Genomic DNA, 57,671 nt, shown 5'->3' with positions numbered 1-57,671 from the left:
CACTTCCAGACGCGCCTGGCCGTTGGTGCGTTTTACCGCTTCCCGCATTTGGTCTGTTTCGAAGTTATCGAGCATGATGATGTCGGCCCCTGCTTTCAGCGCGTCGTCCAGTTCATCCAGGCTTTCTACTTCGACTTCAACCGGCACATCCGGGTGCAGCCAGAAGGCTTTTTCAACGGCCTGACGTACCGAACCTGAAGCAATAATGTGGTTTTCTTTAATCAGGAAAGCGTCAGAAAGGCCCAGACGATGATTCGCGCCGCCGCCGCATAATACGGCGTATTTCAGCGCGGTACGTAGCCCCGGCAGAGTTTTACGTGTATCCAGCAGTTGGGTTTTTGTTCCCGCCAGCAGGTCGACATATTTACGCACCTCGCTCGCCACACCCGAAAGCGTCTGTACAAAATTAAGCGCGGTACGTTCGCCGGTTAGCAGCACGCGGGAAGGGCCGTCCAGTTCAAATAGCGGCTGATTGGCCTTAATGCTGTCGCCATCTTCGACATGCCAGGTGATGTTGACATCATCGCCAGCCAGTTGAATAAAGACCTCTTCCACCCAACGTTTTCCACAAAAAACGCCATCTTCGCGGGTGATCACGGTGGCGTGGGAGCGCATCTCCGCGGGTAAAAGCTGTGCGGTGATATCGTTATTGGCATCAACTTCTCCGCCTAAATCTTCACGTAGCGCCTGAGCTACAGCGGCAGGGATATCCAGATTTATGCGTTCCAACAGCGCGTCACGTCGGTAGTCAGGGTTATAGCGGCGAGGCGGCATGATAAAACTCCAAATTGCTAACGAATCATAAGGTGGAAACATGCTACCCTGAACCTGATATGAGCACCACCAATAAGGAGATTCTGCATGTTGTTAGACGAGGGCTGGCTGGCAGAGGCGCGACGCGTTCCCTCTCCTCATTACGATTGCCGCCCAGATGACGAAAACCCTTCTCTGCTGGTGGTGCATAATATCAGCCTGCCGCCCGGCGAGTTTGGCGGCCCGTGGATCGATGCGCTGTTTACGGGCACGATTGATCCCAATGCCCATCCTTATTTTGCCGGGATCGCCCATTTGCGCGTTTCGGCACATTGTTTAATTCGCCGTGACGGTGAAATCGTGCAGTATGTCCCCTTTGATAAACGCGCCTGGCATGCTGGCGTGTCGAACTATCAAGGCCGCGAACGCTGTAATGATTTCTCAATTGGTATTGAGCTGGAAGGGACGGATACGCTGGCCTATACCGATGCGCAGTATCAGCAACTGGCAGCCGTGACGAATGCCCTGATTACGCGTTATCCGGCCATTGCCAACAACATGACAGGACATTGCAATATTGCGCCCGAGCGTAAGACCGATCCCGGGCCCTCTTTTGACTGGGCAAGGTTTCGCGCCCTGGTCACCCCCTCGTCGCACAAGGAGATGACATGACGCTGTTTACAACATTACTGGTGTTGATTGTTGAACGCCTGTTTAAGCTGGGTGAGCACTGGCAGCTTGATCACCGGGTTGAAGCTTTTTTCCGCCGGGTGAAGCATTTTTCGATGATGCGTACGGTAGGCATGGCCCTTATTGCGATGGGGGTGACGTTCCTGCTGCTGCGCGCACTTCAAGGCCTGTTGTTTAACGTGCCTTTGCTGGTGGCGTGGATCTTAATTGGTTTACTGTGCATCGGCGCTGGCAAGACGCGTCTTCATTATCATGCCTATCTGAACGCGGCTGCTCGCGATGACGCTCACGCCCGTGAAGCGATGGCCAGCGAGCTGACCCTGATTCATGGGATTCCGCCTGAGTGCGATGAGCGTGAGTTCTTGCGCGAACTGCAGAACGCGCTGTTATGGAACAACTTTCGTTTTTATCTGGCGCCGTTATTTTGGCTGATTGTCGGTGGCCCGTGGGGACCGGTGACGCTGGTGGGTTATGCCTTTCTACGTGCCTGGCAGTCCTGGCTGGCGCGCTATCAGACGCCGCACCAGCGTTTACAATCAGGTATCGATGCGATCCTGCATGTGCTGGACTGGATCCCGGTGCGCCTGGCGGGTGTCGTCTATGCGCTGCTGGGGCACGGCGAGAAGGCGTTGCCTGCCTGGTTTGCGTCGCTGGCGGATCTGCATACTTCGCAATATCAGGTGCTTACTCGCCTTGCGCAGTTTTCTTTAGCGCGTGAACCACATACCGATAAAGTCGCAACGCCAAAAGCCGCGGTTTCGATGGCGAAGAAGACCTCGTTTGTGGTGGTGGTGGTCATTGCCGTGCTGACCATTTATGGAACATTAATTTAAGCCATTATTAGTGGATGGCGCTGCGCTTATCCGTCGAGGAAAAAAATTGGCCCGGTCGCTTTGTGCTTGCGGGCCAATCTTTCAAAGCGTATCAGCAGGTGGGATGCCAAAATCTGGCATCCCGTTTTCGTTCCAGCGCACCAGCTTCAGACGAGAGTGGCGGTTTGGATCGTATAGCGGATCGCCCTCGATTTCAGTGTAATTTCTCGCGTGGTACACCAGCACATCTTCACCTTCCGGCGTTTGCGTAAAGCTGTTGTGCCCCGGCCCGTATTGGCGGTTTTCGTAGCTGGTGGTAAAGACCGGGCGCGGCGATTTGTGCCAGTTCTGCGGGTTGAGCGGATCGGCATTGAGATCAATCCACAATAACCCCATACAGTAGTTCTCATCGGTGGCGCTGGCGGAATAGCTGATAAACAGCTTGTCGCCGTGAACCATGACGGCCGGGCCTTCGTTGACCCAAAAACCCCGGCATTCCCAGTCATACTCTGGATGACTGAGCATTACCGGCTCGCCTTTAATCGTCCATGGATTTTCCAGTTCGGCGAGATAGATATTGGAGTTTCCGGCGATATCGGGGGATTTCTGCGCCCACAGATACCACTGTTTTCCCTGATGGTTAAAGGTGGTGGCATCGAGCGCGAAGGTATCAAACTGCGTTTTAATCTGCCCTTTCTCTGTCCATTGGCCGGTCAGCGGATCGGCGTCTGCACATTCGAGCGCAAACATACGGTGCTGGAACATCCCCAGCTTGTCGAGCGCCTGTGTGTGGGCGGCGGCAAAATAGATGTACCACTTGCCTGCCAGATGATGGATCTCAGGTGCCCAGATCAACTGGCTCATGGGGCCGTTTTCTGGTTTGCGCCAGACGACAACCGGGATAGCGGTGCGTAACCCTTCCAGCGAGTCCGCCCGGCGGATCTCCAGACGATCGTATTCGGGCACTGAAGCAATGAAATAGTAGTGGCTACCGTCACGTAAAATAAACGGGTCGGCACGCTGTTCAATAAAGGGGTTTGGCCACTGATTCATTAGGCTTTCCTTACGTTTTCAGTCGTTTTTATATCGTGGTACTCATTCAGTTCACGGTAGTTGGCGCGGCGCTTTTCTAAATCTGTCTGGATTTGTTGCATAAACTCGCGGTCAACTTTCAGCAGACGAACTACGCCTGCGGTAATCAGGTAGCCTACACCCGGTATGATGGTAAACAGCAGCATAATACCGTTAATGGCGGAGTCGCTTTGCGCTTTCGCCCCTGCGTCGTAGCCGTACCAGGAGAGCAGGAAACCAACCATCGCTCCGGCAATCGCCAGGCCCAGTTTCAGGAAGAACAGGTTGCCGGAGAAGCTGATTCCGGTGATACGTTTACCGGTTTTCCACTCGCCGTAATCATCGACATCCGCCATCAGCGACCAGTGCAGTGGGGATGGGATCTGATGCAGAATGTTGAGCAGGAAGTAAAGCACCATAATCATCATGGTGGCTTTAGGATCGAAGAAGTAAAACGCGCCGGAGAAAATCGCCAGGATGATATTGGTCCAGAAGAAGACTTTCAGTTTGCACCAGCGATCGGTTAACACCTTCGCCAGCATGCTGCCGATCATCATGCCCACAACGCCAAGACTGATAAACAGCGTTGCGAACTGCGTGCTTTGCTGCATAACCCAGGTTACGTAGTACATGGTGGCAGCCATGCGAATAAAGCCCGGACAGACGTTACACAGGGTTAACAGCAGGATTTTTACCCACTGATCGTTCTTCCATACGTCTTTCAGGTCGGCTTTTAAATCGTCGTTAGTCGGGACGGCAGGACGTACGCGCTCACGGACGGTTGCAAAGCAAAACAGGAACATACACATGCCGATGAAGGCCAGCACTGCCATCGCCATCTGATAGCCTTTAGCTTTGTCTTCTCCGCCAAACCAGTCCGCCATTGGCAGCAAGGTGAGGGAGAGCAGCAGGGTTGCAATTCCTACCAACACAAAGCGATATGACTGGCAGGCGACACGTTCCTTTGGATCGTTAGTGATGACGCTGCCGAGCGAGCAGTAAGGGATGTTGATCGCCGTATAGGTGATAGAGAGCAGGAAGTAGGTGACGAACGCATAGATTACTTTGCTGTTATATGTCCACTCAGGGGTGGTAAACATGAGTACGCTAAATAATGCGTATGGGAAAGCCATCCACAAAAGCCATGGACGAAATCGACCATATTTGCTGCGGGTGCGGTCGGCCATCGCGCCCATAATAGGGTCGGTAACGGCATCTATAACGCGTACTGAGAGCAGTAACACGCCGACCAGGGCCGGTGCCAGGCCAAAAATATCTGTGTAAAAATAGTTAACAAACAACATGATGGCGCCAAAGATGATGTTGCATCCGGCGTCGCCCATTCCATAGCCGATCTTTTCTTTCACCGTGAGCTTACTGGTTTCCATCAACTGCACTCCATTAATAAGATATGGAGATAATTATTGTCTGGCAGAGGTGTTTTTGCGTTGCAGGATAACGCCAGTGATATGGACGAAACAGTCGTGAGTGGGAAAGTGTGAGGCAGGTAACAACCCCCACCTGATGCAGGTGGGGGAGGGAGAATTAATGCGCTTTAGCTACTTTGGCGGTTTTCTGTTTGCACAAATAGCCGATGCCAAGAATGGCAATCCATACCGGGATTAAGTACACCGAAATCGCCATGCCCGGCGTCATCAGCATAATCACCAGCACTGCAGCCATGAAAATCAGACATACCCAGTTACCAAGCGGATAGAGCAGCGCCGGGAAACGGGTGGTAACGCCTTGCTGCTGTTTGGCTTTGCGGAACTTCATGTGCGCCAGGCTAATCATTGCCCAGTTGATCACCAGTGCGGAAACCACTAGCGCCATCAGCAGGCCAAAGGCGGATTCCGGTGCCAGATAGTTGATCAGTACACACAGAGCCGTAACCAGCGCGGAGACCAGAATGGTGTTCACCGGTACGCCACGTTTGTCGACGTTCATTAGCGCTTTTGGCGCGTTACCCTGCTGTGCCAGACCGAACAGCATACGGCTGTTGCAGTATACGCAGCTGTTATAGACAGAAAGGGCAGCGGTCAGCACTACGATGTTCAGTGCATTGGCAACAAAGGTGTCGCCCAGCTCGTGGAAAATAAGGACAAACGGGCTGGTATCAGCCGTGACGCGCGTCCACGGCATCAGGGAAAGCAGAACAGCCAGCGAACCTACATAGAAAATCAGGATACGGTAGATAACCTGGTTGGTTGCTTTGGGAATGCTTTGCTCCGGGTTATCGGCTTCTGCTGCGGTGATCCCGACCAGCTCCAGCCCACCAAAAGAGAACATAATAATAGCCATCATCATCACCAGACCGGTGAAGCCGTGCGGCAGGAAGCCACCCTGACTCCACAGGTTACTGACGCTGGCCTGCGGGCCGCCGTTGCCGCTAAACAGCAACCAGCCGCCGAACAGAATCATCGCAACCACGGCAATGACTTTGATAATGGCGAACCAGAACTCCATTTCCCCAAACACTTTCACGTTGGTCAGGTTGATGGCGTTGATCAGCACGAAGAAGGCTGCAGCAGAAACCCAGGTGGGGATCTCCGGATACCAGAACTGGATATATTTACCTACGGCAGTCAGTTCAGCCATGGCAACCAGGACGTACAGTACCCAATAGTTCCAGCCAGAAGAGAAGCCCGCAAAACCGCCCCAGTATTTATAAGCAAAGTGGCTAAAGGAGCCTGCAACCGGCTCTTCAACTACCATTTCACCTAATTGACGCATAATCAAAAAGGCGATAAAGCCGGCAATTGCGTAACCCAGAATAATACCCGGTCCTGCAGACTGGATAACGGATGCGCTACCGAGGAATAACCCGGTACCAATCGCGCCACCCAGCGCGATTAGCTGTATATGGCGGTTCTTAAGACCGCGCTTGAGCTGATCGCCATGCTGTTGACTTTCCATCATTAAACCTCGTGTGTGGTTTTACTCTTCATATTTCGAGTACTTATTTTTTGAACTACGCAGCAATGCGTGTGTAAGTTTGCAATTCCGTTTGTTGTATTTATTTGTTTACAGATGCTTTAGATAAAATGTTGCCTCAATGCTTTTGTCTTGATCAGAATAATGATATGCGAGCGCGAATGCACCTGCTTTATGCGGGCAAGATGACGAGTTGAATAAAAAGAAACCATTTGTAAATGCGAGTTTATCTACCACAAAATTTCCATTTTGAATTTTTATTCACTAATTGTGGCTAATTTGTCGATAAATAATCAGGTGAATCGGTTCAGATAAGATATTTTTTCGTTTCAATTCCGTTAAAACTACCCCGTGGTGGGTAAATTTAACATTTGTGCATAGTTACATGTTTGAAACGTTATTTCTGTAATGTTGTTAAAATATGCCCCCTTTACTGATTTCAATCAAAACCTGTATGGACAGAAGGTGAATACTTTGTTACTTTAGCGTCAAGAACATGAAATTGGTAAGACCAATTGACTCCGGGCAAATGGCTTAAGACAGGAAATCATGGCCTACAGCAAAATCCGCCAACCAAAACTCTCCGATGTGATTGAGCAGCAGCTGGAGTTTTTAATTCTTGAGGGGACACTTCGCCCCGGAGAAAAACTCCCACCGGAACGCGAGCTGGCAAAACAGTTCGACGTCTCCCGCCCCTCCTTACGCGAGGCGATCCAACGCCTTGAAGCGAAGGGGTTACTGCTTCGTCGTCAGGGCGGTGGCACTTTTGTTCAGAGCAGCCTGTGGCAGAGCTTTAGCGACCCACTGGTAGAGCTGCTCTCCGACCATCCTGAATCCCAGTTTGACCTGCTTGAGACGCGCCATGCGCTGGAAGGTATTGCAGCCTATTACGCTGCACTGCGCAGCACGGATGAAGACAAAACGCGTATCCGTGAACTCCACCATGCGATCGAGCTTGCTCAACAGTCCGGCGATCTTGACGGCGAATCTGACGCGGTACTCCAGTATCAAATTGCTGTCACCGAAGCGGCACATAATGTGGTGCTGCTCCATTTGCTAAGGTGTATGGAGCCGATGCTGGCCCAGAACGTTCGGCAAAACTTCGAATTGCTGTATGCGCGTCGCGAGATGCTGCCGCTGGTGAGCAGTCACCGTACCCGCATCTTTGAAGCAATTATCGCCGGGAAGCCTGAAGAAGCGCGTGAAGCGTCTCACCGTCACCTGGCGTTTATCGAAGAGATTCTGCTGGACAGGAGCCGTGAGGAAAGCCGTCGTGAACGCGCCTTACGCCGTCTGGAGCAACGAAAGAATTAGTGATTTTTCTGGCAGAACGTTAACCAGAAGATGTTGTAAATCAAGCGCTATCGAAAGGCGCGGCAACTAAACGCAGAACCTGTCTTATTACGCTCTCTGGTGAGAACGTAATGGGACAGGTTCCAGATAACTCAACGTATTAGATAGATAAGGAATACCCCCATGTCAGAACGTTTCCCAAATGACGTGGATCCGATCGAAACTCGCGACTGGCTACAGGCGATCGAATCGGTCATCCGTGAAGAAGGTGTTGAGCGTGCTCAGTATCTGATCGACCAACTGCTTTCAGAAGCTCGCAAAGGCGGCGTGAAAGTAGCGGCAGGTGCTGGGGCCAGCAATTATGTAAACACTATTGCCGTTGAAGATGAACCGGAATACCCGGGCAATCTGGAGCTGGAGCGTCGTATTCGTTCTGCTATCCGCTGGAACGCCATCATGACCGTACTGCGCGCGTCTAAAAAGGACCTCGAGCTGGGTGGCCACATGGCATCCTTCCAGTCCTCCGCAACGGTGTATGATGTTTGCTTCAACCACTTCTTCCGTGCACGCAACGAGCAGGATGGCGGCGATCTGGTTTACTTCCAGGGCCACATCTCTCCGGGCATCTACGCTCGCGCATTCCTGGAAGGTCGTCTGACTGAAGAGCAGATGAACAACTTCCGTCAGGAAGTACATGGCAAAGGCCTGTCTTCCTACCCGCACCCGAAACTGATGCCGGAATTCTGGCAGTTCCCGACCGTATCTATGGGTCTGGGCCCAATCGGTGCAATCTACCAGGCTAAGTTCCTGAAATATCTGGAACACCGTGGCCTGAAAGATACCTCTAAACAAACCGTTTACGCCTTCCTGGGCGACGGCGAAATGGATGAGCCAGAATCTAAGGGTGCTATCACCATCGCGACCCGTGAGAAACTGGACAACCTGGTCTTTGTTATCAACTGTAACCTGCAGCGTCTTGACGGTCCGGTCACCGGTAACGGCAAGATTGTTAACGAACTGGAAGGCATCTTCGCGGGCGCTGGCTGGAACGTTATCAAAGTCATGTGGGGCGGTCGTTGGGATGAGCTGCTGCGTAAAGACACCAGCGGTAAACTGATCCAATTGATGAACGAAACCGTTGACGGCGACTACCAGACCTTTAAATCCAAAGATGGCGCATACGTACGTGAGCACTTCTTCGGTAAATACCCGGAAACCGCAGCCCTGGTTGCTGACTGGACTGACGAGCAGATTTGGGCTCTGAACCGTGGTGGTCACGATCCGAAGAAAGTCTACGCTGCACTGAAGAAAGCGCAGGAAACCAAAGGCAAAGCAACTGTAATCCTGGCCCATACCATCAAAGGTTACGGCATGGGTGACACCGCCGAAGGTAAAAACATCGCTCACCAGGTGAAGAAAATGAACATGGACGGCGTGCGTTATATCCGCGACCGTTTCAACGTTCCTGTGACCGATGAGCAGGTTGAAAACCTGTCTTACATCACCTTCCCGGAAGGTTCTGAAGAGCACACTTATCTGCACGCTCAGCGTCAGAAACTGCACGGCTATCTGCCTGCTCGTCAGCCGAACTTCACCGAGAAGCTGGAACTGCCTGCTCTGGAAGACTTCGGTGCGCTGCTGGAAGAGCAGAACAAAGAAATCTCCACCACTATCGCTTTCGTTCGTGCCCTGAACGTAATGCTGAAGAATAAGTCGATCAAAGATCGTCTGGTTCCGATCATCGCTGACGAAGCGCGTACTTTCGGTATGGAAGGTCTGTTCCGTCAGATCGGTATCTACAGCCCGAACGGCCAGCAGTACACCCCGCAGGACCGTGAGCAGGTTGCTTACTATAAAGAAGACGAGAAAGGTCAGATCCTGCAGGAAGGCATCAACGAACTGGGTGCTGGCGCATCCTGGCTGGCTGCTGCGACCTCTTACAGCACCAACGATCTGCCGATGATTCCGTTCTACATCTACTACTCCATGTTCGGGTTCCAGCGTATCGGTGACCTGTGCTGGCAGGCAGGCGACCAACAGGCTCGCGGCTTCCTGGTAGGGGGAACTTCTGGTCGTACGACGCTGAACGGCGAAGGTCTGCAGCACGAAGATGGTCACAGCCATATTCAGTCTCTGACTATCCCGAACTGTATCTCTTACGATCCGTCTTACGCGTACGAAGTTGCGGTCATCATGCACGATGGTCTGGAGCGTATGTACGGTGAGAAACAAGAGAACGTTTACTACTACATCACCACGCTGAATGAAAACTACCACATGCCGGCAATGCCAGCAGGTGCCGAGGAAGGTATCCGTAAAGGTATCTACAAACTCGAAACCCTCGAAGGTAAGAAAGGTAAAGTTCAGCTGCTGGGCTCCGGTTCTATCCTGCGTCACGTGCGTGAAGCAGCACAGATCCTGGCGAACGACTACGGTGTAGGTTCTGACGTTTACAGCGTAACCTCCTTCACTGAACTGGCGCGTGATGGCCAGGATTGTGAACGCTGGAACATGCTGCACCCGATGGAAACTCCGCGCGTTCCGTACATCGCTCAGGTGATGAACGACGCTCCGGCAGTGGCATCTACTGACTATATGAAACTGTTTGCCGAACAGGTTCGTACTTATGTACCGGCTGATGATTATCGCGTACTGGGTACTGACGGCTTCGGTCGCTCTGACAGCCGTGAAAACCTGCGTCACCACTTCGAAGTTGATGCTTCTTATGTGGTTGTAGCGGCCCTGGGCGAACTGGCTAAACGTGGCGAAATCGATAAGAAAGTGGTTGCTGACGCAATCATCAAATTCAACATCGATGCAGATAAAGTTAACCCGCGTCTGGCGTAAGAGGTAAAAGAATAATGGCTATCGAAATCAATGTACCGGACATCGGGGCTGATGAAGTTGAAATCACCGAGATCCTGGTCAAAGTAGGCGACAAAGTTGAAGCTGAACAGTCGCTGATCACCGTAGAAGGCGACAAAGCCTCTATGGAAGTTCCGTCTCCTCAGGCAGGTATCGTTAAAGAGATCAAAGTCTCTGTTGGCGACAAAACTGAGACCGGCAAACTGATCATGATTTTCGATTCCGCCGATGGTGCAGCAGCCGCTGCACCTGCTCCGGCAGAAGAGAAGAAAGAAGCAGCTCCGGCAGCAGCACCTGCTGCGGCAGCGGCGAAAGAAGTACACGTACCGGACATCGGCGGTGACGAAGTCGAAGTTACCGAGGTTATGGTTAAAGTGGGCGACACCGTTGCGGCTGAACAGTCTCTGATCACCGTTGAAGGCGATAAAGCGTCGATGGAAGTTCCGGCGCCGTTCGCGGGCACCGTTAAAGAGATCAAAATCAACACGGGCGACAAAGTGTCTACCGGTTCTCTGATTATGGTCTTCGAAGTTGCAGGCGCAGCGCCTGCTGCAGCACCGGCTCAGGCGGCAGCTCCAGCAGCAGCGGCGGCTCCGGCAGCTTCTGGCTCGAAAGAGGTTAACGTTCCGGATATCGGCGGTGACGAAGTTGAAGTCACTGAAGTGATGGTTAAAGTGGGCGATAAAATTGCCGCTGAGCAGTCACTGATTACCGTTGAAGGCGATAAAGCGTCGATGGAAGTTCCGGCACCGTTCGCGGGCACCGTGAAGGAAATCAAAATCAGCACCGGTGACAAAGTCAAAACCGGTTCTCTGATTATGATCTTCGAAGTTGAAGGCGCAGCACCTGCTGCCGCTCCAGCTGCCGCGGCTGCTCCAGCCTCTGCAGCTGCACCGGCTCAGGCTGCTAAACCAGCTGCAGCTCCGGCCGCGAAAGCGGAAGGTAAATCTGAGTTCGCTGAGAACGACGCTTACGTTCATGCAACGCCGCTGATTCGTCGCCTGGCGCGCGAGTTCGGTGTAAACCTGGCGAAAGTGAAAGGTTCTGGCCGTAAAGGTCGTATCCTGCGTGAAGACGTTCAGGCTTACGTGAAAGACGCTATCAAGCGTGCTGAAGCTGCTCCGGCAGCAGCAGGCGGCGGTATTCCGGGCATGCTGCCTTGGCCGAAAGTGGACTTCAGCAAGTTTGGTGAAATCGAAGAAGTGGAACTGGGCCGTATCCAGAAAATCTCTGGTGCTAACCTGAGCCGTAACTGGGTGATGATCCCGCACGTTACGCACTTCGACAAGACCGATATCACCGATCTGGAAGCGTTCCGTAAACAGCAGAACGCCGAAGCTGAAAAACGTAAACTGGATGTGAAATTCACGCCAGTGGTCTTCATCATGAAAGCCGTTGCCGCCGCTCTGGAACAGATGCCGCGCTTCAACAGCTCTCTGTCTGAAGACGGTCAGCGTCTGACCCTGAAAAAATATATCAACATCGGTGTCGCGGTGGATACGCCGAATGGTCTGGTTGTTCCGGTCTTCAAAGACGTGAACAAGAAGAGCATTACCGAGCTGTCTCGTGAACTGACCACCATCTCCAAGAAAGCGCGTGATGGCAAGCTGACCGCTGGCGAAATGCAGGGCGGTTGCTTCACCATCTCCAGCATCGGTGGCCTGGGCACGACCCACTTCGCGCCGATTGTGAACGCGCCGGAAGTGGCTATCCTCGGTGTCTCCAAGTCCTCTATGGAGCCAGTGTGGAACGGTAAAGAGTTTATGCCGCGTCTGATGATGCCGATTTCGCTCTCCTTCGACCACCGCGTAATCGACGGTGCTGATGGTGCGCGCTTTATCACCATCATCAACAACATGCTGTCTGACATTCGCCGCCTGGTGATGTAAGCGAAAAAGCCGGCCCGACGGCCGGCTTTTTTCTGGTAATCTCATGAAGTCAGTGAGGTTATTGTGCGAAAGACAAATCGGTTGCCGTTTGTTGTTTCAAAATTGTTAACAATTTTGTAAAATACGGGCGGATAGAACGACCCGGTGGACGACGGGTATAAATTAAGAGGTCATGATGAGCACTGAAATCAAAACTCAGGTCGTGGTACTTGGGGCAGGCCCTGCAGGTTACTCTGCTGCCTTCCGTTGCGCAGATTTAGGTCTGGAGACCGTCATCGTAGAACGTTACAGCACCCTCGGTGGTGTTTGTCTGAACGTCGGCTGTATCCCTTCTAAAGCGCTGCTGCACGTAGCAAAAGTTATCGAAGAAGCCAAAGCGCTGGCTGAACACGGTATCGTTTTTGGCGAGCCGAAAACCGATATCGACAAGATTCGTACCTGGAAAGAAAAAGTTATCACTCAACTGACCGGCGGTCTGGCGGGTATGGCCAAAGGCCGTAAAGTGAAAGTGGTTAACGGTCTGGGTAAATTTACCGGGGCGAACACCCTGGAAGTTGAAGGTGAAAACGGCAAAACCGTGATCAACTTTGACAACGCGATCATCGCGGCGGGTTCCCGTCCGATCGAACTGCCATTCATTCCGCATGAAGATCCGCGCGTGTGGGATTCCACCGATGCACTGGAACTGAAAACTGTTCCTAAGCGCCTGCTGGTAATGGGCGGCGGTATCATCGGTCTGGAAATGGGTACTGTGTACCATGCGCTGGGTTCAGAGATCGACGTGGTTGAAATGTTCGACCAGGTTATCCCGGCTGCCGATAAAGACGTGGTTAAAGTCTTTACCAAACGCATCAGCAAGAAATTCAACCTGATGCTGGAAACCAAAGTAACTGCCGTTGAAGCGAAAGAAGACGGTATCTACGTTTCCATGGAAGGCAAAAAAGCGCCTGCTGAAGCTCAGCGTTACGATGCAGTGCTGGTGGCTATCGGTCGTGTACCGAACGGCAAAAACCTCGACGCGGGCAAAGCTGGCGTGGAAGTTGATGACCGTGGCTTCATCCGCGTTGACAAACAGTTGCGTACCAACGTGCCGCACATCTTTGCTATCGGCGATATCGTCGGTCAGCCGATGCTGGCGCACAAAGGTGTTCACGAAGGTCACGTTGCCGCTGAAGTTATCGCCGGTAAGAAACACTACTTCGATCCGAAAGTTATCCCATCCATCGCATACACTGAACCAGAAGTTGCATGGGTTGGCCTGACTGAGAAAGAAGCGAAAGAGAAAGGCATCAGTTTTGAGACCGCCACCTTCCCGTGGGCTGCTTCTGGTCGTGCTATCGCTTCCGACTGCGCAGACGGTATGACTAAACTGATTTTCGACAAAGAATCTCACCGTGTTATCGGTGGTGCGATTGTCGGTACCAACGGCGGCGAGCTGCTGGGTGAAATCGGTCTGGCGATCGAAATGGGTTGTGATGCTGAAGACATCGCGCTGACCATCCACGCGCACCCGACTCTGCACGAGTCTGTGGGCCTGGCGGCAGAAGTGTTCGAAGGTAGCATCACCGACCTGCCAAACCCGAAAGCGAAGAAAAAGTAATCTTCCCGCTTTTGTGAAAACGCCTCTTCGGAGGCGTTTTTTTTGCCTGAAAGCTACCAGTTCTGGTAACGTTGCCGCACTGCGCCAGGGCACGTCCGGTATCAAGCTGCAAACCAGCAGCGCGCAGGGCGATCGCGCAAAATACCAGACCCGCGTCGTGTCTAATGCCAACAAAGTGAACCTGAAGTTCGAAGAAGCGAAACCGGTTCTGGAAGCGCAGCTGGCGAAATCCGTCGCTAACATCCTGTAATCTCTCGTGAGTTGGCCGGAGCCCCGGTCAACTCACTATTTGACTGGCATTCAGGGCGCTACGGGCTGCCAGTTTTTATCCAGATGATATGCGGTTAACGCCTCGGCTTTCTGCTGTGCATCAGCGCCGAGATCGGCCTGATAGACTTTATCATCACCGTTAATCATAAAACTCATAACGCCAGTGTGATCGTAGCTGACGGGCCAGGCAACCATCGCAAAGCCGCTGGTTTTATCGGGAAGGATACGGAAACGATAGCCGTGATAGCCCGTGCCAGGCTCCTGCGGACTAAAGGCCGGGCCAAGCGGGCTTGGCGCTTCGCCGGGCGAAACAGGCCAGTACAGACCATCTTTTTTCCCTTCAGAACTGACAATCTTTTGCGCGTATTTTTGGTTCATCGCAAAGTAGCTTTGCTGAGCATCAACATAGGCGTGTAATGCTTCAATAGCGGCAAGTTCGTTGCGCCCAATCTCACGGGTCAGGATCTCTTCGGCCGCTTCCTTGATATCAAATTGCCAGCCGGAAGCGGTTTTAACAACCGGGATCGGCAGTTGCCAGTCGCTGTCCCCGACCACCAGGTGCGCGCTATTGCCGTCGATGACAGTATTATGGCGGACCTTCCAGTCGCGCAGGAAGCGATCAACCGCATCAGGATCGACGCCTTCCGGTGGCAGAAACTCGCGCCAGTTTTCCCCGAGCAGGTTGTTCATCGCGCTTTCATTCTGCTCGCTTATCGCGGTTGCCAGGGCATCGGTCGCCTGGTCTGGTGTGCTGAAGGATTGCTGTGCCATCGCGGTGGTCGAAACCATGAATAACACCATTCCACTGAGTAGTTTATTTTTCATGTCGGTTCCCTTAACGATGACGGAATTCACGGTGTTCAGCACGGTCGCCGGATAGCTGGCGAGATGGCTGGTTGCGGGCGACCTGCCTGCTTTGAGCCCCTCGCTGCTGCTGCGCCTGCCAACTGGCGGAGCGACTGTCGTTGCCGCTCAGCGCATTGGCCCGCGGTTGGCTGGTCCGTTGTTGAAGATTGCGCTGCTGCACGTTGCGTTGCTGCGCTGGTTGCGTGACCCGTTTCTCTTGTCGCTGAGTGGTGGCCTGGCGATGTTCATGTTGCTGAGCGTTTGCCCGTTTTGCCGTTTGCGGTTTGCTATCGTAACCACGGTAGTTATTACGCTGGGAAATTTGCTTTAGCTGTTGGCTGGATGCCTGACGCTGGGCGTCTTTCGTTCCCGTACGCGCTGTCTGGGGGAAGGTTTTCCCCGTTGATTTTTCCATCTGGCTCAACGCTGCCTGACGCTGGCTATCACGGTTGACCGGTCTTTGCTGGGTTGAGCTTAGGCCCGTAGCCGTGTTAGTGGAGTGGAAGCGGTTATTGAGCTGGCTATTAGGGTACGGCACCCCTTCGCGATAGGCCGGGTTGTGCTGCCAGGTACGGTTGGCATCCGTCAGACGCTGTCCACTGATTTTATTGAAGTTATCTACGTTGATATTGATGTTGTTATCACCGTTGCGGTTATAGCCGCCATGGTTATCCCAGTCATCGTTATGATGGTGATCCCAGTCATCGTCGTCATCCCAGTCAATATTGCTGAAGATGGCATAAGTTGTGGCGACGCCGAGGCTGAAGCCTAAACCGTTAACGAAGCTGTTGCCAAACTGCTCGCCGGGCGTTGGCGGTAGATAGGTTGGCGGATAGGCGGTGTTCGGCCAGGTACCGTAAACTGTATTTGGGTTATAGGTGGGAACGTAAACTACCTGCGGGTCGGCGGATTCAATTTTGATTACCGTTGGGCTTGCTGAGGCGGCGGTCGTGGCTGTTGTGGTCGTTGACTCGCTGGTAACGGTTTTAGCCGGAGCTGCTTTGGCCACGGTGGTAACAGTCTGCTGCGGTGTTGATTGCAATGCTCCGGTCTGTTGCGCCAGCGCACGCAGGCGTTGAACGGAATCCATAACCTCTTTCGGCTGCGCAAGGAATGCATCGCCCAGGCTCTGTACCCACGGCGGATTTTCACCCATCAGCGACATCAGCTGCGGAAACGCCACCAGCGATTTCACGCTGGGATCCCAGGGTTGGCTGGCAACGGCCTGAATGGCGGCATCACCCTGCATTTTGGGATTGTCTTTTGACCACTGCGCGGCCTGGATGACGTTGGCCGGGTAGGTTGAGGCCATCAAAATTTGCGACAGCAGTGAATCCGGATAGAGCGCGATAGGCGCAACCCACTGATCGATTTGTGCCGATGTGTACGTAGGGGCTGCGGTGGGCGCTGGTTGATCGGCCGGGGCAGGGGCCGCTACGGGAGCTGGAGCCGGTGCGGACGGTTGCTGTGCGACGGGGGCTGGAGCTGCTGGCTCCGTTGCGCGACTTTTAACGAACATCACGCCAGAGGCGGCAAATAGCCCGGCACTGCACAGAAGGACAAGCAGATGTGGCTTAAAGGGCAACTTCATAAAATGACTCCAACGAGACAAGCGCTGTGCCGTGAGGCGTTCTGTTGCCGCGAGTATTATTCACCCGTGTTAGATAGTTTTGACTTTTATTGGGGATTCACCCGGCAGGTCCGGAAAAAGAGTGTGAAGATTTATTACACAATTATATCTGATGGCTGAAAAATCGCTGGAATATTCAGCATGTCGCGCTTGAAAATCCACCGTTTCACATTGTTTTTAGGGAGCCTAAATTACGCCCCGCCTTGTCGCTACACCATTCTTAACGATTCAGCCAATTTTTTATGTTGCTTTTTTGTAAACGGATTAACACTTAATGAAAATCCTGTTATTGTGCCTTACGCGGTACCGGGCATTTACCCTACTAACTACTGTCTCACAGGAGCGTGAAGAGAATCGCCCATCTACAAAAGCGCCGCATTATGACAATGAGAGCGAGGAGATATCGTCGTGCTAGAAGAATACCGTAAGCACGTAGCTGAGCGTGCTGCCCAGGGGATTGTGCCAAAACCGTTAGACGCAACCCAAATGGCCGCACTTGTCGAGCTGCTGAAGACCCCGCCTGTGGGCGAAGAAGAATTCCTGTTAGACCTGTTGATCAACCGCGTTCCTCCTGGCGTAGATGAAGCCGCTTATGTTAAAGCGGGTTTTCTCGCTGCCGTCGCGAAAGGCGACACCACCTCCCCGCTGGTGACGCCAGAAAAAGCCATTGAACTGCTGGGCACCATGCAGGGTGGTTACAACATTCATCCGCTGATCGACGCGCTTGACGACGCAAAACTGGCGCCGATTGCCGCCAAAGCGCTCTCTTCAACGCTGCTGATGTTCGATAACTTCTACGATGTAGAAGAAAAAGCCAAAGCGGGCAACGAATATGCGAAGCAGGTAATGCAGTCCTGGGCCGATGCCGAATGGTTCCTGAACCGTCCTGCTCTGGCTGAAAAAATCACCGTTACCGTGTTTAAAGTGACGGGTGAAACCAACACCGATGACCTCTCTCCGGCACCGGACGCATGGTCTCGCCCGGATATCCCTCTGCACGCGCTGGCGATGCTGAAAAACGCCCGTGAAGGTATCGAACCGGACCAGCCGGGCGCGGTAGGCCCGATCAAACAGATTGAAGAACTGCAGAAAAAAGGCTACCCGCTGGCTTATGTGGGTGACGTTGTTGGTACCGGCTCTTCGCGTAAATCTGCAACCAACTCCGTACTGTGGTTCATGGGCGATGATATCCCTCATGTACCCAACAAACGCGGCGGCGGTCTGTGTCTCGGCGGCAAAATTGCACCGATCTTCTTCAATACCATGGAAGATGCGGGCGCACTGCCAATCGAAGTGGATGTCTCGAACATGAACATGGGCGACGTGATTGACGTTTACCCGTTCAAAGGAGAAGTGCGTAACCACGAAACCGGCGAATTGCTGGCAAGCTTTGAGCTGAAAACTGATGTGCTGATCGACGAAGTGCGCGCTGGTGGCCGTATTCCGCTGATCATCGGTCGTGGCCTGACCACCAAAGCGCGCGAAGCGCTGGGACTGCCGCACAGCGACGTATTCCGTCAGGCGAAAGACGTGGCGGAAAGCAGCCGCGGCTTCTCTCTGGCGCAGAAAATGGTGGGCCGCGCCTGCGGTGTGAAAGGTATCCGTCCGGGCGCGTACTGCGAACCGAAGATGACCTCCGTGGGTTCTCAGGATACCACCGGCCCGATGACCCGTGATGAACTGAAAGACCTGGCGTGCCTGGGCTTCTCTGCTGACCTGGTGATGCAGTCCTTCTGTCACACTGCCGCGTATCCGAAGCCGGTTGACGTGACCACGCACCACACTCTGCCGGACTTCATCATGAACCGTGGCGGCGTGTCGCTGCGTCCGGGCGATGGCGTAATCCACTCCTGGCTGAACCGCATGCTGTTGCCGGATACCGTCGGCACCGGCGGTGACTCCCATACTCGTTTCCCGATTGGCATCTCCTTCCCGGCGGGTTCTGGCCTGGTGGCGTTTGCTGCTGCGACCGGCGTGATGCCGCTGGATATGCCGGAATCCGTTCTGGTGCGTTTCAAAGGCAAAATGCAGCCGGGGATTACCCTGCGCGATCTGGTACACGCCATTCCGCTGTACGCGATCAAACAGGGTCTGCTGACCGTTGAGAAGAAAGGTAAGAAAAACATCTTCTCTGGCCGCATCCTCGAAATCGAAGGTCTGCCGGATCTGAAAGTGGAGCAGGCGTTCGAACTGACCGATGCCTCCGCTGAACGTTCCGCTGCCGGTTGTACCATCAAACTGAACAAAGAGCCGATCGTTGAGTATCTGAACTCTAACATCGTTCTGCTGAAGTGGATGATCGCTGAGGGTTACGGCGATCGCCGTACGCTGGAGCGTCGTGTGCAGGGGATGGAAAAATGGCTGGCGGATCCGCAATTGCTGGAAGCCGACGCTGACGCAGAATACGCGGCGGTGATCGACATCGATCTGGCGGATATCAAAGAGCCAATCCTGTGTGCACCGAACGATCCGGACGACGCGCGTCTGCTGTCTGACGTGCAGGGCGAGAAGATCGATGAAGTCTTCATCGGCTCCTGCATGACCAACATCGGCCACTTCCGTGCGGCGGGTAAACTGCTGGATGCACACAAAGGCCAGTTGCCGACGCGTCTGTGGGTGGCTCCGCCAACCCGTATGGATGCGGCGCAGCTGACCGAAGAAGGCTACTACAGCGTGTTTGGTAAGAGCGGTGCGCGTATTGAGATCCCAGGCTGTTCGCTGTGCATGGGTAACCAGGCGCGTGTGGCTGACGGCGCAACAGTGGTTTCGACCTCTACCCGTAACTTCCCGAACCGTTTAGGTACCGGGGCGAACGTCTACCTGGCTTCTGCGGAGCTGGCGGCGGTTGCGGCGCTGATTGGCAAACTGCCGACGGCGGAAGAGTATCAGACCTATGTGGCGCAGGTTGATAAGACGGCGGTGGATACTTACCGTTATCTGAACTTCGACCAGCTGTCTCAGTATACTGAGAAAGCCGATGGTGTGATTTTCCAGACCGCGGTGTAATACGCTAACGCGATTTGTGTAAAAACGCATCAATGCCCGGAGAAGTCTGCTTCTCCGGGCATTTTTATTTCTATTCCTTATACCCGCTACGCTTTTTTTCTGCCGCGCTGCTGCGATAATTACAGCAAGGTGCAATGCGGTATTGGCGCATTGCCGGGAGCAGAGGAAGACATTATGGATTACGAATTTCTGCGCGATATTACCGGAGTGGTAAAAGTGCGTATGTCCATGGGCCACGAGGTGGTGGGGCACTGGTTTAACGAAGAAGTGAAAGAGAACCTGGCCTTACTTGATGAAGTGGAACAGGCGGCGCATGCGGTGAAGGGCAGTGAGCGCTCCTGGCAGCGAGCAGGGCATGAATACACGCTCTGGCTGGATGGTGAAGAGGTGATGGTGCGCGCCAATCAGCTGGAATTCTCCGGAGATGAAATGGAAGAGGGGATGAGCTACTACGACGAAGAGAGCTTTTCACTTTGCGGCGTAGAGGACTTTCTTCAGGTCGTGGCGGCGTACCGCGAGTTTGTACAACAACGCTAATCAACGCGGAGCCACTCGGCTCCGCATTACTATCGGGTGAGCGCTGTGCGCACCCGATAGCCGAGCACTTTTTCGCAGGCCCGTTATCGGGTGTATTCACTGGTAAAAGTAAGGTGAAATAACCTTGCGGTCATCTTTTGGTTCAGAAAAACGCAGGCACCTGACGACTGGAGTATAGGCTGGCAGCGCGACTGTTCGGCCTGGGGATACACGCAGGTGATAGTGGCGAGTTGCGCGAGAGGGACGGTCATCGCTCCTTGTTCGCTGTCCATACGCCATACCGCGAGCCACGCCTCATGCTCGTTACGCAGGCCAAAGGCCAACCACGGTGAGGATAATGTGGGCATACCCAACGGCCAGAAAGGCTGTAGATGCGGAATTTTCTCGCGAAACGTTTTATACAGCGCAATCCCTTCCTGAACCAGCGCAAAACGTTCTTCACTCAACTCCGCCAGATGACCACTCTGATGCACCCGCAGCAGCATGCTGTTAACCATATTCATCACCACTTCTTCCCGATCCCCCTCGCGCAGGGGATAAGACCAGATAGCAGCTTGCTCAGGAGTGACCGCTGACGCTGCGGCGGCAGCGATAGCCGCCATGAGCCGATAGTCGGTTTGATCGGTAACGGATTGAATACTGTGCTGTTGCAGCATCGCGTAATCCATCCGTAAACCACCGCTGCCGCAGTTCTCGATCACCAGTTGTGGGTAGCGTTGCATTGTTTTCTGCAGCCAGGTTAGATAGGCACGGTTATGCTGCAACAGGCCGTCGCCGCTGCTGTCGGCCTGGTAGTCAGTACCGCTGCCTGCATTGATGTTGTAATCCATTTTGATATAGCTAACACCGTAATCCTCGACCAGGCGCGTGATGATCCGTTCGGCATGTTCTTGTACCAATGGGTGGCGGAAATCGAGCTGATAGCGCTGGTGGTCGATAACCCGTTTGCCATGTCGCTGGAAAAAACACTCATCGGGCAGCTTTTGCGCCAGCGGACAAGCTATGCCCATGACCTCAAGCTCTAACCACAGACCTGATTTCATCCCTTTGGCGGCAATATACTCAAGCGGTTCGTGGATCCCGCCAGGGAAACGCGAGGATGAAGGCAGCCATTCACCGACGCCATCCCACCATTCACCGTCCGAGTACCAACCGCAATCAATACAGAAATATTCGCAGCCAGCCTTTGCGGCTGCATCAATCAACGGCAGCAACTTTTCAGTTGTAGGGTCACCTGAGAGGCAGTTCATATAATCATTGAAGATCACTGGTAGCTGCACATTATCCTGTGAAGGGCGCATTATTCGTCGACGATAGCGCGTTATCTCTTGTAGCGCCTCTTGCAGCCCGCCGTGTACCTGGCTTACGGCAACAGGCACGGAGGTAAAGGTTTCACCGGGTAGTAGTTGTTTCCACCAGTGATTTTCGTTTTCCGTTGGCCCGCTAGCCTGCAAATAGAGACGATTACGGAAATCGCCGATCTCCCATTGCCACGAACCGTTATGCTCAATTTGCCAGAGTAGCGTTGTTCCTGCCGCCGTGTCTTCAAATGCCGCCATAGGAAGATAGCCAATACTGGACCAGGTTCCTGTGTTTTCGATAGCGATACGATTAAGGGAGAAGACATTCACCTTATCCAGCCCAAGCTCTGGTGGTGTGGCGCTTTTCCACTGTGCTTCGCCGTACCAGTTATTATGCGGTAGATGCAGGACGCTATTTTTTTGCCAGGGCAGGCTGTCGATGGCGAACAACGTCAGCGAACTGACATACTCCAGGCCGATAGTATCGGCGCTGGCGTTACGGATATCACACCAGACGCGGGCCGCCTGTAGCCCACGAAAATGCTGTAGATGCCAGCGGGCGTGAACCGCTGGGCTATGTAGATCTATCTCCAGTTTTTTCCCCTGCGCATTTTCGCTTTCCCGATGGGCGTGATAGCGCAGAGAGGAGCCTGGTTCGCTACCGGTATGCTTACGGGCGTGGTGATCGTTTTGATTATGGCCACTGACATGCACCTGAATAAGAGGGAATGCACCCTGTACATCACTCTTTCCGACAAGTAAAAACTGGCTGATATAAATTTGTTGTTCTTCATTTAACTCGAAGGAAATATGAAAGTTATCTTCTTTAAAGTCTATAAAGCTCATCTTGTCGCACCCTTGTATTATTGTCCGATATTTCGCAGTTTTTTTCCTGCCATCAGGTTTTGCTCAATGCGCTCCAGTGAAATATTTTTTGTTTCAGGCACAAAAAGATAGATGATCACGAGGGCGACAATATTCAGTAGCGCATATAAATAAAATGTATGGGCGCTACCTAAACTATTTAGCAATGACAGGAAGGTTGCACTGACAATCATCCCGGCGATGTGACAGGTAAAAGTGGAGCAGGTGATACCAAATTCTCGGCCTTTCAGCGGTTGAATCTCAGAGCACAATAACCAGATAAGCGGCCCGGCAGACATGGAGAAGCCGACGATAAACAGCAACAGCATGGTAACCGTGATACCTTTCTCCAGCGCTGATAACGCATCACCACCCAGCAACGTCCCTACGATGCTCATAGCGAAACCCATCGTGATAAAACCAGCGTACAGCATTGGTTTTCGTCCCCAGCGATCGACGAAGCCGACGGCAATAAAGGTGGCGAGCGTCATCACGAAGCCCACAATAACCGTGCCCCACATCTGCTCGGCTGTTGAAGTGAAGCCAATTTCATGGAATATACGCGGCGCGTAATACATCATCACATTTACGCCAGAGAACTGCTGCATGATTTGCAAAATAATTCCCAGGCTAACACTGCGACGAAAATTCCTGTTTTCTTTGAATAAATTCCAGCCTTGTTGCTTAACGTTGAGCTGTTCTTTAATTTCGCTAAGCTCATTCTCCACCTCTTCACGGCTATTACGCAGGCGGATTAACACTATCCGAGCCTCCTCTTCACGGCCATGCATCATGAGCCAGCGCGGGCTGCGCGGCAGGAATAGCGCCCCGAACAGAAAGACCAGTGAAGGGATGGCGACAACCAGCAGCATACCGCGCCAGTTTCCGCTGTAGCTAAAGGCGGTATTGGTCAGAAAAACCAGCAAGATGCCTAGCGCAATCATCAATTGATAGGCTGATATCATTGCACCGCGAATGTTTTTTGGCGTTATTTCAGAAAGATAGAGTGGTGTCGCATAAGATGCGACACCCAGACCGACGCCGAGGATCAGCCGTCCGACGATGAGCATCCCTGGGCCAACTGCGCAGGTGCAAATAATCGCTCCTATGCAAAAGGAGGCCGCGGCGATTAATAAAGCGTATTTACGGCCCAGGCGATAGGCCAGAAAACCGCTACACAGAGTTGCGACGGCGGCGCCGACCATCATTGAACTGACCACCCACTCCTGCTGGCTATCCAGCAGTTGATACTCTTTAGCGATCAGCGGTAGAGCGCCGGAAATGACGCCGATATCCAGGCCAAATAACAGCCCTGCGAGCGCAGCCAACAGGCAAATCCAGATGACTTGGGGGCGCGTTTTATGTTTTTTGGCCGCAGCTGGAAGCGTACTATCTAATGTCATGATATAAGTACCTTTGTTTGTATGATTATTTTTAGGGCTTTTTGTTTTAATACTTAATCGATTTCGTATTGTTTTATGCTAGATCTGAAAAATAATGATTTCAATGGTTGTAACTGCATAATTGTGATCGTTGCTACACAATAAAGTCGTGTCGAAATGTTTTTTATTGTCACGTAAAAACTAATCAGTTAAATTGGCAGGAATATCCTTGTTCAGAGCTATTTAGTCCATAATAAATATGAATATAAAAGAGCTGGCGGCGTATCTTAATCTTTCGACAGCGACGGTTTCGAAAGCGCTAAATAATAAAAGTGATATTAGTAACCACACACGTAAAAAGGTACTGGAAGCGGCGGATAAACTGGGTTACCGGCCAAATGCATCAGCCCGCTATTTGCGTAGTGGTAAAACAGGGGTCGTGGCTCTGCTGCTGCCTGCAGCGGATGATGGCAATATCCATACCGCCTCGTTCTTTATGGCTATCGCCAGGGGGCTACAGGCTAGTTTAAAAGAGAGTGCCATCGATCCGGTCATCCATATTTCTACCGATCGCGAAAGTGAGCTACAACTGCTGCATAAAATTGTTGAGCAGAACCGTGCTGACGCGATTATCCTGACAGACACTCGTATTGATGATGAACGGATCCTTCTGCTTGATGAACTAAAGTTTCCCTTTGTGACGATGGGGCAAAGCCGCTCGCTGGGCGGGAACTTCAATTGGGTCGATTTTCATCATGAGGAGATGGGGAAACAATGCGTGCGTGCGGCACTGCGTCTCGGAGCGCAACGTATTGCCATTGCGACGCTTGGCCCGGACAGTATGCATGGCCGTCAGTTCTTGACCGGCTGTTTGCAGGCGTTGGCGGTGCAAGGGATTCATTACCATGACGGGTTGGTTTTCTTTGGCAGCGTAGCTGAATCTTCCGGTGAAGAGGCCGCGCGGCAATTTCTACAGCAGCCAGAGCGGCCTGATTTCATTATTTTCATCAACGACTTTTTACTGATGGGGGCGAGTCACTATCTGGCCTCGTTACCCGAGTGCGGACTCAATGAAAAAAACATGCTGTGTGCCACGGCAAGCAGCGATTTTTCTGTGCGAGTGGTGTCGTCGAGTTGTCTCTTTACCGTCGATCACGAAGAGGTTGGGCGGCAACTGGGGTTGGCGATATTGAGAGTCACTAAAGGGGAAAACCAGGCAAAATCAGTGTTGCTGACGTTGCCGGTAAAAGAGTAAGCGAAGCTTGCTGGTTCAGCAGCGCGGCTATTTAACGTAAGCCAACAGGCTCAGGGAGTCACGTGCCAGCGCTTTGCATTTCTTGGCCGTTGGGATGCCTATACCGCTGAGGTCGCGGTAGCTGTCTTCACCCAACGCTTTCATATTGAAGGTGTCGTAATTACTCAGGTCCCACTGGTTTTGCTGGGCAAAAAAGACCAGTGCGCGACGAATCTGCCCATTTGGCAAATTCTGGTATCCACAGTCATTTTTCAGAAAAACAAAAACTGCCGTTAAATCGGCCATATCTTCGGCTTCGGACTCACTAAGCGCGTAGCTGTTTGCGCATACGGCCATCAGGCTGCCGAACAAAACGGTTCTGAAAAACGTCTTCATTGCTTCTACCACTGCATCACGGAATTTAAACGTTAGCACACTGCGAGCGAAGCGACGACCTTTATTATTAGCCGTTTACTTGACCTTCCCGTAAGGGGAAGGCTTATGCTTAAAAGATAGCCTGCTTAAGCTGCTGAATATAAGGAAGTGATTATGCAACGTCGTGACTTTTTAAAGTACTCCGTGGCGCTGGGCGTCGCGTCAGCGTTACCTCTGTGGAGCCGGAGCGTATTTGCTGCAGACCGTCCCGCATTACCCATTCCAGACCTGTTAACCGCAGATGCCTCTAACCGTATGCAGCTGATCGTGCAAGCCGGACAGTCGAGTTTTGCCGGTAAAACAGCCACGACCTGGGGATATAACGGCAGTTTGCTCGGGCCGGCGGTCAAGCTGAGCAAAGGGCAATCGGTGACGGTGGATATCCATAACCAGCTTGCCGAAGAGACGACGTTGCACTGGCACGGGCTGGAAATCCCCGGTGAAGTCGACGGTGGCCCGCAAGGTATTATTCCGGCGGGTGGGAAACGTTCTGTGACCTTCACACCGGATCAGCGCGCGGCAACCTGCTGGTTCCACCCGCATCAGCATGGGAAGACCGGTCATCAGGTGGCGATGGGCCTGGCCGGACTGGTGCTGATTGAAGATGAAGAGATTCGCAAGTTGCTGCTGCCTAAGCAGTGGGGCATTGATGATGTGCCGGTGATTATTCAGGATAAACAGTTCTCTGCTGATGGTCAGGTTAACTATCAACTGGACATCATGACCGCTGCCGTCGGCTGGTTTGGCGATACGCTGCTAACCAATGGGGCGATTTATCCTCAGCATGCTGCACCGCGCGGTTGGCTACGCCTGCGTCTGCTAAATGGTTGTAACGCACGCTCACTGAATATCGCGGCCAGCGACAATCGTCCTTTGTACGTTATTGCCAGCGACGGCGGACTGTTGGCAGAGCCAGTAAAAGTAACCGAACTTCCCATGCTGATGGGCGAACGATTTGAAGTGCTGGTGGACGTGAGCGATGGTAAAGCGTTTGATCTGGTCACTCTGCCTGTGGGTCAGATGGGCATGGCGATTGCGCCATTTGATAAGCCGCATCCGGTGATGCGCGTTCAGCCGCTGCTGATTACCGCTTCCGGCACGTTGCCGGATACGCTGACATCCATGCCGGCGCTGCCATCGCTTGAGGGGCTGACGGTGCGCAAACTGCAATTATCGATGGACCCAATGCTCGACATGATGGGCATGCAAATGTTGATGAAGAAGTACGGCGCTCAGGCTATGGCGGGTATGGATCATGGCAAGATGATGGGCCATATGAATAATGACAATATGGGCCACGGGAACATGAAGCATGGCAATATGAACCACGGTGAGATGGGGAATATGCAGTATGGTGACATGGGCAACATGAAGCATGGAACATTCGATTTCCATAATGCCAACCGGATTAATGGTCAGGCGTTTGATATGAATAAACCGATGTTTGCCGCGGCGAAAGGTCAACACGAACGCTGGGTGATTTCCGGTCAGGGCGACATGATGCTGCATCCGTTCCACATTCACGGCACGCAGTTCCGTATTCTGTCTGAAAATGGCAAAGCACCTGCTGCGCACCGCGCGGGATGGAAAGATACGGTGCGGGTTGAGGGCGGCGTGAGCGAGGTGCTGGTGAAATTTGACCACGACGCGCCAAAGGAACATGCCTATATGGCGCACTGCCATTTGTTAGAGCATGAGGATACCGGGATGATGCTCGGTTTTACCGTATAAACAGCGGCGGATAGCGGTGGCGCTATCCGCTAAATGTTTATTTCAAAAACGGATTATTACTCTATCGTCGAGTAAAGGCATTCATATACTGATGAGGTTACTCACTCATCACGAGGTATTCATGACCCTTTTGCGAAAAGTACTGACGGCATCTTTTATTATGCTTCTGGCGGTTTCGGCACAGGCTGCGATGAAGATGGAACGCCAACAGATTTCAAAACTGAATTTAAGTCTCGAAATTCCGCAGACGCTCACGCCAATGCCGGACGAAATGGCAAAAATCAAATACCCTTCTGAAAACCGTCCACAGGTGATTTACGGTGACGAACGCGGTAAAGCGTCTCTAGGTATTACCGCCGGGCGCAACGCGTTGCCTGCCGCTCAGTTGGATATGGCAAAGGATGCGACACTGAAGATGCTGACCAACTTCAAGCCGCAGGCGGAACCTGTCACGGTTGATGGACATAAAGCGTGGCTGATTACTTTCCGTTCTCAAGCGCCGGATACTGAAATTCTCAATATGCTGCTGATTACCTCGCAAAACGAGAAAGCGGTGCAGGTCTCCTTCAATATGACCAAAGATCTGGTGGCTCAGTATCAGGAAGCCGCAAAAGCGTCGTTACTGTCACTGAAGTTTGAATAAAAAAACGCCCGCTGATTAGCGGGCGTTTTCCATTTTACTTCGCGTCGTCCGGCAACGCGTATGCCACGATATAATCGCCCATCTTAGTGCCAAATGAGCCGTGGCCCCCGGCTGATATCACCACATACTGCTTACCGTTAACTTCATACGTCATCGGCGTTGCCTGGCCGCCTGCCGGAATCCGACCCTGCCACAGTTTTTCACCGTTGCTCATGTTGTATGCGCGCAGATAGTTATCGGCAGTCGCGGCTATAAACAGCACGTTACCCGCGGTGGAGATAGGTCCACCCAGCATCGGCATCCCCATATTGAACGGCACCGGAACCGGCATTGGGAATGGCATGCTGTCCTGTGGCGTGCCAATGCGTTTTTTCCACACCACTTGATTAGTTTTCAGATCTACGGCGGAAATGTAGCCCCATGCTGGCTGTTTACACGGCAGACCAAATGGTGAAAGGAACGGATTGAGCGTTACGCCGAACGGTACGCCGTACTGCGGCTGAATACCGGACTCCGTGCCAGTACCTTTGGCATCTCTCGGCGGCTCCATCGGATTGCCGGGACCGCGTGGGATCAGCTTAGAAACGAACGGCAGCGCCATCGGGTTGGCAATGGCTACCTGACGGTTGGGATCAACGGAAATACCGCCCCATTCGAACATGCCGAGGTTACCCGGGAACACCAGAGTGCCTTGCTCTGAAGGCGGGGTAAAAATGCCTTCATAGCGCAGCTGGTGGAACATTACGCGGCACATCAACTGGTCAAACATGGTTGCGCCCCACATATCCGCACCACTGAGATCTTTTTGCGGACGGAAACTGAGATCGGAGAACGGCTGGGTTTTGCTGACATAATCACCTTTGGCTGCACCTTGCGGCACCGGTTTTTCCGGGGCAGGCACCATCAGTTCACCATTACGGCGGTCGAGCACAAAGATATTACCGGTTTTTGCCGGGGCATAAATGACCGGAATTTTCTCTCCATTGACGTTGATATCCGCCAGGGTTGGCTGCGCCGGTAAGTCCATATCCCACAGATCGTGGTGAACGGTCTGATAGCTCCAGGCCAATTTCCCGGTCGTGGCATTTAACGCCAGAATGGCGCTGGCGTAACGTTCCTGTTCCGGTGTGCGGTTACCGCCCCAGATATCCGGCGTGGTAACGCCCATGGGCAGATACACCAGATCCAGCTTCGCGTCGTAGGCCGCAGGCGCCCAGGAGTTGGGTGAATTAAAGGTGAAGGTATGTTCATCTGACGGGATGAAATTAGGATCCTTGGCACCGGGATCAAACGCCCACAGAAGCTTACCGTTATTGACGTCAAAACCACGTATCACCCCGGATGTTTCGCGGGTTGAGTAGTTATCGGTTACCGACCCGGCAATAACGATGGTTTTATCGGTGATTATCGGGGGAGACGTTGGTTCGTACAGGCCCGGTGAGGTATCCGGCATATTGGTCTGCAGATTTAAAATACCTTTATTGGCGAAGGTTTCGCACAGCTTGCCGGTCTCGGCATTCAAGGCAAACAGTCGACCATCATTGACCGGCAAAAGGATGCGGCGCGGACAGTCGGCCATCACCTCTGCAGAAGCCGTATCCGGTTTGGCTTCATGATAAGAAACGCCGCGACAGGTTACGTGCTGGAAGCTGGTATTGGTATTGAGTTGGGGATCGAAATGCCACTTCTCTTTCCCGCTGGCCGCATCCAGGGCGAACAGCCGCTGGTGGGCGGTACACAGATAAAGAGTATCCCCTACTTTTATTGGCGTGACTTCATTGGTGATTTCACCGGGATCGTTGGGTTGTTTTAAATCCCCGGTACGAAATACCCAGGCTTCTTTCAACTGATGAACGTTGTCAGCGTTGATTTGTTTTAACGGTGAGTAGCGTTGACCTTCCTGATTGCGACCGTAAGCCGGCCAATCCTCGTCGGCAACCGCTGAGATTGCATCGGCCTGAGAGGTATCTGCACTCAGCGTGCCGTGAACCTCTTGTGGATCGTTGAAGCCAGCCCAGGTCAGGATACCGCCGCTAATCAGCAGGGCCACCACTAGCGCCGCTACTGCGCCACTGGAAGGGATAATCAGGCGATGCCAGACGAAAGGCAGGATAAGCCAGATACCAAAGAAGACCAGGATGTCACTACGCGGCGTCAGCGCCCAGAAATCAAAGCCGACTTCCCAGACGCCCCAAATCATGGTGGCGAGAAGCAGGGCGGCATACAGCCAAAGGGCGGATCGGTTACTGCGCCACAGCAGGAGAGCCACACCGAGCATGGCAAGGCCCGCGATCGGGTAATACCAGGAGCCACCGATGGCGACCAGCCAGCCTCCACCAATCAGGAGATATAGTCCACAAAGTGCCGCAAACAGGGCGCTCAGGGTCACGATAAGCCGTTGAGAACGTACGTTGTTATTTGCCATAAAAAATACCATCACAGGTGTTATTTCTTTAATAGCAGTTAATTATAGGAGCTAAAACGCGTGATAAACGTCACATTATGAACTTTATCAACAGATGCCGCGTATGAATGCTTTTGCTGGTATACTGCGTGCCTTGCGCTTAGATGCTGACTTATTAAAAGTTAGCATTGAGTGATTTGTTTTTAAATCATATGGTTAGAGATATGAAACATACTGTTGAAGTCATGATCCCGGAAGCGGAGATCAAAGCGCGTATTGCTGAACTGGGACGTCAGATTAACGAACGTTACAAGGACAGCGGCAGCGATATGGTGCTGGTTGGTCTGTTACGCGGCTCATTTATGTTTATGGCCGACCTGTGCCGTGAAGTGCATGTCTCCCACGAAGTCGATTTCATGACTGCTTCCAGCTATGGCAGCGGAATGTCCACCACGCGCGATGTTAAAATCCTGAAAGACCTGGATGAAGACATTCGTGGCAAGGACGTGCTGATTGTCGAAGACATCATCGACTCCGGTAACACGTTGTCCAAAGTGCGTGAGATTCTGAGCCTGCGCGAGCCGAAATCCCTGGCTATTTGTACGCTGCTGGACAAACCTACCCGTCGTGAAGTGGATGTTCCGGTTGAGTTTATCGGATTCTCTATCCCAGATGAGTTTGTTGTCGGCTATGGCATTGACTATGCCCAGCGTTATCGCCATCTGCCGTACGTTGGCAAAGTGGTGCTGCTGGACGAGTAATGTCGGGAGCGCCTGATGGCGCTTTGCTTATTCGGCCTGCACGATACTTCCCCGCAGGCCGAAAAGCGACTTAAGCGTCGCTGCCGCTTGTTGGTATCTGCTTGTGATTGGTATGTTTCTGGCTGAGGTTAGACAGCCCCTGGCGATAGCGCTGCTCCAGCGTCTCGCGACTGGTGGCGGTGACGTCCAGATCGCGCAGCAGGCCATCATGAATACCGTAAGCCCAGCCGTGAATGGTAACTTTCTGACCGCGCTTCCAGGCTGAACGCATGATGGTTGAGTGGCCCAAGTTGTAGACCTGCTCCATTACATTCAGTTCGCACAGGGTGTCAATGCGACGTTCCTGCGGCATTTCGCCCAGCAGTGAACTGTGTTTAAACCAGATATCGCGAATATGCAGTAACCAGTTATCAATCAGCCCCTGTTCTTTATTTTCAATAGCTGCCTGTACGCCACCACATCCATAGTGGCCGCAAATAATAATATGTTCCACTTCCAGCACATCCACCGCATACTGAACTACTGAGAGACAGTTCAGGTCGGTGTGAATAACCAGATTGGCAACATTACGGTGAACAAATAATTCACCCGGCTCAAGACCGGTTAAACGTTCTGCGGGAACGCGACTGTCGGAACATCCAATCCATAAAAAGCGCGGATTTTGTGCGTGAGTCAGCGTTTCAAAAAATCCGGGATCCTCTTCTACCAGCATCTTTGACCATAGCGCGTTGTTGCTGATGAGTGTATCTATGTCTTTCATGGAGGCTGTAACCAATTGAATTGCGTTGCGCTAATATAGGTTAACTCCTGATTTATTAAAACCAAATATCAAGCATTAGAATGTAAGGTAAGTAAAAAACCATGACCATTGCTCTGGAACTTCAACAACTTAAAAAAACCTATCCCGGTGGCGTTCAGGCGTTACGCGGAATAGATTTGCAAGTCGAAGCGGGGGATTTTTATGCGCTTTTGGGACCGAATGGCGCAGGCAAGTCCACCACCATCGGGATAATCAGCTCGCTGGTGAATAAAACCTCTGGGCGGGTGAGCGTCTTCGGATACGATCTTGAAAAAGATACCGTTAATGCGAAACGCCAGCTTGGTCTGGTACCGCAGGAGTTTAACTTTAACCCGTTTGAAACCGTGCAGCAGATCGTAGTCAACCAGGCGGGTTATTACGGCGTTGAGTATAAAGAGGCGGTCAAACGCAGCGAACTATATTTAAAGCAGCTCGATTTATGGGAAAAACGTAACGAGCGCGCGCGCATGCTCTCCGGCGGGATGAAACGCCGTCTGATGATTGCCCGCGCACTAATGCACGAGCCTAAATTACTCATCCTTGATGAACCGACGGCGGGGGTCGACATTGAGCTGCGTCGTTCAATGTGGGGTTTTTTAAAGGATTTAAACGACAAAGGCACCACGATTATTCTGACCACTCACTATCTCGAAGAAGCGGAAATGCTGTGTCGCAACATCGGCATTATTCAGCATGGCGAGCTGGTGGAAAACACCTCGATGAAGAGCCTGCTCTCTAAGCTGAAATCCGAGACCTTTATTCTCGATCTGGCGCCGAAAAGCCCGCTGCCAAAACTGGAGGGCTATCAATACCGGCTGGTGGATACCTCCACGCTGGAAGTGGAAGTCCTGCGTGAACAGGGGGTCAACAGCGTGTTCTCACAGCTGAGCGCCCAGGGCATTCAGGTATTGAGTATGCGAAACAAAGCGAACCGACTGGAAGAACTGTTTGTTTCTCTGGTGCATGAAAAACAAGGAGATCGCGCATGATGCAGCTTTATTGGGTTGCGCTGAAAAGCATCTGGGCGAAAGAGATCCACCGCTTTATGCGAATCTGGGTCCAGACTCTGGTTCCTCCCGTCATTACTATGACGCTCTATTTTATTATCTTTGGTAACCTGATCGGCTCGCGTATCGGCGAAATGCATGGTTTTAGCTACATGCAGTTTATCGTGCCAGGGCTGATTATGATGGCGGTAATTACCAACTCGTACGCCAACGTGGCATCGTCATTCTTCAGCGCCAAGTTTCAACGCAACATTGAAGAGTTACTGGTCGCTCCGGTACCGACGCACGTGATCATCGCCGGTTTTGTTGGCGGCGGCGTGGCGCGTGGCCTGTGCGTAGGGATCCTGGTAACAGCGATTTCGCTGTTCTTTGTGCCGTTCCAGGTGCATTCCTGGGTCTTTGTGGCGCTTACGCTGGTGTTAACAGCGGTGCTGTTTTCGCTGGCCGGTCTGTTGAACGCGGTTTTCGCTAAAACCTTTGACGATATCAGCCTGATCCCAACCTTCGTGCTGACTCCGCTGACCTATCTGGGCGGCGTTTTCTATTCGTTAACGTTGCTGCCGCCGTTCTGGCAGGGACTGTCGCATCTGAACCCGATTGTCTACATGATTAGCGGTTTCCGTTACGGCTTCCTGGGGATCCACGATGTTCCGCTGGTCACCACCTTTGGCGTGCTGGTGGTGTTTATCGCGGCGTTTTATTTGCTGAGCTGGTACCTGATTCAGCGCGGACGCGGCCTGCGCAGCTAAGTCTTTCTTCCTCTCCTTACCCGGGAGAGGAAGACTTTTGATGCTTATCACCATTACGGATTTATCACCCTGATAAACTACTTGCCTGCTAAGGAGGTAGGCAATGCTAGGTTGGGTAATTACCTGTCATGATGATAAGGCACAGGATATGCTGCATCGTCTGGAGAAAAAGTACGGCCCGTTGGTTCAATGCCAGGCGGTGAGTTTTTGGCGTGGGCTTAGCTCGAATATGCTAAGTCGCATGATGTGCCATGCCCTGCATGCTACAGACTCTGGCGAGGGTGTGATATTCCTGACGGATATGGCCGGGGCCGCGCCTTACCGCGTGGCTTCGTTAATGAGCCATAAACATCCCCAGTGTGAAGTGATTTCAGGTATCAGTTATCCATTGCTTGAGCGAATGCTTTCGTCGCGGGAATCGATGAGCAGTTCTGCGTTTCGTGATAGCATCGTTGCGCTTGGCGGGCCCGAAGTCTCTAGCCTCTGGCATCAACAACAGAAAAATCCCCCTTTCGTGTTGAAGCATGATTTGTATGAGTATTAATCATTGGTATTGATGGCGCTTTTGCTACAATAGCCGGGGTTTCTCGCCTCGGTTATCTCATATGGTGATGCGCGTTCTGCTTGTTTTATTGCTCCTGTTTTCTGGCAGCATAGCTGCGGCTTTGCCTGCTCGCTACATGCAAACCACCGAAGCAGCCGCCGTGTGGGCGCAGATTGGCAACAAGATGGTGACGGTAGGAAATATTCGCGCCGGGCAGATCCTCGCCGTTGAGCCAATTGCGGCAGACTATTACGAATTTACCTTTGGTTTTGGTACCGGGTTTATTGATAAAGGGCATCTGGAGCCTGTGCAGGGGCGGCAGAAAGTCGACGATGGTCTGGGCGATCTCAATAAACCCCTCAGCAACCAAAGCCTGATCACCTGGAAAGATACGCCGGTTTATAACGCTCCGGATGTTGGTAGCGCCCCGTTTGGCGTGCTGGCGGATAATCTGCGTTATCCGGTTATCAGCAAGCTTAAAGACCGTCTCAACCAAACCTGGTACCAGATCCGTATTGGCGGCAGACTGGCCTATATCAGCGCTCTGGATGCGCAGGAAGACAACGGTATCCCGGTGTTAACCTATCACCATATTCTGCGCGATGAAGAGAATACCCGTTTTCGCCACACCTCCACGACAACCTCCGTACGCGCCTTCAGCAACCAGATGGCCTGGCTACAGGACCGCGGCTACACCACGTTGACGATGTACCAACTGGAAGGCTATGTTCGCAACAATATGAATCTCCCGGCGCGGGCGGTGGTGCTGACTTTTGATGATGGTCTGAAGTCGGTGAGTCGTTATGCTTACCCGATTCTGAAGCAGCACGGCATGAAGGCAACGGCGTTTATTATCTCCTCACGTATCAAGCGCCACCCGCAGAAGTGGGATCCGAAATCACTGCAGTTTATGAGCATCGCGGAACTGAATGAGATCAGGGACGTGTTCGACTTCCAGTCGCATACCCATTTTTTACATCGGGTTGATGCGAATCACCGGCCAATCCTGCTGAGTCGCAGCTATCATAATATTCTGTTTGATTTCGCCCGTTCGCGTCGGGCGTTGTCTCAGTTTAACCCTCACGTTCTTTATCTTTCTTACCCGTTTGGCGGCTATAACGCCACCGCAGTAAAAGCGGCAGGCGACGCGGGATTCCACATGGCGGTCACCACGGTGAGAGGGAAGGTTAAACCGGGGGATAATCCGTTCTTATTGAAAAGACTTTATATTTTAAGAACGGATTCGCTGGAGACGATGTCGCGGCTGATAAGTAATCAGCCGCAGGGGTAAGGGCTGTCAGGCAACCTGTACCGGAATGGCTTTCGCGGTGCGCTTCATTTCGTTGTCGCCTTCAAAGTAGGCCACTTTCGGACGCCAGGTGCGGGCTTCTTCATCAGACATGGTGACGAAGCTGGCGATAATCACAATGTCGCCGACTTCAGCACAGTGTGCCGCTGCGCCGTTCACCGAGATGATTCTGGAGCCGCGTTCAGCCGCAATCGCGTAGGTTGAGAAACGTTTACCGTTGGTCACGTTCCAGATATCAATAGCTTCGTTTTCCAGAATACCAGAGGCATCGAGGAAATCCTGGTCGATGGCGCAGGAGCCTTCGTAGTGCAGGTCCGCCTGCGTGACTTTTACGCGGTGGAGCTTGCCTTGCAGCATGGTGCGAATCATAACTTCTATACCCTGTCGTTTACCTTGGCTAAGCAGGCACTACTGGCCTGCTTTGAGAAATTCTCAGGCAGTATTGCCTGATTTTTAACCCCTGTCTACTGGGCTAATGTAACGCTTTGATTATCGATCAGACGTGCCTGACCCAGCCAGGCGGCGGCCAGAATCACCGCGCGTTTACTGGTTTCCGTCAGCTCCAGCAGCGTGTCGGCATCACGAATCTGAATATCGTCGGCACGGAAGCCTTTTTCATTCAGTTCCTGCTCGGCAATGGCAATAATCTCTTCCTGGTCACGATGGCCGGCAAGCAGCTTTTCAGCGATGCCGTTCATCACTTTGTGCAGACCCGGCGCAATTTTTCGCTGCTCTGCGGTCAGATAACCGTTACGTGAGCTAAGCGCCAGACCGTCTTTGGCGCGAATAATCGGCACGCCAACGATCTCAATGTCATAACCCAGATCTGCCACCATTTTGCGGATCAATGCGAGCTGCTGGAAATCTTTCTCGCCAAAGCAGGCGATATCTGGCTGGATCAGGTTAAACAGCTTACTGACGATAGTGGAAACGCCACGGAAGTGGCCTGGACGGCTGGCGCCTTCCAGCATGGTGGAGAGACCGGGAACTTCAACGAAAGTCTGGCCTTCCAGACCCTGCGGGTAGATTTCCTCAACGGCTGGCGCAAAAACATAATCGACTTTACGCTTGTTCAGCTTTTCACAATCTTCCTGCAGCGTGCGCGGATAGCGCACCAGATCGTCCGGTCGGTCAAACTGCATCGGGTTGACGAAAATGCTGACGATCACCACATCAGCCCGCGCTTTTGCCTCATCGACCAGTTTCATATGGCCGTCGTGCAGGTTGCCCATGGTGGGAACCAGAGCGACGCGTTTGCCTTCCTGACGCAGACGACGAATATGCTGGCGCAGCAGCGGCAGGGTTTCAATGATTAACACGACAAGACTCCTTGAGTTGCCTGAGGAACCGTAGGCCGGATAAGGCGTTTACGCCGCCATCCGGCAACATGCTGCGAACCGCCTGATGGCGCTACGCTTTTCAGGCCGATATATGGCCTGAAAAATTAGTGGAAACTGTGTTCTTCGCCCGGATAAACGCCGGACTCCACTTCAGCCATATACTGCCGCACTGCGGCGCGCATGTCGCCTGCTTCATTGAGGAAATTCTTCGCAAATTTCGGGATGTGTCCACCGGTAATACCAAAGGCATCGTGCATGACGAGGATTTGTCCATCGGTGACGTTACCTGCGCCGATACCGATAACCGGAATCGACAGCGCTTCGGTGACGCGCTTCGCCAGCTCAACCGGCACGCACTCCAGCACCAGCAACTGAGCGCCAGCGGCTTCTAAGGCCAGCGCGTCATCCAGCAATACCTGCCCGGCGTCGCCGCGGCCCTGAATTTTATAGCCGCCGAAAATATTCACCGACTGCGGTGTTAATCCCAGATGACCGCAAACCGGTACGGCGCGTTCGGTGAGCATTTTTACCGTATCCACCAGCCAGGCGCCGCCTTCAATTTTGACCATATTGGCACCCGCCCGCATCACCACCGCGGCGTTTTCAAATGCTTGTTGCGGCGTGGCGTAAGCCATAAATGGCAGGTCGGAGAGCAGCAGACAGTTGGGGGCGCCACGACGTACGGCACGAGTGTGGTAAGCAATATCTTCAACGGTAACCGGTAGGGTGGAGTCATGCCCCTGAATCGTCATGCCCAGCGAGTCGCCAACCAGCATCACATTAATGCCTTCGTCGGCAAATAACTTAGCAAAGCTGTAGTCGTAGGCGGTAATGGTTGCGAAGCGTTTTTTCTCTTGCTTGCATTTCTGCAGCAGTGAAATGGTGGTGGGTTTCATAACATTTCCTGATGATGAAAGTCATATTTATCGGCATTCTAACAGTCACATTCAGGGGGGCAATTGTTTTAAGCAACCGTTTGGCACTAAAGTAGTAAACGCTGAAGGGGAGAGGATACTTTACCAGTGTGCAGGTTTTGCGGCACCAAGATGGGTGAGGTGCTGATGCAGGCTGATACCCTCCGGGAAGATAAGCTCAGGTGCGATTTCAGCGAGCGGCCACAGCATAAAACCACGGTTTTTCATGTCGTAGTGCGGCACGGTCAGACGTTCGGTGTTAATCACTTCATCGCCAAACAGCATAATATCGAGGTCCAGAGTGCGCGGCCCCCAGCGTTCGGCTTTACGTACGCGTCCCTGTTGCAGCTCAATGCGTTGGGTATGATTAAGCAATTCTTCGGGAGCGAGAGTGGTTTCCAGCGCCACGGCAGCGTTCAGGTAATCTGGCTGATCCTGTGGGCCTAATGGCGGTGTGCGGTAAAAGGAGGAAACTGCGACGATACGGCTGTCGGGAATGTCGCCAATCGCTTTTACGGCAGCATTAACCTGCTCCAGAGGAGAGGCCAGATTACTGCCGAGAGCGATATAGGCGATGGTCACGCGGAACCTTCACGGCGCGGGGCGCGTTTACGCGGGCGACGATGACGACGGCGTTCTGGTTCTTCGTCGAGTTCGTTGAGCATGCCTTTTTGTTCCGGCGGTGCTGAAACCTGGAATTCTCCCCACCACTGCGCCAGACGCTGCAGTTCAGCGTTGTTTTCCACTTCGGCACGCAGGGCCAGCAGATCGTAAGCGGCGCGGAACTTCGGATGCTCCATCAGCTTCCAGGCGCGTTTGCCCTGGCGTCGAGACATGCGTAGCTGCAACTGCCAGATATCACGGGTCAGCGAGGTCAGACGTTTCGGGATCGCCAGCGAGCGGCAGGCTTCATCCAGTACGTCGTTCATCGCCAGTGCGAAGGCATCGTAGTAAGCCAGACCGCTTTCCTGGGCAATTTTCTGCGCAGCTTCCAGTAACGGATACCAGAACATGGCGGCGAACAAGAACGCCGGGTTAACGCGCATATCATTGTGGATGCGGTTATCGGTATTCTTCAGCACCTGAGCGATGATGCGTTCCATTGGGCTGTCACCGTCTTCGGTGAAATAGCGCGTAATGGTGGGGAACAGCGGCTGGAACAGGCTGTACTCACGCAGTTTTTTATAGGTTTCATACCCATAGCCCGCCTGTAACAGTTTGAGTGCTTCTTCAAACAGGCGTGCGGGGGGAATATCGTTAAGCAGTGTTGCCAGACGCGGGATTGGCTCAGCGGTTTCCGGGCTGATACGCATGTCGAGCTTGGCGGCAAAGCGCACGGCCCGCAGCATACGTACAGGGTCTTCGCGGTAGCGCGTTTCCGGATTACCGATCAGGCGAACGATGCCCTCTTCGAGATCCTGCATGCCACCAACGTAATCACGCACGGTGAAATCGGCCACGCTGTAATACAGGCTGTTAATCGTGAAGTCGCGACGCTGGGCATCTTCTTCGATGGAGCCGAAGATGTTGTCGCGCAGCAGCATACCGTTTTGTCCGCGCTGTGAGGTTGTGCGATCGGACTCGCTGCCTTCATGATGACCACGGAAAGTTGCCACTTCGATAATTTCCGGGCCAAACATGACATGGGCCAGACGGAAACGGCGACCAACCAGACGACAGTTACGAAACAGTTTTCGCACCTGATCTGGCGTGGCGTTAGTCGTGACATCAAAATCTTTCGGCTTTTTGCCCAGCAAAAGATCGCGTACGCCTCCGCCAACCAGCCATGCCTCGTATCCGGCCTTATTGAGCCTGTACATTACCTTCAGGGCATTTTCACTGATATCTTTGCGGGAGATAGAGTGCTGCTCACGCGGGATTACCGTCATGTGTGGACGGGCAACGGCGAGCTCGGCCTCGCGCTCCTCGCGGCTTAGCACCTTGCGGCAAAAATTAGCGACTCGGGTAAAAATAGTGCACCTCGGTAGTGTCAAACTTCAATCAGAACAAGTGTTGCTGTGTAAAAATAGCGGCTAATCATAGCTCAGCATGATGCATTTGAGAATGGCGGATTTACGATCGCCGATTCTGACACCGCTGTCAGACTCCAGTTTTCAATGGCAAACGTGAGAATCTGATCCACGCGCATCTCCTGCCACGGGATATCGGAGTGCTGGCCGAGAAAGCGCAGCGCAGCAACAATCACCGGGCGTGGATCGCCTTGCGGCAGTGCAGGTGCATGATTTTGTTTTGAAAGTTTAGCGCCTTGTTCGTTGAGCGCCAGCGGCAGATGAATATAGTCCGGCGCTTGCCAGCCGAACTGTTGATACAACGAAATTTGCCGTACCGTCGGTTCGATAAGATCGGCACCGCGCACAATTTCCGTCACGCCCTGGAAGTGGTCGTCTACCACCACCGCGAGGTTATAGGCAAACAGCCCGTCGCGACGGTGAATAATAAAATCTTCCTTTGCAAGCCGCGGATCAGCCTGAATCACACCGCGCAGTTGGTCCGTAAACTGCATCACCGGATGGCGTTGCTTAATGCGGACTGCCGCCTGTTCAGGCCCGTGGCGTAGTTCACGGCAATGACCGTCGTAAATACCGCCGACGCTTTGAATACGCGCGCGCGTACAGGTGCAGTAATAGCTCAGATCCTGCTGATGCAGCCAGGCCAGCGCCTCGCGGTAGGCGTCATGACGCTGGGATTGCCATAGAATATCGCCATCCCAGTGCAGTCCGTAATGTTCCAGCTGACGCAGAATCGTGTCTGCAGCACCGGGAACTTCACGAGGGGGGTCAATATCTTCAATGCGTACCCGCCAGATTCCGCGACGAGCACGGGCCTGCAGGTAACTCCCGAGGGCGGCAATCAGTGAACCAAAATGGAGTTCGCCAGAGGGGGAAGGGGCGAAGCGGCCAATATAATGTGAATCGCTCATTTTGCGGGCTAACAAATAATAAGGCGGGAGAAGCTCCCGCCTGTAGTAAACGTGGTAAAAATGACCGGAATTAACCTGCCATTTGTTTTTCGCGGATTTCTGCCAGCGTTTTACAGTCGATGCACAGATCGGCTGTCGGACGCGCTTCCAGACGGCGAATACCAATTTCTACGCCGCATGATTCGCAGTAGCCGAAATCTTCGTCTTCTACTTTCTTCAGCGTCTTCTCGATCTTTTTGATCAGTTTGCGCTCACGATCACGGTTACGCAGCTCAAGGCTGAATTCTTCTTCCTGTGCGGCGCGGTCCACCGGATCAGGGAAGTTAGCCGCTTCGTCTTGCATATGAGATACGGTGCGATCAACTTCATCCCTAAGTTGATTACGCCATGCCTCAAGAATACGCCTGAAGTGCGACAGCTGGGCTTCGTTCATATACTCTTCGCCCGGTTTCTCCTGGTACGGCTCCACCCCAGCGATGGCGAGAATACTCAGGGACGATGTTTTACGGTTTTGCCCTTCTTGCATGTTGCTTCTCCTTAACACGCACTATCGATCCCCATGTTCGGGGGAAAAATCAGGTCGCTATAAATAGCAGATGCTTTTCCGGATAGCAATTATCTAAACGTAACACTTGACAACCCTGTGAGGAAAAGCGTATTTGCCCACGCGCCCAGAATACTAATTAACCGAATGTTTACACCATTACAAGGTAATGGGCAACGGCTCTTTAAGAGTCATACCATGGGCAGAAAGTTCCGCTTTATAAACCAGAATTTCTACCCCCTTAAGCTGTGCTTCAACTAATAATTGCGCATATTTTGCATCGATATGGCGCGCGGGTGAAAACCGTGTAATGGCTGAATGCAACACCGCGAAAAATATCACCGCGCGCTTGCCTTCGGCCGCTACGCTCATCAATTCCCGAAGATGTTTCTGACCTCGTTCAGTGATGGCATCGGGAAAATAACCCTGATCTTTTTCCGCCAACGTGACTGATTTCACTTCAATATAGCAGTCAGGTCGGGAATCCGCCTGTAACAAAAAGTCGATGCGGCTCCCTTCGGCGCCGTATTTTACTTCACTTTTCAAGGTGCTGTAGTCTGAAACTTCCGAAATTAACGAACGCTGAATAGCCTCTTTCGTTAATCTATTGGCCCACAGCGTGTTAACACAAATAAGTGCACCGGATTGGGTTTGCGTTAATTCCCAGGTATGTGGATATTTTCGTTTAGTATTTTCTGATGTCGAATACCAGACAGTATCTCCCGGCGTTGCGCAGCCGGTCATGGCTCCCGTATTGGGGCAGTGTAGCGTTAACGTTGTGCCATCCGGTGTGATCACATCCGCTAAAAAACGCTTATAGCGCTGAATGAGCGTTGCAGGTTGTAAAGGTGGAGAAAATTGCATGAACAGTTCCTTTGATTATTCAGTCAGCGTCCAGCGTTGCAACTGCGTGTAACGCGTGCGTCCTCGCATGAATGAGGAGGAATAAAGCCCAAACTCCGTTACCGGAAACGACCAGCCAAACCCTGGCGGAGGGATATATATCGCGTGTCCGGCGTCACGCAGCAGCGTGATATGCGGGTGAAACGGCTGCGGGCTCTGGTGGCACCCACTGCGTGCGGCTTGTGCCCGCAACATGTTCGCCAACTGCAGCAGCCCGCGCGGCGGCTGACGCATTCCCAACCACACGACTCGCGAGCGCAGCCATTGCCCGGCATCGTCGAGTTTGAGCGTAAAACCCGGCTGGCGAATACGCCCTGCAAGCTGCGTTAACGCATGCTGCTTCTCAGCGCTGACGTCGCCCAAAAAGGCGAGCGTCAGATGCAGATTATCGGCGGCGACGGGACGACCCGCTTCAGGGGGGAACTGCGCGGCCCGCCAGTGGATTAACTGCTCCCGAACCTCGCCAGGCAATTCAATCGCAAAGAACAGCCTTTTTGGCTCAGACATGATGGATACTCGGTTATGAATTAACGCGATGCTACAATGCAGCGCGAAGAATGTTAACCCTCTGGAGTCATTTGTGACGTCGTTGCCCGTTGCCGCCGTAGTGCCTGAACTACTTACCGCCCTTGATGCCTCGTCGCAGGTTTTGCTGACGGCGCCGACCGGTGCCGGGAAATCAACCTGGCTGCCGTTGCGACTCCTTGAACATCGCGGTATCAAGGGACGGATTATTTTGCTGGAGCCGCGGCGTCTGGCAGCACGCAATGTGGCGCAGCGGTTGGCGGAATTGCTGAATGAAAAGCCTGGCGAGACCGTGGGGTATCGCATGCGTGCGCAAAGCTGCGTAGGGCCGCAGACCCGCCTTGAGGTGGTGACGGAGGGGGTTCTGACACGCATGATCCAGCGCGACCCCGAATTGACGGGCGTTGGGCTGGTCATCCTCGACGAATTTCACGAGCGGAGTTTGCAGGCCGACCTGGCGCTGGCGCTGTTGCTGGATGTGCAGCAAGGGCTGCGTGACGATCTGAAACTGTTGATCATGTCTGCCACTTTGGACAACGGGCGTTTGCAGCAGATGTTGCCCGATGCGCCGACGATCGTTTCTGAAGGCCGCGCATTTCCCGTTGAGCGACGATATCAGCCGTTGGCGGCGCATCTGCGTTTTGCTGACGCGGTAGCGGTAGCGACGGCAGAACTCCTGCGCCATGAAAGCGGGTCGCTGCTGCTGTTTTTACCGGGTGTAGGGGAAATCCAGCGCGTGCAGGAGCAACTGGCAACGCGTGTGGGCAGCGATGTGTTGTTGTGCCCACTGTACGGCGCGCTGACGCTTGCCGAGCAGCGTCAGGCGATTTTGCCCGCGCCGCAAGGCAAGCGCAAAGTGGTGCTGGCGACCAATATTGCCGAAACCAGCTTAACGATCGAAGGCATCCGATTGGTAGTGGACTGCGCCCAGGAGCGCGTGGCGCGCTATGATGCGCGTACCGGTTTAACGCGACTGATTACCCAACGCATAAGCCAGGCCTCGATGACCCAGCGAGCGGGACGCGCGGGCCGTCTGGAACCCGGTATCTGCCTACATTTGCTTGCCAAAGAGCAGGCGGAAAGAGCGGCGGCGCAGGGAGAACCGGAGATTTTACAGAGCGACCTGTCCGGACTGCTGATGGAGTTACTGCAATGGGGATGTTCCGACCCTGAGCAACTGAACTGGCTGGATACCCCGCCCGCCATCAACCTGCAGGCGGCAAAGCGGCTGCTGCAGATGCTGGGGGCGCTTGAGGGTGACAGGCTCAGCGCCAGGGGGCAGAAAATGGCGACGTTGGGTAACGACCCCCGTTTAGCGGCTATGCTGGTTAGCGCCAACAATGACAATGAAGCGGCAACGGCGGCAAAACTGGCTGCGATTCTGGAAGAGCCGCCGCGCGGTAGCAGTACCGATCTGGCTGTAGCGTTTTCACGAAATCAGCCCGCCTGGCAGCAGCGCAGCCAACAATTACTGAAACGGCTTAACGTTCGCAGCGGACAGCCGGACAGCGCGCTGCTCCCCTCATTACTGGCGCAGGCGTTTGCCGATCGGATCGCGCGTCGGCGCGGGCAGGAAGGGCGCTATCAACTGGCGAATGGCATGGGGGCAATGCTGGATGCCGATGACGCCTCCGGACGCCATGAATGGCTGATTGCGCCGCTGTTACTGCAGGGCAGCGCTTCGCCGGATGCGCGTATTCTGCTGGCTCTGCCGCTGGATATCGAAGCGCTGATACAGGCATGCCCTGAACTGCTACAACAATCTGACACCATCGAATGGGATGAAACTCAGGGAACGTTAAAAGCATTGCGTCGGTCGCGCATTGGCCAGCTAACGGTAAAAGTACAGGCGCTGGCCAAACCCTCGGAAGAGGAGTTGCACCTGGCGATGTTGAACGGCATTCGCGATAAAGGGCTAAGTGTGCTCAACTGGACGCCGGAAGCCGAGCAGTTTCGCCTGCGTCTGCAGTGTGCGGCAAACTGGTTGCCAGAGTATAACTGGCCCGCGGTAGATGAGGATTCTCTGCTGGCGACGCTGGAGAGCTGGCTGCTGCCGCACATGAGCGGTGTGCACGCGTTACGCGCGTTAAAAGCGCTAAATGTGGGTCAGGCGTTGCGCGGTTTGCTGGATTGGTCAATGCTGCAACGTCTGGATAGTGAACTGCCAGCGCATTACACTGTGCCGACGGGAAGCCGGATTGCCATTCGCTATCATGAGGATAACCCTCCGGTATTGGCGGTTCGGATGCAGGAAATGTTTGGTGAAGCGAAGACCCCAACCATCGCCGAGGGGCGCGTGCCGCTGGTGCTGGAACTGCTATCTCCGGCGCAACGACCACTACAGGTAACGAGCGATTTAAGCGCGTTCTGGCAGGGATCGTACCGTGAGGTGCAAAAAGAGATGAAAGGGCGCTATCCCAAACATGTCTGGCCGGACGATCCGGCGAATACCGCGCCAACGCGGCGAACAAAGAAGTATTCGTAATGAAACTGTAGGCCGGATAAAGCGAAGCCGTCATCCGATATAAACACGGCAGTAAATTGAGAGATTTCTTCTTCTGTTAACTGACGGAAGAACAGAGAATCGGGCCCTTGCGCCTGAATGTTGCGGAGAAAAAGCATGGCGGGGAATGACCGCGAGCCAATTGGACGTAAAGGGAAACCCTCGCGTCCGGTGAAACAAAAGGTGAGCCGTCGTCAACTCAGAGATGAAGAGTATGACGACGATTATGATGATGATGACTATGAGGATGAAGAACCGATGCCGCGTAAGGGTAAAGGCAAAGGGCGTAAGCCTCGTGGTAAACGCGGCTGGTTCTGGCTGCTGGTAAAACTGTCGATTGTTTTTTTGGTGCTGATCGCCATTTACGGCGTTTATCTGGACCAAAAAATCCGCAGCCGTATAGATGGTAAAGTCTGGCAGCTTCCTGCGGCAGTATATGGCCGTATGGTTAACCTTGAGCCAGAAATGCCGATCGGCAAGAACGAGATGGTGAAACTGCTGGAGGCTACGCAGTATCGTCAGGTGACGAAAATGACGCGCCCTGGCGAATTCACCGTGCAGGCGAAAAGCATCGAGATGATCCGTCGTCCGTTTGATTTTCCGGACAGTAAAGAAGGGCAGGTGCGCGCGCGTCTGACCTTTGATGGCGACCATCTGGATACCATCGAGAATATGGATAACAACCGCCAGTTCGGTTTCTTCCGTCTCGATCCGCGACTGATTACCATGCTCTCTTCGCCTAACGGTGAGCAGCGCCTGTTTGTCCCGCGCAGTGGATTCCCGGATCTGCTGGTGGACACGCTGCTGGCGACCGAAGATCGTCACTTCTATGAGCATGACGGTATCAGCCTCTATTCCATTGGCCGTGCGGTGCTGGCGAACCTGACTGCGGGGCGCACGGTACAAGGGGCTAGTACGCTGACCCAGCAACTGGTGAAAAACCTGTTCCTGTCCAGCGAACGTTCCTATTGGCGTAAGGCCAACGAAGCCTATATGGCGCTGATCATGGATGCGCGTTACAGCAAAGACCGCATTCTTGAGCTGTACATGAACGAAGTCTATCTCGGTCAAAGCGGTGACAATGAGATCCGCGGCTTCCCGCTGGCGAGCCTCTACTACTTTGGCCGTCCGGTGGAAGAGCTGAGCCTCGACCAGCAGGCGCTGCTGGTAGGGATGGTTAAAGGGGCGTCAATCTATAACCCGTGGCGTAACCCGAAGCTGGCACTGGAGCGTCGTAACCTGGTGCTGCGTTTGCTGCAGCAGCAGCAGATTATCGACCAGGATCTGTATGACATGCTGAGCGCGCGTCCGTTAGGCGTACAGCCGCGTGGTGGGGTGATCTCACCGCAGCCCGCCTTTATGCAGATGGTGCGCCAGGAGCTACAGGCGAAGCTGGGCGATAAAGTTAAAGATCTCTCCGGCGTGAAGATTTTCACCACCTTTGATTCCGTGGCGCAGGATGCTGCAGAAAAAGCGGCGGTGGAAGGTATTCCGGTGCTGAAGAAACAACGTAAGCTGAGCGATCTGGAAACCGCGATTGTGGTGGTTGACCGCTTTAGCGGCGAAGTGCGTGCCATGGTCGGTGGGGCAGAACCGCAGTTCGCTGGTTATAACCGTGCGATGCAGGCGCGTCGTTCGATTGGTTCTTTGGCTAAACCGGCGACCTATCTGACCGCGCTCAGCCAGCCGAAGCTGTACCGTCTGAATACCTGGATTGCCGATGCCCCGATTGCGCTGCGCCAGCCTAACGGCCAGGTGTGGTCGCCGCAGAACGATGACCGTCGCTATAGCGAAAGCGGAAAAGTGATGCTGGTGGATGCGTTAACGCGCTCAATGAACGTGCCAACGGTAAATCTGGGGATGGCGCTGGGCCTGCCTGCCGTCACCGATACCTGGCTGAAGCTGGGCGCGCCGAAAGATCAGCTTAACCCGGTTCCGGCCATGCTGCTGGGGGCGTTGAACCTGACGCCGATCGAAGTGGCGCAGGCGTTCCAGACTATCGCCAGCGGCGGGAACCGCGCGCCGCTGTCGGCGCTGCGTTCGGTGATTGCCGAAGATGGTACGGTGCTGTATCAGAGCTTCCCGCAGGCCGAGCGTGCCGTTCCGGCGCAGGCGGCGTATATGACGCTGTGGACCATGCAACAGGTGGTTCAGCGTGGTACGGGCCGCCAGCTTGGCGCGAAATATCCTGGGCTTCATCTGGCAGGGAAAACCGGGACCACCAACAACAACGTGGATACCTGGTTTGCCGGGATCGACGGCAGCCAGGTAACCATCACCTGGGTGGGCCGTGATAACAACCAGCCAACCAAGCTGTACGGTGCCAGCGGTGCGATGTCGATTTATCAGCGTTATCTTGCCAACCAGACGCCAACACCGCTGGTGCTGACGCCGCCGGAAGATGTGGTGGATATGGGCGTGGACTACGACGGTAACTTCGTTTGTAGCGGGGGGATGCGTACGCTTCCGGTATGGACTACCGATCCTGATTCGCTGTGTCAGCAGGGTGAAATGATGCAACAGCCGACCGGGAATCCGTTCGATCAGTCAACGCCGCAACAGCAGCCTCAACAGCAGCAGCAACAACCGGCGCAGCAGGAGAAGAAAGATAGCGACGGTGTCGCTGGCTGGATAAAGGATATGTTCGGCAGTAACTGATATTGCTCAAAACCCGCTTCGGCGGGTTTTTCTTCTTTGGTCCATTCTCAGGGCCGAATAACATTCCAGACTAATTTATTAACCCTTTCTTTTCATCTGGTTATTTCTTAACCCCTCAGTTTTAGTAGGGACGCGTATTGCTTGCTATCTCGCCAGAGTTTCGAATATTATGCTGCCGTTATAATAATAATTCTCGTTTACGTTATCATTCACTTTCATCAGAGAAATACCAATGGCGCGTCTTAAAACTGCTCAGCCAAGTTCATCGCTGCGTAAAATCGCAGTAGTGGTAGCCACAGCGGTTAGCGGCATGTCTGTCTATGCACAGGCGGCGGTTGACCCGAAAGAAGAAACCATCACCGTAACTGCTGCACCTGCCGCACAAGAAAGCGCATGGGGGCCAGCGGCAACCATCGCCGCACGACAGTCTGCTACGGCGACCAAAACCGACACCCCGATTCAAAAAGTTCCTCAGTCTATTTCAGTGGTCACCGCCGAAGAGATGGCGTTGCATCAGCCGAAATCAGTTAAAGAGGCGCTCAGCTACACGCCTGGCGTAGCCGTAGGTACCCGCGGCGCGTCTAACACCTATGACTACCTGATTATTCGCGGATTTGCCGCCGACGGCCAAAGTCAGAATAACTATCTGAATGGCCTGAAGATGCAGGGTAACTTCTACAACGATGCGGTAATCGACCCGTATATGCTGGAACGCGCTGAAGTGATGCGCGGTCCGGTTTCCGTTCTTTACGGAAAGAGTAACCCTGGCGGCTTGTTGAACATGGTCAGCAAACGCCCGACCACAGAGCCATTAAAAGAAATTCAGTTCAAGATGGGCACTGACAGCCTGTTCCAGACCGGTTTTGACTTCAGCGATGCGCTGGATGACGATGGTGTGTACTCATACCGCCTGACCGGCCTGGCGCGTTCCGCGAATGCGCAGCAGCAGGGCGCGGAAGAACAACGCTACGCCATCGCGCCATCTTTCACATGGCGTCCGGATGATAAAACGAACTTCACCTTCCTCTCCTACTTCCAGAACGAGCCAGAAACTGGCTATTACGGCTGGTTGCCGAAAGAGGGGACGGTGACTGAGCTGCCGAACGGCAAGCGTCTGCCTACCGATTTCAACGAAGGTGCGAACAACAATACCTACTCTCGTAACGAGAAGATGGTGGGCTACAGCTTCGACCACGAATTTAACGACACCTTTACCGTGCGTCAGAACCTGCGTTACGCGCAAAACAAGGTTTCGCAGAACAGCGTGTATGGCTACGGTATGTGCTCTGATCCGCTCTATACAAAGGATCCGGCTAACAGTCCTTGCGCCAGCGTTCCTCAGTCCGAGTGGGCTCACACGCTGACTCGTCAGTATGTTGACGATAATGAGAAATTGCAGAACTTCGCTGTTGATACCCAGTTGCAGAGCAAATTCGCTACCGGTTCCGTGGATCACACATTGCTGACCGGCGTTGACTATATGCGGATGCGTAACGATATCAACTCCTGGTTTGGTTGGGCTGGTTCGGTAGCGCCTTCAGATATTTATAACCTTGATCGCAGCGACTTTGATTTTGGGGCACATACTGGACCGGGCGCTGCCTACCGAGTTCTGAATAAACAGGAACAAACGGGCCTGTACGCTCAGGATCAGATGCAGTGGGATAAGGTGTTGGTCACTCTGGGCGGTCGTTACGACTGGGCTAAGCAGGACTCACTGAACCGCGTTTCTGGCGTGCTGGATTCCCGTGATGACAGACAGTTCACCTGGCGTGGCGGTGTTAACTACCTGTTCGACAACGGTGTGACTCCGTATTTCAGCTACAGCGAATCGTTTGAACCTAGTTCTCAGGTCGGGGAAAGCGGTAATATCTTTACTCCATCTAAAGGTAAGCAGTACGAAGCGGGCGTGAAGTATGTGCCGAGCGATCGTCCGATCGTGATCACCGGTGCTGTTTACCAGTTGACCAAAACCAACAACCTGATGGCCGACCCGAACGGATCATTCTGGTCAGTTGAAGGCGGTGAAATTCGCTCACGTGGTGTGGAAATTGAAGCGAAAGCGGCGCTGTCAGCCAGCGTTAACGTGGTCGGTTCTTATACCTATACCGATGCGGAATACACCACTGACACCAACTACAAAGGCAACACGCCTGCTCAGGTGCCAAAACATATGGCATCACTGTGGGGGGATTACACCCTTTATGACGGCGCGCTTTCCGGGCTGACGTTGGGTACGGGGGTTCGTTATACTGGCTCCAGCTATGGCGATCCGGCAAACTCCTTCAAAGTGGGAAGCTATACGCTGGTGGATGCGTTAGTACGTTACGATCTGGCGCGCGTCGGCATGGCGGGTTCCAACGTGGCGCTGCATGTGAACAACCTGTTTGACCGTGAGTACGTCGCCAGCTGCTTCAATACCTATGGCTGCTTCTGGGGCGCAGAACGTCAGGTCGTTGCAACCGCAACCTTCCGTTTCTAATTTCTTTTTGGGCACGCTTTGCGTGCCCGTTTTACAAGTTGGCTGCTATGCAGGAAAACAGATCCCATCCCGACACCACTTTCGCGTTGCGTAATGTCTCCTTTCGTGTGCCTGGCCGCACGCTTTTGCATCCTCTCTCATTAACTTTTCCGGTGGGGAAAGTAACCGGCCTTATCGGCCACAACGGGTCCGGAAAATCGACGTTATTGAAAATGCTGGGACGTCATCAGCCGCCGTCGGAAGGTGAAATCCTGCTCGACGAACAGCCGCTGGAGAACTGGAGCAGTAAAGCGTTTGCCCGCAAGGTCGCCTATCTGCCGCAGCAGTTGCCTCAGGCCGAAGGGATGACGGTGCGTGAACTGGTGGCGATTGGCCGCTATCCGTGGCACGGGGCGCTGGGACGTTTTGGCGTTTCCGACAGAGAGAAAGTAGAAGAAGCTATTTCGTTGGTCGGCTTAAAACCGCTGGCGCACCGCCTGGTGGATAGCCTGTCCGGCGGAGAACGCCAGCGTGCGTGGATTGCCATGCTGGTGGCGCAGGACAGCCGCTGTCTGCTGCTTGATGAGCCAACTTCCGCGCTGGATATCGCTCATCAGGTTGACGTGCTGGCGCTGGTGCATCGCTTAAGCCAGCAGCGTGGGCTAACGGTGATTGCGGTGCTGCATGACATCAACATGGCGGCCCGCTACTGCGATTACTTAGTTGCGCTGCGCGGTGGTGAAATGATTGCGCAAGGAACGCCTGCTGAACTGATGCGCAGTGAAACTCTGGAACAGATTTACGGTATCCCGATGGGCATTTTGCCGCATCCGGCCGGTGCCGCACCCGTGAGTTTTGTCTATTAATGATTGAATTACATCATATTACCCGTCGGCGTCTGCTTACGGCGATGGCGCTCTCGCCGCTGCTGTGGCGGATGAATATGGCGTCCGCCGCGGCGATTGATCCGCAGCGTATTGTGGCGCTGGAATGGCTGCCGGTAGAGTTGTTGCTGGCGCTGGGTATTACGCCGTATGGCATTGCGGATATCCCTAACTACAAGCTGTGGGTCAGTGAGCCACCTCTACCGGACTCGGTGATTGATGTCGGGCTACGCACGGAACCCAATCTCGAACTGCTGACCGAAATGAAACCCTCGTTTCTGCTCTGGTCGGCAGGCTATGGTCCTTCCCCGGAAAAGCTGGCGCGTATTGCACCTGGTCGGGGATTTAACTTCAGCGACGGTAAAAAACCTCTGGTCGTTGCGCGACAATCGCTGCAGGAAATGGCGCAATTGTTTAATCTGCAGGACTCTGCTGAACGCCATCTGACTGAGTACGATCATTTTATTGCCAGCCTGAAGCCGCGCTTCATTCAACGCGGCGCGCGCCCTGTGCTTCTCACCTCCCTGCTTGATTCGCGGCATATGCTGGTGTTTGGCCCAAACAGCCTGTTTCAGGACGTGCTGGACGAATATGGGATCCCCAACGCCTGGCAGGGAGAGACAAACTTTTGGGGCAGCACTGCCGTGAGTATTGACCGTCTGGCTGCTTTTCAGGATGTCGATGTATTGTGCTTTGAGCACGGCAACGATAAAGAGATGGCTGCACTGATGTCTACGCCGTTGTGGCAGGCGATGCCCTTTGTTCGCAGCGGACGTTTTCAGCGCGTGCCGGCCGTCTGGTTCTATGGCGCAACGCTATCAGCCATGCATTTTGCCCGCATTCTGGATAATGCGCTGGGAGGCAAAGCGTGAGTAAACGTATCGCGCTGTTCCCCATTCTCCTGCTGACGGTTCTGTTTGTTGCCGCCTGTTGGCTCACATGGGTTAACTTCTCCGTTGCGCTACCGCGCAACCAGTGGCAACAGGCTATCTGGTCACCGGATATCGATGCCATTAAACAGATGGTTTTCCACTACAGCCTGCTGCCGAGGCTGGCGATTTCGCTGTTGGTCGGTGCCGGGCTGGGACTGGTCGGCGTATTGTTTCAGCAGGTGCTGCGTAACCCACTGGCGGAGCCAACCACGCTAGGTGTTGCGACCGGTGCGCAGTTGGGCATTACCGTCACGACGCTGTGGGCTATTCCCGGTGCGCTCACCACGCAATTTGCTGCGCTGGCAGGTGCTTGTGTCGTTGGGGCGCTGGTGTTTGGCGTCGCCTGGGGTAAACGTCTTTCTCCGGTGACGTTAATCCTTGCCGGACTGGTGGTCAGCCTGTACTGCGGGGCGATTAACCAGTTGATGGTTATCTTCCATCACGATCAACTGCAAAGCATGTTTTTATGGAGCAGCGGCACGCTAACCCAAACCGACTGGAGCGGCGTACAGCAACTGTGGCCACAGCTGCTGGGCGGCGTGATGCTGACTCTGCTGCTGTTGCGTCCAATGACGCTGATGGGACTGGATGACGGCGTGGCGCGTAACCTCGGTCTGGCGTTGTCGCTGGCGCGCCTGGCGGCCTTATCGCTGGCGATTGTCATCAGCGCCTTGCTGGTTAACGCGGTTGGGATTATCGGCTTTATTGGCCTGTTTGCACCGCTGCTGGCGAAAATGCTCGGCGCGCGGCGTCTGTTGGCGCGTCTGATGCTGGCCCCGCTGATTGGTGCGTTGATCCTCTGGCTCTCTGACCAAATCATTCTGTGGCTGACCCGCGTATGGATGGAGGTCTCCACCGGTTCGGTGACGGCGCTGATTGGCGCGCCATTGCTGCTGTGGTTGTTGCCGCGCCTTAGAAGTATGAGCGCACCGGATATGAATGCCAGCAACCGTATCGCCGCGGAGCGTCAGAATGTACTGATGTTTGCGCTGGCGGGCGGGGTGGTTTTGCTGCTGACTCTGGTGGTGGCGCTGTCGTTTGGCCGCGATGCGCACGGCTGGACATGGGCCAGCGGCGCGATGCTGGATGAACTGATGCCCTGGCGCTGGCCACGTATTCTGGCGGCGTTGATTGCCGGGGTGATGCTGGCGGTAGCGGGCTGTATTATTCAGCGTCTGACCGGAAACCCAATGGCTAGCCCGGAAGTTCTGGGCATTAGCTCCGGCGCGGCATTTGGCGTGGTGTTAATGCTGTTTCTGGTCCCCGGAAATGCCTTTGGCTGGCTGCTGCCCGCAGGGAGCCTCGGGGCTGCGGTCACCTTGCTTATCATTATGATTGCCGCCGGGCGCGGTGGTTTTTCGCCGCACCGTATGCTGCTGGCAGGGATGGCGCTCAGCACGGCGTTTACTATGTTGTTGATGATGCTGCAGGCCAGCGGCGATCCGCGTATGGCGGGCGTGCTGACCTGGATCTCCGGCTCAACCTATAACGCGACGGGCGAACAGGTACTGCGCACCGGGATTGTGATGGTTATCCTGCTGGCACTGACACCGCTGTGTCGTCGTTGGCTGACGATTTTACCGCTCGGCGGCGATACGGCGCGTGCGGTGGGTATGGCGATCACGCCGTCACGCGTAGGGTTACTGCTGTTGGCTGCGGGGCTAACGGCGACAGCAACCATGACCATTGGACCGTTGAGTTTTGTCGGGCTGATGGCTCCGCATATTGCCCGAATGATGGGTTTTCGTCGCGCGATGCCGCATATGCTGATTTCGGCGCTGGCGGGAGGTGTGCTGCTGGTCTTTGCTGACTGGTGCGGCAGGATGGTGCTGTTTCCGTACCAGATCCCGGCAGGATTACTGTCGACGTTTATTGGCGCGCCGTACTTTATCTATCTGCTACGTAAGCAGAGTCGCTGAGGTTAATCTCTTCCATTTAGGCTGCGTCGCCATCCGGCAATAAAAAAGCCGGGTGGCGGCTTCGCCTTACCCGGCCTACGTTATTTCTGGACGTTCTCTTTTACAATTTTGCAAACACCCGGCGCGCGGCGTCAATGGTGTTATTGATATCGTCTTCACTGTGCGCGACGGACATAAAGCCCGCTTCGAAGGCGGACGGCGCCAGGTAAATCCCTTCATCCAGCATCATGTGGAAGAAACGCTTGAAGCGTTCAACGTCACATGCCATCACATCCTGATAGCAGGTCACGGTTTCTGCATCGGTGAAGAAAATCCCGAACATCCCGCCCACATGGTTAACCACCAGCGGAATATTCGTCTCTTCGGCGGCTTCCAGCAGACCTTCCGCCAGACGCGTCGTCAGTTCATTCAGCGTTTCATGAATACCCGGCTGGGCCACTTCGTTCAGACAAGCAAAACCTGCTGCCATCGCAATCGGGTTACCTGAAAGCGTACCCGCCTGATAAACCGGACCGGTTGGCGCCAGCGCGTCCATCACATCACGGCGACCGCCGAATGCGCCAACGGGCATCCCGCCACCGATGATTTTGCCAAGGCAGGTCAGATCCGGAACGACGCCGTAATAATCCTGCGCACCGGCCAGTGCCACGCGGAAACCGGTCATGACTTCATCGATGATCAACAGTGCGCCAAACTCATCACACAGGGCACGCAGGCCCGGCAGGAATTCTGGCAGCGGCGGGATGCAGTTCATGTTGCCTGCGACCGGCTCAACGATAATGCAGGCGATCTCCTGCGGATACTGTTCAAATGCCGCACGAACTGAAGAGAGATCGTTGTAGGTGCAGGTCAGGGTGTGTTTCGCGAAATCGGCTGGAACGCCCGGGGAGTTTGGCTGACCCAGCGTTAACGCGCCGGAACCAGCTTTAACCAGCAGGCAGTCGGCATGACCGTGATAGCAACCTTCAAATTTGATGATCTTATCGCGACCGGTGAAACCGCGCGCCAGACGGATGGCGCTCATCGTCGCTTCCGTACCGGAGTTCACCATACGCACCATATCCATGGTCGGCACAAGTTCAGTGACCAGCTCCGCCATTTTCACTTCCATCTCGGTCGGCGCGCCGAAGCTTAAACCGCGCTCCGCGGCTTCAATCACCGCATTGCGAATTGCCGGGTGGTTATGGCCCAGTACCATCGGTCCCCAGGAACCGACGTAATCGACATAGGCTTTACCATCGACATCGTACAGATACGCGCCGTCCGCTTTTTCGATAAACAGCGGAGTACCACCCACGCCAGTAAAGGCGCGAACGGGGGAGTTAACGCCGCCAGGGATAAGTTCGCGTGCTGCGCTGTAGAGATTTTCAGACTTACTCATGGATGGGGTCCTGGTTCGTAGAAAAAGTAAATGCCCGCTATTCTAGTTATTCAGAGAAGGTTATGAAAGTTTTACGCATTTGAAACAATGCGATTTGCAGGGGATTTTCGTGAAATGTGCGAGTAGAATGCCGATTCCGTATTTGTATTACCAATTAATGATCATCTGATGAAGACTGACTCTCCCTCTTTTGAAGCACAACAAATTGTGCGTTTACGCCGCAGGGATCAAATCCGTCGACTCCTGGAACGCGACAAAACGCCGCTGGCGATCCTGTTGATGGCCGCCGTTGTCGGTACCGTGACGGGGCTTGTTGGCGTGGCATTTGAGAAAGCGGTGACCTGGGTGCAAAATCAGCGCATTGGCGCCCTGGCCCAGGTTGCGGACCATGCCATTCTGCTGTGGCCGCTGGCGTTTATTCTCTCTGCATTGCTGGCGATGGTCGGCTATTTTCTGGTTCGTAAATTTGCGCCGGAAGCGGGAGGCTCGGGGATCCCTGAGATTGAAGGCGCGCTGGAAGAGCTACGACCTGTGCGCTGGTGGCGCGTTCTGCCGGTGAAATTTATTGGCGGCATGGGCACGCTGGGAGCCGGTATGGTGCTCGGGCGAGAAGGGCCGACAGTACAGATAGGCGGGAACATTGGGCGCATGGTGCTGGATATTTTCCGCATGCGCAGCGCCGAAGCGCGACATACCTTGCTGGCCACCGGTGCGGCTGCGGGTTTGTCGGCGGCGTTTAATGCGCCTCTGGCTGGGATCCTGTTCATTATTGAAGAGATGCGCCCGCAGTTTCGCTATAACCTCGTCTCGATCAAAGCCGTGTTTACCGGCGTTATTATGTCGAGCATTGTGTTTCGTGTGTTCAACGGTGAAGCACCGATTATTGAAGTCGGAAAGCTGTCTAATGCGCCGGTAAATACGCTGTGGCTGTATCTTGTGCTCGGGCTTATTTTTGGCTGTGTCGGGCCGTTGTTCAACACCATGGTGTTGCGTACCCAGGATATGTTCCAGCGCTTCCACGGCGGTGAAATTAAAAAATGGGTGCTGATGGGCGGCGCGATTGGTGGCCTGTGCGGGATCCTGGGATTAATTAAACCGGAAGCGGCAGGCGGCGGGTTTAACCTGATTCCTATCGCCGCGGCGGGTAATTTTAGCGTCGGTTTACTGCTGTTTATATTTATTACCCGGGTGATCACCACGCTGCTGTGCTTCTCGTCCGGCGCGCCCGGTGGGATTTTTGCCCCGATGCTGGCGCTGGGTACGTTACTTGGCACCGCGTTCGGTATGGCCGCGGCGGCCTCTTTTCCACAGTATCATCTGGAGGCCGGAACCTTTGCCATTGCCGGAATGGGGGCTTTGCTGGCGGCTTCGGTACGTGCACCGCTAACCGGTATTGTACTGGTGCTGGAGATGACCGATAACTATCAGCTCATTTTGCCAATGATTATTACCTGTCTTGGCGCAACACTATTAGCCCAATTTATGGGTGGAAAGCCGCTATACTCGACTATCCTTGCCCGCACGCTGGCAAAACAGGAAGCGGAGCAAGCGGCAAAAAGCCAGAGTACCGCCGCTGGCGAGAATACTTGAACGAAATACCAGGGTATTAGATAATGGCCTTAACCATTGGGTTATAATTTGCCCAATTGCCAATGTCGTTTGGAGCAAAATATGAGTGATGACGTAGCGCTGCCACTGCAATTTACTGAAGCAGCAGCCAATAAAGTAAAAAGCCTGATCGCTGACGAAGATAACCCGAATCTGAAATTACGCGTGTATATCACCGGCGGTGGTTGCAGCGGTTTCCAGTACGGTTTCACCTTTGATGATCAGGTGAACGATGGTGATATGACCATTGAGAAACAAGGTGTGGGTCTGGTGGTTGATCCGATGAGCCTGCAATATCTGGTGGGCGGCGCGGTTGACTATACCGAAGGTCTGGAAGGTTCCCGCTTCGTTGTGACTAACCCCAATGCGAAAAGCACCTGCGGGTGTGGTTCTTCTTTCAGCATCTGATTGCTGCCTGTAATACCGATGGTCTGATGGTGTAGGCCCGGTAAGCGTAGCGCCACCGGGCAATGTGCCGGTTGGCGGCGTAAACGCCTTATCCGGCCTACATGTTCTGCATCATCACATCAGCGCCCGTTATCATCCAGAGCAAACGTCGGCAATTTCAAATGCCAGCGAATGGCGGCAAGCCGAATCAGCAGGGTGACGATCATCCCCATCATACTGGCGTTTTCCAGCGATACATTAAAGGTATAAAACGCTGTCGCATGCACGATCCCGCCGATAATACATGCCGTGGCGTAGATTTCGGTGCGCAGAATCATCGGGACTTCACGAGCTAACACGTCGCGAATGATCCCGCCGCCGACGCCGGTAATCACCCCCATACAGATCGCCA

Annotated in this window: 46 protein-coding genes and 2 pseudogenes (2 of these 48 running past the window's edge); 26 read left to right on the top strand and 22 right to left on the bottom strand. The window is 53.7% G+C overall.

From position 1 onward, the window contains the following. Positions 1 to 774, bottom strand: partial view of a carboxylating nicotinate-nucleotide diphosphorylase gene (gene nadC, locus HVZ39_RS20670; protein WP_016151711.1) — the 5' portion only. 120 nt of this gene lie to the left of the window's left edge; the window shows 774 of its 894 coding nt (coding positions 1–774); the start codon lies at positions 772 to 774; the stop codon falls past the left edge of the window. An 87-nt stretch (positions 775 to 861) separates the two neighbouring features. Between nadC and ampD the strand changes: the two genes are divergently transcribed. Both ampD and ampE read left to right on the top strand, forming a co-directional pair. Next, positions 862 to 1,425, top strand: a complete 564-nt coding sequence (gene ampD, locus HVZ39_RS20665) for a 1,6-anhydro-N-acetylmuramyl-L-alanine amidase AmpD (protein ID WP_016151712.1) — start codon at positions 862 to 864, stop codon at positions 1,423 to 1,425. After that, positions 1,422 to 2,276, top strand: a complete 855-nt coding sequence (gene ampE, locus HVZ39_RS20660; RefSeq protein WP_016155697.1) for a beta-lactamase regulator AmpE — start codon at positions 1,422 to 1,424, stop codon at positions 2,274 to 2,276. Before ampD ends, ampE begins: the two co-directional genes overlap by 4 nt. 81 nt (positions 2,277 to 2,357) lie before the next feature. Here ampE and HVZ39_RS20655 read toward each other — a convergent pair whose 3' ends face one another. The 3 genes from HVZ39_RS20655 to aroP all read right to left on the bottom strand — a co-directional run bounded on the left by HVZ39_RS20655 (position 2,358) and on the right by aroP (position 6,245). After that, positions 2,358 to 3,308: a family 43 glycosylhydrolase gene (locus HVZ39_RS20655; protein WP_181632912.1), complete on the bottom strand. Its 951-nt coding sequence runs from the start codon at positions 3,306 to 3,308 to the stop codon at positions 2,358 to 2,360. Continuing rightward, complete coding sequence (locus HVZ39_RS20650) at positions 3,308 to 4,714, bottom strand: MFS transporter (protein WP_016151715.1); 1,407 nt, start codon at positions 4,712 to 4,714, stop codon at positions 3,308 to 3,310. Before HVZ39_RS20650 ends, HVZ39_RS20655 begins: the two co-directional genes overlap by 1 nt. Before the next feature lie 157 nt (positions 4,715 to 4,871). Continuing rightward, positions 4,872 to 6,245: an aromatic amino acid transporter AroP gene (gene aroP / locus HVZ39_RS20645; protein ID WP_087121850.1), complete on the bottom strand. Its 1,374-nt coding sequence runs from the start codon at positions 6,243 to 6,245 to the stop codon at positions 4,872 to 4,874. Positions 6,246 to 6,809: 564 nt separating this feature from the next. Here aroP and pdhR point away from each other — a divergent pair. From pdhR to traT, 5 genes and pseudogenes are all read left to right on the top strand, one after another. Continuing rightward, entirely contained in the window at positions 6,810 to 7,574 is a 765-nt protein-coding gene (gene pdhR / locus HVZ39_RS20640) for a pyruvate dehydrogenase complex transcriptional repressor PdhR (protein ID WP_003018699.1), read from the top strand. A gap of 162 nt (positions 7,575 to 7,736) precedes the next feature. Continuing rightward, entirely contained in the window at positions 7,737 to 10,400 is a 2,664-nt protein-coding gene (gene aceE, locus HVZ39_RS20635; RefSeq protein WP_016151717.1) for a pyruvate dehydrogenase (acetyl-transferring), homodimeric type, read from the top strand. 14 nt (positions 10,401 to 10,414) lie between these two features. Beyond that, complete coding sequence (aceF, locus tag HVZ39_RS20630) at positions 10,415 to 12,307, top strand: pyruvate dehydrogenase complex dihydrolipoyllysine-residue acetyltransferase (protein ID WP_016151718.1); 1,893 nt, start codon at positions 10,415 to 10,417, stop codon at positions 12,305 to 12,307. 175 nt (positions 12,308 to 12,482) lie between these two features. Continuing rightward, complete coding sequence (gene lpdA / locus HVZ39_RS20625) at positions 12,483 to 13,907, top strand: dihydrolipoyl dehydrogenase (protein ID WP_016155701.1); 1,425 nt, start codon at positions 12,483 to 12,485, stop codon at positions 13,905 to 13,907. Positions 13,908 to 13,965: 58 nt separating this feature from the next. Next, positions 13,966 to 14,157: pseudogene (gene traT, locus HVZ39_RS20620) on the top strand (complement resistance protein TraT); the annotation flags it as partial. Positions 14,158 to 14,207: 50 nt separating this feature from the next. On the opposite strand, the gene HVZ39_RS20615 reads toward traT, so the two are convergent. Continuing rightward, a complete protein-coding gene (locus tag HVZ39_RS20615; protein WP_047499851.1) occupies positions 14,208 to 15,002 on the bottom strand; it encodes a DUF2950 family protein in 795 nt (264 codons plus the stop codon). Between the two features lie 10 nt (positions 15,003 to 15,012). Next, positions 15,013 to 16,614 carry a DUF3300 domain-containing protein gene (locus tag HVZ39_RS20610; protein WP_181632911.1) on the bottom strand — a complete coding sequence of 534 codons (1,602 nt, stop codon included), beginning with the start codon at positions 16,612 to 16,614 and terminating at the stop codon, positions 15,013 to 15,015. A gap of 447 nt (positions 16,615 to 17,061) precedes the next feature. Here HVZ39_RS20610 and acnB point away from each other — a divergent pair, with 447 nt between their 5' ends. Both acnB and yacL read left to right on the top strand, forming a co-directional pair. Beyond that, positions 17,062 to 19,659: a bifunctional aconitate hydratase 2/2-methylisocitrate dehydratase gene (gene acnB, locus HVZ39_RS20605; protein ID WP_016151723.1), complete on the top strand. Its 2,598-nt coding sequence runs from the start codon at positions 17,062 to 17,064 to the stop codon at positions 19,657 to 19,659. A gap of 174 nt (positions 19,660 to 19,833) precedes the next feature. After that, positions 19,834 to 20,196, top strand: coding sequence for a protein YacL (gene yacL, locus HVZ39_RS20600; RefSeq protein ID WP_075847966.1), 363 nt, complete (start codon positions 19,834 to 19,836; stop codon positions 20,194 to 20,196). 83 nt (positions 20,197 to 20,279) lie between these two features. Here yacL and HVZ39_RS20595 read toward each other — a convergent pair whose 3' ends face one another. Beyond that, on the bottom strand, positions 20,280 to 22,343 hold the full coding sequence (locus tag HVZ39_RS20595) for a glycoside hydrolase family 36 protein (RefSeq protein WP_220137861.1): 2,064 nt from the start codon (positions 22,341 to 22,343) through the stop codon (positions 20,280 to 20,282). Between the two features lie 17 nt (positions 22,344 to 22,360). Beyond that, positions 22,361 to 23,764 carry a sugar porter family MFS transporter gene (locus HVZ39_RS20590; protein WP_181632910.1) on the bottom strand — a complete coding sequence of 468 codons (1,404 nt, stop codon included), beginning with the start codon at positions 23,762 to 23,764 and terminating at the stop codon, positions 22,361 to 22,363. A gap of 238 nt (positions 23,765 to 24,002) precedes the next feature. Here HVZ39_RS20590 and HVZ39_RS20585 point away from each other — a divergent pair, with 238 nt between their 5' ends. Next, positions 24,003 to 24,998, top strand: a complete 996-nt coding sequence (locus HVZ39_RS20585; protein ID WP_103766822.1) for a LacI family DNA-binding transcriptional regulator — start codon at positions 24,003 to 24,005, stop codon at positions 24,996 to 24,998. Between the two features lie 27 nt (positions 24,999 to 25,025). On the opposite strand, the gene HVZ39_RS20580 is transcribed toward HVZ39_RS20585, so the two are convergent. Continuing rightward, a complete protein-coding gene (locus tag HVZ39_RS20580; protein WP_003018667.1) occupies positions 25,026 to 25,373 on the bottom strand; it encodes a YacC family pilotin-like protein in 348 nt (115 codons plus the stop codon). A gap of 153 nt (positions 25,374 to 25,526) precedes the next feature. On the opposite strand from HVZ39_RS20580, the gene cueO reads away from it, so the two are divergent. Continuing rightward, a complete protein-coding gene (gene cueO / locus HVZ39_RS20575) occupies positions 25,527 to 27,143 on the top strand; it encodes a multicopper oxidase CueO (RefSeq protein WP_181632909.1) in 1,617 nt (538 codons plus the stop codon). A gap of 121 nt (positions 27,144 to 27,264) precedes the next feature. After that, entirely contained in the window at positions 27,265 to 27,786 is a 522-nt protein-coding gene (locus tag HVZ39_RS20570) for a hypothetical protein (RefSeq protein WP_016155709.1), read from the top strand. Between the two features lie 34 nt (positions 27,787 to 27,820). Here the strand turns inward: HVZ39_RS20570 and HVZ39_RS20565 are convergent, their stop codons facing one another. Continuing rightward, positions 27,821 to 30,211, bottom strand: coding sequence for a glucose/quinate/shikimate family membrane-bound PQQ-dependent dehydrogenase (locus tag HVZ39_RS20565; protein WP_181632908.1), 2,391 nt, complete (start codon positions 30,209 to 30,211; stop codon positions 27,821 to 27,823). Between the two features lie 203 nt (positions 30,212 to 30,414). Between HVZ39_RS20565 and hpt the strand changes: the two genes are divergently transcribed. After that, positions 30,415 to 30,951, top strand: a complete 537-nt coding sequence (gene hpt / locus HVZ39_RS20560; protein ID WP_016151732.1) for a hypoxanthine phosphoribosyltransferase — start codon at positions 30,415 to 30,417, stop codon at positions 30,949 to 30,951. A 70-nt stretch (positions 30,952 to 31,021) separates the two neighbouring features. On the opposite strand, the gene can is transcribed toward hpt, so the two are convergent. Beyond that, positions 31,022 to 31,711, bottom strand: coding sequence for a carbonate dehydratase (gene can / locus HVZ39_RS20555; RefSeq protein ID WP_016151733.1), 690 nt, complete (start codon positions 31,709 to 31,711; stop codon positions 31,022 to 31,024). Positions 31,712 to 31,812: 101 nt separating this feature from the next. Between can and HVZ39_RS20550 the strand changes: the two genes are divergently transcribed. The 4 genes from HVZ39_RS20550 to HVZ39_RS20535 all read left to right on the top strand — a co-directional run bounded on the left by HVZ39_RS20550 (position 31,813) and on the right by HVZ39_RS20535 (position 35,341). Further along, entirely contained in the window at positions 31,813 to 32,739 is a 927-nt protein-coding gene (locus HVZ39_RS20550; protein WP_046275357.1) for an ABC transporter ATP-binding protein, read from the top strand. Continuing rightward, complete coding sequence (locus tag HVZ39_RS20545) at positions 32,736 to 33,506, top strand: ABC transporter permease (protein WP_181632907.1); 771 nt, start codon at positions 32,736 to 32,738, stop codon at positions 33,504 to 33,506. Before HVZ39_RS20550 ends, HVZ39_RS20545 begins: the two co-directional genes overlap by 4 nt. A 103-nt stretch (positions 33,507 to 33,609) precedes the next feature. Then, positions 33,610 to 34,050 carry a PTS sugar transporter subunit IIA gene (locus HVZ39_RS20540; protein WP_016151735.1) on the top strand — a complete coding sequence of 147 codons (441 nt, stop codon included), beginning with the start codon at positions 33,610 to 33,612 and terminating at the stop codon, positions 34,048 to 34,050. Between the two features lie 61 nt (positions 34,051 to 34,111). After that, positions 34,112 to 35,341: a polysaccharide deacetylase family protein gene (locus HVZ39_RS20535; RefSeq protein ID WP_016151736.1), complete on the top strand. Its 1,230-nt coding sequence runs from the start codon at positions 34,112 to 34,114 to the stop codon at positions 35,339 to 35,341. A 6-nt stretch (positions 35,342 to 35,347) separates the two neighbouring features. Here HVZ39_RS20535 and panD read toward each other — a convergent pair whose 3' ends face one another. The 9 genes from panD to thpR form a co-directional block, all read right to left on the bottom strand. Beyond that, entirely contained in the window at positions 35,348 to 35,728 is a 381-nt protein-coding gene (panD, locus tag HVZ39_RS20530; protein WP_000621526.1) for an aspartate 1-decarboxylase, read from the bottom strand. A gap of 95 nt (positions 35,729 to 35,823) precedes the next feature. Beyond that, on the bottom strand, positions 35,824 to 36,678 hold the full coding sequence (gene panC / locus HVZ39_RS20525; RefSeq protein WP_016151737.1) for a pantoate--beta-alanine ligase: 855 nt from the start codon (positions 36,676 to 36,678) through the stop codon (positions 35,824 to 35,826). A gap of 125 nt (positions 36,679 to 36,803) precedes the next feature. Next, complete coding sequence (gene panB / locus HVZ39_RS20520; RefSeq protein WP_131347690.1) at positions 36,804 to 37,595, bottom strand: 3-methyl-2-oxobutanoate hydroxymethyltransferase; 792 nt, start codon at positions 37,593 to 37,595, stop codon at positions 36,804 to 36,806. A gap of 120 nt (positions 37,596 to 37,715) precedes the next feature. Beyond that, on the bottom strand, positions 37,716 to 38,195 hold the full coding sequence (gene folK, locus HVZ39_RS20515) for a 2-amino-4-hydroxy-6-hydroxymethyldihydropteridine diphosphokinase (protein ID WP_016151739.1): 480 nt from the start codon (positions 38,193 to 38,195) through the stop codon (positions 37,716 to 37,718). Continuing rightward, complete coding sequence (gene pcnB / locus HVZ39_RS20510; protein WP_203457720.1) at positions 38,192 to 39,586, bottom strand: polynucleotide adenylyltransferase PcnB; 1,395 nt, start codon at positions 39,584 to 39,586, stop codon at positions 38,192 to 38,194. Before pcnB ends, folK begins: the two co-directional genes overlap by 4 nt. A gap of 71 nt (positions 39,587 to 39,657) precedes the next feature. Beyond that, complete coding sequence (gene gluQRS, locus HVZ39_RS20505; RefSeq protein ID WP_181632906.1) at positions 39,658 to 40,554, bottom strand: tRNA glutamyl-Q(34) synthetase GluQRS; 897 nt, start codon at positions 40,552 to 40,554, stop codon at positions 39,658 to 39,660. A gap of 70 nt (positions 40,555 to 40,624) precedes the next feature. Continuing rightward, on the bottom strand, positions 40,625 to 41,080 hold the full coding sequence (gene dksA / locus HVZ39_RS20500) for an RNA polymerase-binding protein DksA (RefSeq protein ID WP_003018625.1): 456 nt from the start codon (positions 41,078 to 41,080) through the stop codon (positions 40,625 to 40,627). A 177-nt stretch (positions 41,081 to 41,257) separates the two neighbouring features. Further along, entirely contained in the window at positions 41,258 to 41,962 is a 705-nt protein-coding gene (gene sfsA / locus HVZ39_RS20495; protein ID WP_016151742.1) for a DNA/RNA nuclease SfsA, read from the bottom strand. A 15-nt stretch (positions 41,963 to 41,977) separates the two neighbouring features. After that, complete coding sequence (gene thpR / locus HVZ39_RS20490) at positions 41,978 to 42,508, bottom strand: RNA 2',3'-cyclic phosphodiesterase (protein WP_181632905.1); 531 nt, start codon at positions 42,506 to 42,508, stop codon at positions 41,978 to 41,980. Between the two features lie 73 nt (positions 42,509 to 42,581). Between thpR and hrpB the strand changes: the two genes are divergently transcribed. From hrpB to fhuB, 6 genes are all read left to right on the top strand, one after another. Further along, the gene (gene hrpB, locus HVZ39_RS20485) at positions 42,582 to 45,011 is read left to right on the top strand and encodes an ATP-dependent helicase HrpB (RefSeq protein WP_181632904.1); all 2,430 of its coding nucleotides are present in this window, start codon (positions 42,582 to 42,584) and stop codon (positions 45,009 to 45,011) included. A 135-nt stretch (positions 45,012 to 45,146) separates the two neighbouring features. Further along, positions 45,147 to 47,687: a bifunctional glycosyl transferase/transpeptidase gene (mrcB, locus tag HVZ39_RS20480; protein ID WP_016151745.1), complete on the top strand. Its 2,541-nt coding sequence runs from the start codon at positions 45,147 to 45,149 to the stop codon at positions 47,685 to 47,687. 232 nt (positions 47,688 to 47,919) lie between these two features. Beyond that, the gene (gene fhuA / locus HVZ39_RS20475; protein WP_016151746.1) at positions 47,920 to 50,169 is read left to right on the top strand and encodes a ferrichrome porin FhuA; all 2,250 of its coding nucleotides are present in this window, start codon (positions 47,920 to 47,922) and stop codon (positions 50,167 to 50,169) included. Positions 50,170 to 50,216: 47 nt separating this feature from the next. Continuing rightward, positions 50,217 to 51,014: a Fe3+-hydroxamate ABC transporter ATP-binding protein FhuC gene (gene fhuC, locus HVZ39_RS20470; protein WP_181632903.1), complete on the top strand. Its 798-nt coding sequence runs from the start codon at positions 50,217 to 50,219 to the stop codon at positions 51,012 to 51,014. Continuing rightward, the gene (fhuD, locus tag HVZ39_RS20465; protein ID WP_181632902.1) at positions 51,014 to 51,904 is read left to right on the top strand and encodes a Fe(3+)-hydroxamate ABC transporter substrate-binding protein FhuD; all 891 of its coding nucleotides are present in this window, start codon (positions 51,014 to 51,016) and stop codon (positions 51,902 to 51,904) included. Before fhuC ends, fhuD begins: the two co-directional genes overlap by 1 nt. Next, positions 51,901 to 53,883, top strand: coding sequence for a Fe(3+)-hydroxamate ABC transporter permease FhuB (gene fhuB, locus HVZ39_RS20460; protein ID WP_181632901.1), 1,983 nt, complete (start codon positions 51,901 to 51,903; stop codon positions 53,881 to 53,883). The genes fhuD and fhuB overlap by 4 nt, the downstream gene beginning before the upstream one ends. 100 nt (positions 53,884 to 53,983) lie before the next feature. Here fhuB and hemL read toward each other — a convergent pair whose 3' ends face one another. After that, positions 53,984 to 55,264, bottom strand: a complete 1,281-nt coding sequence (gene hemL, locus HVZ39_RS20455; RefSeq protein WP_016155721.1) for a glutamate-1-semialdehyde 2,1-aminomutase — start codon at positions 55,262 to 55,264, stop codon at positions 53,984 to 53,986. Positions 55,265 to 55,432: 168 nt separating this feature from the next. Between hemL and clcA the strand changes: the two genes are divergently transcribed. From clcA to erpA, 3 genes and pseudogenes are all read left to right on the top strand, one after another. Continuing rightward, complete coding sequence (gene clcA / locus HVZ39_RS20450; protein WP_019078400.1) at positions 55,433 to 56,854, top strand: H(+)/Cl(-) exchange transporter ClcA; 1,422 nt, start codon at positions 55,433 to 55,435, stop codon at positions 56,852 to 56,854. Between the two features lie 23 nt (positions 56,855 to 56,877). Next, positions 56,878 to 56,943, top strand: a pseudogene (yadW, locus tag HVZ39_RS26460) (small protein YadW). Then, on the top strand, positions 56,936 to 57,280 hold the full coding sequence (erpA, locus tag HVZ39_RS20445; RefSeq protein ID WP_003018581.1) for an iron-sulfur cluster insertion protein ErpA: 345 nt from the start codon (positions 56,936 to 56,938) through the stop codon (positions 57,278 to 57,280). Before yadW ends, erpA begins: the two are co-directional and overlap by 8 nt. Positions 57,281 to 57,399: 119 nt before the next feature. Here erpA and HVZ39_RS20440 read toward each other — a convergent pair whose 3' ends face one another. Then, on the bottom strand, positions 57,400 to 57,671 hold the final stretch of the coding sequence (locus tag HVZ39_RS20440; protein ID WP_046275349.1) for a TRIC cation channel family protein. 352 nt of this gene lie beyond the right edge of the window; only the last 272 of its 624 coding nucleotides appear in the window; the start codon falls outside the window, past its right edge; its stop codon occupies positions 57,400 to 57,402.

Source organism: Citrobacter sp. RHB35-C21 (assembly GCF_013816515.1).
GTDB lineage: Bacteria > Pseudomonadota > Gammaproteobacteria > Enterobacterales > Enterobacteriaceae > Citrobacter > Citrobacter braakii.
This window is presented reverse-complemented; position numbering and strand designations above follow the sequence as displayed.

Excerpts from the sequence above, each read along its gene's own strand:
- HVZ39_RS20585 (WP_103766822.1), top strand. The coding sequence starts at position 24,003 with ATGAATATAAAAGAGCTGGCGGCGTATCTTAATCTTTCGACAGCGACG.
- clcA (WP_019078400.1), top strand. The coding sequence starts at position 55,433 with ATGAAGACTGACTCTCCCTCTTTTGAAGCACAACAAATTGTGCGTTTA.
- fhuA (WP_016151746.1), top strand. The coding sequence starts at position 47,920 with ATGGCGCGTCTTAAAACTGCTCAGCCAAGTTCATCGCTGCGTAAAATC.
- ampE (WP_016155697.1), top strand. The coding sequence starts at position 1,422 with ATGACGCTGTTTACAACATTACTGGTGTTGATTGTTGAACGCCTGTTT.
- HVZ39_RS20570 (WP_016155709.1), top strand. The coding sequence starts at position 27,265 with ATGACCCTTTTGCGAAAAGTACTGACGGCATCTTTTATTATGCTTCTG.
- HVZ39_RS20540 (WP_016151735.1), top strand. The coding sequence starts at position 33,610 with ATGCTAGGTTGGGTAATTACCTGTCATGATGATAAGGCACAGGATATG.
- HVZ39_RS20655 (WP_181632912.1), bottom strand. The coding sequence starts at position 3,308 with ATGAATCAGTGGCCAAACCCCTTTATTGAACAGCGTGCCGACCCGTTT.
- panD (WP_000621526.1), bottom strand. The coding sequence starts at position 35,728 with ATGATTCGCACCATGCTGCAAGGCAAGCTCCACCGCGTAAAAGTCACG.
- panB (WP_131347690.1), bottom strand. The coding sequence starts at position 37,595 with ATGAAACCCACCACCATTTCACTGCTGCAGAAATGCAAGCAAGAGAAA.
- aceE (WP_016151717.1), top strand. The coding sequence starts at position 7,737 with ATGTCAGAACGTTTCCCAAATGACGTGGATCCGATCGAAACTCGCGAC.
- dksA (WP_003018625.1), bottom strand. The coding sequence starts at position 41,080 with ATGCAAGAAGGGCAAAACCGTAAAACATCGTCCCTGAGTATTCTCGCC.
- cueO (WP_181632909.1), top strand. The coding sequence starts at position 25,527 with ATGCAACGTCGTGACTTTTTAAAGTACTCCGTGGCGCTGGGCGTCGCG.
- HVZ39_RS20610 (WP_181632911.1), bottom strand. The coding sequence starts at position 16,614 with ATGAAGTTGCCCTTTAAGCCACATCTGCTTGTCCTTCTGTGCAGTGCC.
- pdhR (WP_003018699.1), top strand. The coding sequence starts at position 6,810 with ATGGCCTACAGCAAAATCCGCCAACCAAAACTCTCCGATGTGATTGAG.
- HVZ39_RS20595 (WP_220137861.1), bottom strand. The coding sequence starts at position 22,343 with ATGAGCTTTATAGACTTTAAAGAAGATAACTTTCATATTTCCTTCGAG.
- HVZ39_RS20550 (WP_046275357.1), top strand. The coding sequence starts at position 31,813 with ATGACCATTGCTCTGGAACTTCAACAACTTAAAAAAACCTATCCCGGT.
- ampD (WP_016151712.1), top strand. The coding sequence starts at position 862 with ATGTTGTTAGACGAGGGCTGGCTGGCAGAGGCGCGACGCGTTCCCTCT.
- hemL (WP_016155721.1), bottom strand. The coding sequence starts at position 55,264 with ATGAGTAAGTCTGAAAATCTCTACAGCGCAGCACGCGAACTTATCCCT.
- gluQRS (WP_181632906.1), bottom strand. The coding sequence starts at position 40,554 with ATGAGCGATTCACATTATATTGGCCGCTTCGCCCCTTCCCCCTCTGGC.
- HVZ39_RS20580 (WP_003018667.1), bottom strand. The coding sequence starts at position 25,373 with ATGAAGACGTTTTTCAGAACCGTTTTGTTCGGCAGCCTGATGGCCGTA.
- erpA (WP_003018581.1), top strand. The coding sequence starts at position 56,936 with ATGAGTGATGACGTAGCGCTGCCACTGCAATTTACTGAAGCAGCAGCC.
- HVZ39_RS20615 (WP_047499851.1), bottom strand. The coding sequence starts at position 15,002 with ATGAAAAATAAACTACTCAGTGGAATGGTGTTATTCATGGTTTCGACC.
- mrcB (WP_016151745.1), top strand. The coding sequence starts at position 45,147 with ATGGCGGGGAATGACCGCGAGCCAATTGGACGTAAAGGGAAACCCTCG.
- yacL (WP_075847966.1), top strand. The coding sequence starts at position 19,834 with ATGGATTACGAATTTCTGCGCGATATTACCGGAGTGGTAAAAGTGCGT.
- can (WP_016151733.1), bottom strand. The coding sequence starts at position 31,711 with ATGAAAGACATAGATACACTCATCAGCAACAACGCGCTATGGTCAAAG.
- HVZ39_RS20545 (WP_181632907.1), top strand. The coding sequence starts at position 32,736 with ATGATGCAGCTTTATTGGGTTGCGCTGAAAAGCATCTGGGCGAAAGAG.
- sfsA (WP_016151742.1), bottom strand. The coding sequence starts at position 41,962 with ATGCAATTTTCTCCACCTTTACAACCTGCAACGCTCATTCAGCGCTAT.
- aroP (WP_087121850.1), bottom strand. The coding sequence starts at position 6,245 with ATGATGGAAAGTCAACAGCATGGCGATCAGCTCAAGCGCGGTCTTAAG.
- lpdA (WP_016155701.1), top strand. The coding sequence starts at position 12,483 with ATGAGCACTGAAATCAAAACTCAGGTCGTGGTACTTGGGGCAGGCCCT.
- HVZ39_RS20535 (WP_016151736.1), top strand. The coding sequence starts at position 34,112 with ATGGTGATGCGCGTTCTGCTTGTTTTATTGCTCCTGTTTTCTGGCAGC.
- HVZ39_RS20650 (WP_016151715.1), bottom strand. The coding sequence starts at position 4,714 with ATGGAAACCAGTAAGCTCACGGTGAAAGAAAAGATCGGCTATGGAATG.
- HVZ39_RS20565 (WP_181632908.1), bottom strand. The coding sequence starts at position 30,211 with ATGGCAAATAACAACGTACGTTCTCAACGGCTTATCGTGACCCTGAGC.
- fhuC (WP_181632903.1), top strand. The coding sequence starts at position 50,217 with ATGCAGGAAAACAGATCCCATCCCGACACCACTTTCGCGTTGCGTAAT.
- fhuD (WP_181632902.1), top strand. The coding sequence starts at position 51,014 with ATGATTGAATTACATCATATTACCCGTCGGCGTCTGCTTACGGCGATG.
- thpR (WP_181632905.1), bottom strand. The coding sequence starts at position 42,508 with ATGTCTGAGCCAAAAAGGCTGTTCTTTGCGATTGAATTGCCTGGCGAG.
- hpt (WP_016151732.1), top strand. The coding sequence starts at position 30,415 with ATGAAACATACTGTTGAAGTCATGATCCCGGAAGCGGAGATCAAAGCG.
- aceF (WP_016151718.1), top strand. The coding sequence starts at position 10,415 with ATGGCTATCGAAATCAATGTACCGGACATCGGGGCTGATGAAGTTGAA.
- HVZ39_RS20590 (WP_181632910.1), bottom strand. The coding sequence starts at position 23,764 with ATGACATTAGATAGTACGCTTCCAGCTGCGGCCAAAAAACATAAAACG.